This is a genomic window from Streptomyces sp. NPDC021012 (assembly GCF_044333355.1).
Classification (GTDB): domain Bacteria; phylum Actinomycetota; class Actinomycetes; order Streptomycetales; family Streptomycetaceae; genus Streptomyces.
This window is the reverse complement of the sequence record NZ_JBIRQU010000013.1, coordinates 113,494-170,100: the sequence shown is the minus strand read 5'-3', so window position 1 is coordinate 170,100 and position 56,607 is coordinate 113,494. Positions and strand designations below refer to the sequence as shown.

Sequence of the window (56,607 nt, the reverse complement as noted above, 5' to 3'; positions counted from 1 at the left end):
GCCTGCACGATCGGCCTGTCACACACTCACGGCGCACCTGAGCTCGCATAGAGAGCGGCCAATCCCCCGGCCAACTGCGTGCCAGCAGACTCACAACTCTACGAGGCGCCAAGTTCTCCTACGGTGTGCGACTCCCGCCCATCCGGGTGCCGTTGGCAGTACGTCCAGGGGGTGAGCGCCGAGGCCGAGATGGCCTCTCGGCCTGTGGAGTATCTCAGGTCGATCCGCGCGGCCTGGTCGAAGGTGAAGTCGACTTCTATAAGCCCCACGGCAGCAGCCACTGCCGCAGGCAGCTCGGACAGCAAGAGCGGTTGTGTTGGCACGCCGTATCGGCTGTAGCGATCGTCGTGCTCCTCGTCCCAGGTGAAGAGATACGGCGCCCGTGCCAGCTCGATGACGCAGTGCTGAGGACAGTCATATTCCACACACCCCGCATCGAACCACTCCGGGTGCCGCGTCTTGGCCCAGGCCGTCGCCTCATCCAGGACCTGCACATGGGCGTTTGCTGCCGAGGGCACCGGTCCGAATGCGGAGTAGAACAACCCGACTCGGTCGAACGGATCTACCGCCCACCAGTGGAACTGGAGTCCCCAACGAGGATGCGTCATGGGATAAGCATATTGAGGCGTCGTAGCCCCTTCTGTGCCCCGGGCCTGACCTACGGCGAAGCCTGGCGTTCATTCCGTTCAGATCCGGTCGTACCCAGTTGTCCAGCTGGGTACCGCAGGCCCCGAGTGAACAGATCTCGAACGACGACTGCCTGCCCGACTCCGATGCTGCTGTTTCTCGGTTCTGGCGCAGATCTTGGAGAGTGACCGCGGAGCATTACTGGAGCAGGATCATCTTGCGGAGAAGTTTGAATCCGGCTCGGCCGTAGAGCTGCCGCTTGATCTTCTTGATGCGGTTGACGGCCCCCTCGATGCTGCCCGAGCTCCAGTCGAGAGTGAGCCCGGCGGTTACGGCGTCGAGGTCCCGGAGCAGGTGGAGTGCGAAGCCGGTGAGGCCGGGTAGCCGGCTGGCGTCGACTGCGTCGATCCAGGCAGGGAGTGTGGCGCCGAGGCGGCCGGTGAGGATCTCGCCGAAGTCGCGGCCGTGTCCGGCGGCCGTGTCCAGTTCAGGGCAGCGGGCCAGGACCTCCTTCAGGCCGGCCCGGTCTTTCTCGACCAAGGTCGCGGGGTGGCGGGTGAGCCAGCCGGTCACCTGCCGCACCGTCGGCGGCCGGGGCGGCGCATCGGAAGGAGCTCCGCGCAAGGTGGCGATGTGGGAGCGGACCATGCCGTACGTGACCGGGGCATGCTCGGCGACCAGTTCGCCGTGCAGTCGGGTGAAGCTGGTGCATCCCTCGGCGAATCGCCGTTCCAGGTAGGGCTTGTAGGGGTCCAGCCTGCTGGGCCGGGGCAGGTTCTCGCGGATGGTGTCCTGCCAGCGTGCGGCGTTCGCGTATGGGAGCACGGCGTTGAGGCCCCAGCCCAGGTGCCGGGCGATCGCCCGGCGTGAATGGCCCTGGGCGAGCATCTCGTGGACCAGGGCGTGTGCCGCCTTCTTGCGCTCGGCCCGCCGACCGACGGGGTCCGAGTCGTCCGGCGGCCGACCGGGAGTTGGTCGGGTGCCCTGCAGCAGCATGCCGCTGGGCGTCGGGTTGCGCAGGCAGTCGCGGTGGGCGGCGACGCAGGTCTCCACGGCCCGGCCGAGGCCCTGCCACAGGTGAAAGCGGTCGGCGACCTGCAGAGCGTCGGGGGCACCGCGCCGGGCGCCGTCGGCGTAGGCGCCTGCCCGGTCCCGGCAGATGATCTCCACGCCGGGATGGCGGTCCAGCCAGGCGGCCAGCGGCCCGGCTTCACGCGTAGGGAGCACGTCGACCACGCGATGGTCTTCGACGCTGGTCAAGACGGTGGAGTAGGTCTGGCCGCGGCGGATCGCGAAGTCGTCCACGCCCAGCACCCGCGGAGTACTGAATCGCGGATCGGGCAGCGCCATGACCCTGCGCAACAAGGTCATCCGTCCCGCGCCGAAGCCCAGCTGGGCGGCCAGTCGGGCGCCGGCCCGCCCGGCCAGCGCGGGCCCCACTCGCCCCAGGGCGTGGTTGAGCCGCGTGGCGAACCGTGCGTACGGGGCGGCCAGCCGGGAGAACGGCTCGGCGAACGTGCGGCGCGGGCAGTCCGCCGACCCGCAGATGAAGCGCCGGACCGTCGGCCGGATCACAAAGCCCTGCTCAGCGAGCGGAAGGTCCTTCAGCCTGCGCTGGTAACGGTCGTGGATTCGATCCGAGAAGCGGCCGCAGTCCGGACACGCCGCCGCGGCCGCGCGGCCTCTCGCCGCCACCTCGACCGTGCCGAACGCGGCCGTAACCGCCTCGACATCCACATCGGCGATCTGCTCGAACACCAGCGAATCCCAGAACGGTGCGTCGGTTTGCATGGCCAGCACCATCACCGTCCACAGCCGACCAGAGGAGCGGACGGAATGCACCTGAGGGAGCGTCACTTCCGACTGCCAGACGCCAAAGCGTACGCCGTCTCGCACGAGCCAGTCCCTCGCAATCGAACATCGAGGTAACGCTCCGCGACGGCTCCCCAAGATCTGTGCCAGAACCTGAAACTCACCTACAAAGCCAGACAGCCGATACGCCACACGTGATCTGGCGACGCAGGCCGGCACTGAACCTCTTTCACTCTCCAGCAGAGGATGAAAGAGGTTCAGTGAGACCAGGCGCATCTCCCGGCCCAGGGTCCGAGCGCGGTCTCTCGTTCGTTCCTCCCCTGGATGTGAGGGTGTTACTTCCAGGGCTCCTCGTAACCGCCTCCGGTGTACCAGGCACTGTCGGCCAGGGCCCGGTACAGCGCGGCCTGCCAGGAGTTGCCTCCTTCGGAGGCCGCCCAGTCCTCGGCGCGCTCGCGAAGGTGCTCGGGGACTGCTGCGGCGGGCAGACGGGGCAGGCTACGGCTGAGGGTCCTCAGTTCGGGGCCGGCCTGAGGGTTGTAGAGGCGAGCAAGTTTGAGGGTCGTGAAGTGGTGGCGGACCCGGGCGGCGAGAACAGGAGGCATCTCGGGCGGCGGGACGGCTGCAAACACGACGGCGGGCCTGGGCGGGCCGGCAACACGGGCGACCAGCCATACGTGGTCGTGGACCTCGCTGTCGTAGTAGGGATGGAGGGTCTGCTTCTCGGCGCTGACAGGGGCTTCCTCGCCCTTGTAGTAGTTGCAGTCGCGGCAGGCCGGGACGAGGTTGGCGGGGGCGACCGCCAGCAGCGGGTAGTGAGTCTTGGGCAACTGGTGGTCGAGAGTGTCCGCGATGCCCTGGCCGCACAAGGCGCAGCGGTCGTCGGGGGCCTCCATGAGGAGCTGGTCATAGAAGTCCCGCCCTGCGCTCTTCTTGTGCACCATGCGGTTGCTGTAAGTGTTCTTGAGCTCCTTGTTGAGGCCGCCTTTCTTCTTGGGCTCCCCGTCGGGCTGGTCCTTGAGGTGCCCGAGGGTGTGCAGGGCCCGGGCGGTGGCGGCGGTGTCGTACTCTGCGGCGGCGGCGGCGACGGTGTCCTTGAGCGCCTGCAGTTTGGTGCGGACGGCCTTGGGCCTGGCCGAGGCTGTGCAGGTGTCGAAGACCGTGCGGGCGTCCAGGATGGGTTTGTCGATGGGGCGCATCAGCGGCCGTCCGCGAGGCTGGTGTCGTCGAAGTCGCGGGTGGCGATGAGGGAGCGGGCGATGATGCGTGCCTCACCGCCGAGTCTGCCCTGGAAGCGTTCGAGGATGTCCTCGTAGGAGAGTCCTTCGTCGACCAGGAGGCTCAGGTCGCGGTGGAAGCCGGTGTCGGTGACCTCGAGGCCGAAAACCTCGTGGGTGAGCACGCCGACGTTCTCGCCGAAGGTCTCGATGCTGGGCCGGTCGGCGGCGAGGTAGTTGCCGTAGCGGCGCAGCTTCCACACACAGTGTGCGGGGACCTCCTGCAGGACAACGGGGGAGTGGGTGGCGACGATCGCGAGGCCATTGCGGTCGGTGAGCAGGTCGGACAACACCCGTATGAACGCGGACAGCAGCGGAGGGTGAAGGTGGGTCTCGGGCTCATCGATCAGGACCAGCGTGCGCTCGCCGACGTGCTCGACCAGCCGGGTCATGGTCAGCAGGACGACCTTGTGGCCGGAGCTGAGGGAGGCGAACAGCTTACGGGCGGCAGCACGACGGCGGGCGGCACTGGTCATGGCGGTGAAGGAGGCCAGCCAGTCTTCCTCCAGAAGCCCGCTTCCGGAGTACGACAGGGTCGCGAGGGCGCGGGCCCAGCGTTCGGCTTGCTCGCCGGTGAGGCAGGCTTCGATGCTGTCGGCGAAGTCCCGCCTGAGCTGGAACGGCGACTTCATGCGGTGCGCCCGTGCGGTGGAGGGGACACGAAGGCCGACGTGGACGGTGCGGAAGGGATCACTGTCGGGGAGGTGGGGCAGGTCGTCGAAGGCGCTGAAGGAGACGCTGACGAGGTTGGCGAAGGAGCGCTTGCGGCCGCGGCCCTCCTCCAGGATCCGGCCCACCTCCGAAGGGCGGGCGTCAGGGTCAGCGACAGCGCGGGCGAGACGGTTGAGCAGAACGGACTTCCCGGCGCCGTTGCGGCCGGTCAGGACATGAATGTTGCTGGGCGGCAGCACGTCACGGGTGACAGTGAAGGACAGCAGCAGCTCGTCGCCGCCATCGAGGGCCGGGGTCTCGTAGGTGATGTCGAAGGAGGTCACCCGGGTGCCGCCGCGGGCGATGCGACGAAACTGCTCCTCGACCGTAGCCTGCCGCACGAACCGCCACAGCGCGGTGTGGGTGACGTCCTCGTCCTTCGCGAGCTCGAAGATTTCCTCGTCGAAGGCCATGTCCCTCAGGCCTGCCAGAACAGCGACGCGAGTCTCGTCACCGAGGCCGGCGAGACGTTCGTAGTAAGTGTCGTCCTGACCGACGGAGAAATACTCGCCGGGGATCCCGTCGAACTCATCCGGGGGCTGGACGACGGCCTCAGCGTTCTGGGAGATACCCAGGGCGCCGATCTTCACCGGGCCGATCTTGTGCCGGCCGCGTTCGTCGATGACCGTCAGATGGAACATCGTGCGCCACCCGAAGTCGTCCCAGGCATCCCGCACCAGCACGGCAAGGGGGCGGGGCTCGGTCGGTATACGGTCCTTGCGATCAAGCACGATGAACCGCACGGCGGCCCCCCTCGCTGTGTTCTCACCTGTCTCGCCTGCTGCAACCAGGCGCCGCGGATGATCCTACGGCGGGTGGCTACGGACGACTGCCGCGCACCGGCCCCGGCCATCGCTGCTGGTAGCCGGCTCCTGTTTCTTCAACCCGGTCGTCACAGACCACGAGGCAGAACGCCTGCGCATGGCCGGAGCACCTGTCCACCGAACCCCGGAAGGCACCTACCGGGCCAGCGCGGGCTGGCTTCTCGAACTGTGCGGGTACGCCCCGGGCCGAGAGATAACCCCCGGCGTCCGCTGCTCCAGCCGCCGCACACTCACCCTGACCGCAGGCCCCGGCGCGACCGCCAAGGAATTCCAGTACGCCCTGACCTCCATGGTGGCCAACGTCCGTGCACGCACGGGAGTCACCCTCACACCCGAACCCGTATGCCCCTAGCTTGCCGATCTACAGAAGCTTCAGAGCCAAGCTAGCTGCTGTCCTTTGCCGTCGGCCGGAACCTGGCCGGCCTGGACGCCCCCCGGTCACGCCTTGAGGAAGACGTCCTTGGTGATCGGGGCGAGGGACTTTCTCCTCCGTGGCCGGATCGTTCCACTGGGGTGGCCCATCCGCCGTTCATCTTCGCGCAGCCAGGAGCGCCCGCCGTGACCAATCCGTACGATCCTCCCTTGATGGCCTACCGCATGTGGTGAGGCAGGCAGGATCCGGCGACGAGGATGCTCGTCGCCGGTCGGGTGGCCCGTCAGGGGGCAGGGATCATTCGGCGGTTGCTTCCGTGAGGACGAGGTCGCGTCGGGCGTACCAGGCGAGGGAGTCGGCGATGCCCTGTTCGGCGGTCAGGGCCGGCTTCCAGCTGAGGAGTTCGCCTGCGAGGGTGATGTCGGGGTAGGAGCCGGCGTTGTCGCCGGGGCGGCGGCCGGCCGGTTCGGTGGGCAGCGGCTTGCCGGTGACGTTCTCGAACGCCTTGATCAGCTCGCGGATGGTGGTGCCGGTGCCCGAGCCGAGGTTGATGACGCGGTACGCGGTGCCGTCGGGGCTGTGGGAGGTGATTGTGTCGAAGCGGCGTACGGCGGCGACGTGGGCGTCCGCGAGGTCTTCGACGTGGACGTAGTCGCGGATGCCGGTACCGTCGCGGGTCTCCCAGTCCGTTCCAGTGATCGGGTACGGCTCGCCCGCGTGATACTTGTCGATCATGACGCCCAGGGCGTGCGTGGGCCGACGGACCTGGAGACCGCTGTGGCCCTTGCGGTCCGCACCGATCGGGTTGAAGTAGCGCAGGGAGACGGCCCGCAGCGGCGTCCCGGCGGTGATGTCCTCCAGGGCCTGCTCGAAGTGTGCCTTCGTCCGTGCGTACGGGCTCATCGGGGCGATCGGGGCCTGCTCGGTGATGCCCAGGCCCGGCGCGTAGATCGCGGCGGAGGAGGAGAACAGGAACCGCTCGCAGCCGTTGCGCAGCAGGTGCCCGATCAGCGCCAGGCCCGCCACGACGTTCTCGCTGTAGTAGTACAGCGGTTCGGCGACGGACTCGGGGACGACGATCTTCGCGGCGCAGCCGATGGTGGCAACGATGTCGGGGTGATCGGCGAAGATGCGGTCGATCAGGGCCCCGTCGTCGATCCTGCCGTGGTACCAGGTCCTGCCCTCGACGAACTCGCGCCGGCCGGTCGACAGATCGTCCAGGACCACGACCTCGATGCCTTCGTCCAGGCATCGCGACGCGATGGTCGAGCCGATGAAACCGGCGCCGCCGGCGATCAAGACCTTCATGGAAGTCTCCCGAGTTCGGCATGACCCCGGTACCGCCGTCCGGTGGCTCCGGGGGCTGTCAGGCGATCGAGCGTAGCAGCGGATTCAGATGGTTCGTCATGGTTCGCGAATCCGTCAGTTCGCCTGTGCAGATGGCCCGGTAGAGCCAGCGGACCATCGACGGACGGAACTGTCCCCTGGAGCCGTCGGGTCGGCGCGCAGCGAGTGCGCAGTCGCCTTGGGCCCGTTGATGTAGGCGAGTCCGACGGCCGCCACGCGGGGGAGTGTCTTCGAGGCTGCTCCCCGCCTTCGTGGCGCCCGGTGAGGCGGGTACGTACTTCGGTTCGCCCGGTGCGTTGACCGGTCTTTGTGGCAGTGTGTATCTGGCGGGGGTGTGACCGGCCTGGCCATGGCAGCCTTCCGGCTTGAGTCACAATCCCGTTCAACGGAACATGAGTTGACCGTGGTGGCGGTAAGGGGGATCGGGTGGCGGAGGATCCGAGGCAAGGGGGCGCTTCCGCACGGTGGCTGGGTGAGATCGCGGCTGTGGTCTCGGCGCTGGCAGCGGTTGTCGGTATCTTGCTCGGCGTCTTCGGAGTGCCGTCATTCCGCGATGCGCCGACCACGCGCCCGCGTATCGGCTCGGCTTCCCCGACCGCCACTGCTGCGGCTCCTTCGGCCCCGTCCCCCTTGCCCGGCCCTTCGCTCCCCGGCCTCCCGCAAGGGTGGCACCGGGTGAGAGACGCTGACCTCACGGTGGCGTTCGCCGTCCCAGACGGATGGATGAGAACCAAGGAGAACGCGATCCAGAGCATGTGGGCCTCGCGCGACGGCACGTACGAGATCGTGGTGAAGCGCGACACCTCGTACGGCCCGACTGCCCACGCCGCGGCCCAGGGCCAGCTTGCCTGGTACCGCAAGGAAGCCGAGTCCTCCATGGCCGACCTCCGCGCCACGAACCACACCACTCGCCAGGGCGGGAAGGATGCGGTCTGGCTGGAGCTCGACTACCACTGGCGAGGCCAGACCACCCCGCGCAAACGCGTTGAGGTCTTCGTTGCGGGCGACGCAGGCCGCGTCTACCAGCTCCTCGTCGACACGGCCGCGACCGGCAACCACCTCACCAGGCAACGCGAACTCTTCGATGCAGCCCGCGCGCAACTGGTGACGGACATCGGATAGCCGACATGCCGTCCGGTATGCGGCGAGACAGCGCGTGAGGTCGGCTGCCTGGCGCTCGGAGCATGATGCAGCCCGGGCGATCCGCCGGACACGGCGCAGCTCGCGTAATCGGAGAGGCCATTGAACGAAGTCGAAGAACTTCCCGGTGAACTCGCCGGTTCGCGCGGGATCGGCCTGTTCGAGGGGTGGGCACGTCAGCGACCTGGGCGAGGTGGCGGGCGTAGCAGTCGCAGCCTGTCTCGCCGTATGGTTGCGCCGTCACGACCAGCATGAGCCGGCGCCACGCTCATTGACGAGTTCCATGCCAAAGGAGTGGTCCTCCGCCCGGGTGGGGTGAAGCTGTCGGAGGTCCCGCACCGTGTCGGCGTGAGCGGCCGTAGGGTGCGCCACCGTAGGGCAAGGCCACCTTCCTGGAGGGCTGTCAGCGAGCTCCAACGGTTCCTGACCGCCATGAGTACGCGAACCGGGTCAGCACCCTCTCAAGCCACACCCTGGAACAAACCGTCCGGGTTTCAAGATCAACGATGGGCGGCTTCTGGGCTTGTCTCGGCGCGCAGGATCACCACCAAGGCCGGAAGCCCGTCATCTCCTTCCACGCTTGACGCTGCTGACCCAACGCCTCCCTGGCGCGCTGCAGCTCCTTGTCCTCGCGCTGGGCCTTCGTCAGGACCTGCTCGTCCTCGTGTATCTTCCGCAGTTCCTCGTCCGCGCTCGCGTGGATCTGCTCGATCTGCGCTTCACACTCCCCGATCCTCTCCTGCCGGCGGGCCAGGTCATCCTTTGCCGGCTCGAGCCGGTTGTGAATCCGTTCCGCGAAACGGTGCACCTCGCTCTCGTCGTACTGATCGTGCGGGAAATCCTCCGACGACCTGATGCCGTCACTGCCCTCCATCTCGATGTAGGCGTACTGCACTCCGGGGCGAAAGTGGATGTCCTTGATCCGGGCCAGCCGGAGGCTCTTGTCCACCTCGGTCGACGCTTCCTGTTCCTCGCGGGTGCCCTTCCTGGTGAGAAAGACGAGAGCGTGCTCGTGCAGTCGAAGCGGTCCCAGCCGACCGACGACCTCGCCGTTCTCTTCCCTTCGGAGGCGGCCGATCTCAGCACGCAGCTTGCTCACCTGCCTGTCGCGGGAGGCGGTGACCTCCTTCTTGCGAGTCCGAACGTCGCCAGTGTCCTTGTCGTGGCCTTCCCGGACGCGTTTCACGTCTTGCCGGGCAACCTCCAAGGCCTGTCTGTGCGGGGCGTACTCAGCCCCGAACGCATATTTGAAGTCGGTCGGCCGGCACGGATACAGGACGAGCCGGTACAGCATCCATCCGGCCCCCAGCACTACGACGGCCAGAAGACCGCCCACCAGATTGCTCAACCTCGCCTCTCTTTCTTCCCGTGAATGCCGAGCCACAGGCCATCAGCTCATGCCGATGGCCCGAGAACGGCCGCCGCGTGCTCCGGACGTACGGTCTGCCACACGGACCCCCGGGGTGCAGGACTGCGCCCCGCTCCTCTGCAACCTCCATGGCTGCACTCCGTCCGGCCTTCCGGGTTGCTATGTGCGCGGGGCCCATCACTCTTTCCGGGCGGCCAGTAGCCGGGCGCGGCTGTAGGCGACGGACACGTGTGTGGGCGCCGAGACGACGAGATCGAGCAGACCATCGGGCGCGTCAGCGCCGTCGGCGTCGGCGGCGGGGGAGGAGATGTTGTCCAAGAGGGTGTCGGGGAGGCGGGCCAGGGTCCACGGTGCCGACTGTCCGAGTACCGTCTCCAGTCGGGCCCAGGTTGTGTCGTACTGCTTGCCTGAGCCTTCGACGTCCAGGGCATAGAGCTCGGGGACATAAGGGTGCTTCACCTGGGTGCTGGTCTGCGCGACGACCACGCACGCGTACCGGTCCGGCAACTGCGGACCGTGAGCCTTCCGCAGACTCTTGAGAACCAGGGCCGGCGACGCGATGCCGTCGACCATCGAGTGCACCAGCGCCAGCCCGCCCCGGCCGGTGCTCCAGCGAAGGACCGCGTAGGGCCCGACGAACTCGGCCTGGTCGAACCCGGCCTCTCCCGCCGTCTGCTGAAGCCACTGCCCTGCGCTCTCGACGCTGCCGCTCGGCACACCACCGGTGGAGGACTCCATGCCGTCCCTTCGACGCGAGGACGGTCGGCGCGGCTCTGCCCGGCGCCGACCGCTGACCGGGGCTCATGCCCCCTCCCACCTTGTCCGCGCGGGGCCACAGATGCTGGCCAACCAGCGGAAAAAGTCACGTAGTTGGCGTGATTACGTCGTCCTTGGTGTAGAGGAGCCCAGAACCCTGCCCCTGCGACCGACGGGGCCTCCAGCGCGAGAGCTGCCCAGGCGGCGGCTCTGTGCGCTCTGGGAGAGTTGGGTCAATGAGCCGCTGCACGGCACCGGGGCTTGCCACGGTAACCGCTCACACTTCTCCCGGACCGCTCCGGCCGACGCCCGTTCGAAGCAGGGGCTGCCGGCTGCTGAATTTGATCGGGCGATGTCGGGTGATTACCTCACAGGTGGGGCACAGATCGGGTAGATCTGTGCAGGTGACTGACTCCAAGCCCTCCGAGGACGACGAGCCCACCTCCTTCGTCGAGAAGACGAAGAAGTGGTACGGGAAGCACAAGCCGAAGATCCGCGTCGCCCTCGGCGTCACTCTGGCCGTGGGTCTGACGGTGCTCACCCACCTCCACGAGAAGGCGGACGTCGAAAGGTACGACGCCGAGGACATCGGGGATTCTGGAGCGTTCTCCGATCGAGAAGCCACGGACGAGCTACGCCAGTCCTTCCTCGACCCTGACCGCGACCCGTTTCTCCGCAGGCTCCCCACCGGCCAGCGCGCCAGCGAGGAGGCCAACGCGAGATACAGGGAGCGGAGAGGCTGTGACCTCCCTCGCGGCTACACCTGCGTTCGCCCCTGGTCCTTTATGAGCCCGGACGACGAGGACGAGGAACCCGGCGAAGCTGCAGCCTGAACGTCTGGGCGAGGACCGCCGCGGCCTCTCGTTGCTGTGCAGTGTCAGTGCACGCAGCGCTTTACCGCTACCGCCGCCCGTCGACAAGGCCCCTGAAGCGACATCAGGCGAGGCGTCGTCGCAGCTCCGCCGTGATCCTTGCGGTCTCGGCCGGTGCAACATCGGCCACCCCGTGCTCCGCCATGAGCGCGTGGAACTGCTGCTGCTCGTAGGGAACCCCGGGTGGCAGGGCGGCAACATGCCAGTGCACGTGCGGATTGCCCTGCCGGGACCCCAGTGACAGCAGATACACCCGCTCCGGCGCCAGTACCTCTTCGACCGCGAGCGCCACACGGCGCACGGCCTGCATCATCCGCAGGTAACCGTCCTCGGAGAACCCGCTGACGACGTCCTCCACATGCGCCTTGGGCGCGACGAGAACTTTGCCCGGCAACGTGGGCCATCGATCCAGGAAGGCCACATGATCAGCGTCCTCGTAGACCAGCTCGTGTTCGTAGTCAGGCTCTCCGGCCAGGAACGCGCAGACAAAGCACGGCCCGCTACGCGCCCTGGCCTCGTACGCCTCCAGATCGAAAAGCTTGCGGTCTGCGGACGGCATGGCACCTACCCCTTCTGAGGGATCCTTCCCGCGGCTAACTCACGGGCCTCAAGACTGCTCCCCTGCAGTGGACACCGTGAACCCGGCCGCTGCCGGAAGGCGTGCCAAGAGCCCCTCGCGGTGGGGACTCCGGTGCGGTGCAGGTCGTTCACGAATCGACCACGAACAACCGAACACGTGGACTACGCTGCCCGCTCATGAACAAGACCAGCGCCTTATTGGGCGCTCTCAGCACGGCCCTCCTCCTGACTGCGGCCGTCCCCGCCTCCACGGCGGCATCGGCTAAAACACAGCCGGTGAAGGCCGTGTTCGGCGGGATCGTGGATAAAGACCACCCCGCCGTCCCGATCGGCTCCAAGCTCCCCCAGAGCTTCGCCCCGGCCCCCGCCACCGTGCTGCCGACGCTGACGAAGGCGGCGGAGGACGCCGCGAAGGTGATGCCCACCGAGAACGACCGGCAGCGCAGTCTGCTCGGCGGGCCGGTACCGCACTCCACCCCCTTCGTCACGGCCAACCGACCAGACCCCTTGTCCTGCATGATTCCGCCATGCCCCTCGCACAAGAGCCCTGGTACAGCACCACCCTGAACGTGTGGACCCTCACCGCCACGATCGTTGCCTCCATCACCCTGACGAAGACCGTGGCCGCTGCCTGGCGCGCTTCTTTCGGACGCCGGCACCACGTTATATCCCGGGTCCGCAAGGTCGCCCCGTGGGTCAGCCCCGACTACGTGGAGGAGCTCTTCGGCGAGCCGACATGGTTGTCGACCCTCACCATCCACCGGCACGAAGGCGAAACCCCGGCGCCTAAGGAGAACCTCGAGGCCAAACTGACCAAGCGCACGTGGAAGCTCGGGCGCTTCGCCTACCTCGTCACCTGGTCGACCGAGAAGGCCGTTGAGATCTACGGCATCATCACCACGAGCCGACGGTTCGGCCCGCGGCTGCTCGTGAACGGCACACGCATCAAGCTGGGAAGAACCCGGCTCTCCGCCCTCAAGAAGCCTCAGGACTTCAGGTCCTGGATCGGCGCTCGCCGCTTCACCTACATCGAGTCCCACTACGGCGGAAACCCCGGCGGCTACCGGACCTGGTACGTCGGCGTGAACGACATCGGCCACTTCCCCATGGCGCCCGTCGGCATGGACGAGACATCAGAGGCAGAGCGCGAGGCCTTCCGTTCGGTCGCCCGCATCAACACCGTCATCGTGAGCACAGCCCTCTACCGCGAAGTCAGCGACGCCACGATCTTCGGGAACTCCTTCGGACCCGACCAAGACCAGATCCGCCTCCTCGAACCCGAGATGCGCCTCGTCCACAGCTGGACAGACACCGCACGAATCCGCTGGAACGCCTTGCGCCGAAGCTGGAACTGGCACCACAAGCACGCGTACCGCCGCTATGGCAAGGCACTGGACCGCGCCCGGGGGAACACCGCGAAGTCGTAGCCGTACGCTGATCACAAGGCGCGGGGCCCGATACCGGAGGGGTGTGCTCCGTGAGCCTGTTCAGCGGCGTCAAGGACGTCCTCATCGACGCGTGGGGCTGGGCGAACTACAAGCCCATCTACAACGACAACCTCGGCATGCCCCATTGCCGAGCTTTCCCCGAGGCAGCCGCGTCCTGGGCTCCCGCCGGCGACGAACGCCAGCGCGCCGCGTGCAAGCTCCTCGCCGCCTACGTGAACAACCAGGCCGCCGAACTTGCCCAGCTGACCGATCCCACCGCGAAGAACCTGCGCGAGGACGGGGCCCGGCCATGTTCGTCGAGGCGATCCTCGCCAACGTCCTCGGCCGGGGGCCGATTCGGGGTTGCGGGCCTGTAGGTGGGCGGCGATCTGCATCGTTGCCGCACAGGATGCCGACCTGCTGCTGCACCTGACCGAGTGGCCCCGCTACCGGCGCATCGGCCCTGTGCGCCTCGCCTTCCGCGCCGCGGACCCGAAGGCGATCGACGCCTGCGGCGCCCTGACCGCCGACGACCGGCGCGGTGCCGGATGGGTCTACCTGGCCCTCGGCCGGTCCTGACGCCCTGAGGCCGACGCCCCGGCGGCGTCCCGGACAGACCCGGGCCGCCGTCTGCGCCGCTGCCCCGGCAGCCGCCGGGCGGGTTTGACCCCTTCCAGAAGCTTCCACAGCGGTCGGCCCTCGGCGGCCCACAGCTCCAGCCGGCCCCGATCGATCAGGTGGACGCCATACGTCTCGCTCCGCTCCACTGCCGGCAGGGTGAACCGGCCGTTGGTGATGATGATCGCGAACTGGGCCCCGTGGACCGTTTGCGCAGTGCCGGCGAGCCGCTGTAGGACCTCCACCCCGATGGCCTTGCCCTCCCAGCCATCCCGCTTGTGCTTGCACTGAACGACCCAGATCCGGCCGTCAGCATCAACACCACGTACGTCACAGACGTCATCGTGTGCTCCGCCGACCCGCTCGGCTTCGAACCCGTCTCGGCGCATCAGATCCCGCACCGCGAACTCGAAGTCGCGGTGGTGCAGAGCATCGATCTTCTCCAGCGACATCCGCACGCCCCGGGCCCGCCGCTCCTCCCACCGGCGGCGCTGCTCGCCGCCCAGACCCCAGACGGCCAGCAGCATGAACGCCACCTGCGGCACAACGGCATAGATCCCCCAGTGCTCGTTCAGCCAGGCTCCCAGCCAGATCCCGAACCCGACCACCGTCGCGCCTGCGGCCACCGCTGCGCCGATCAGCATGCCACCGCGCAGCCCCTCCGGCACGGCCCACCGCTCCGCCCCGGCCGACCTGCGGCCCGGGGCCTGGAGGTCCAGCCCGAGGTCTACGTCCGAACCTCCGTCCGGAACCGCGGACGGATGGGTTAAGCCGCCGCATCCCTCGCCGCCGCCGGGCCGCTGACCGCCATGCCCCTCAGCCTCAACCATCCGTGCCCCTCCATGAGTTGACGCAACACCGGCGGCCACTCCACCACAGGGCGCCGACATCCCGCGCCGCCATCTGCCCGGGGGAGCCGGTGGCAGTGTCACAGCTCCCAGCTACGCCCGGGACCCCAAGGCGGCGGAACGCTCAGGGCTCGGTACGACGCGGGGCGCCGCCACGCGAACGGAATGTGGCTCCTGCGTCTTCGAGCAGGCGATGTACACCGCCGTAGGAACGGCCTGTCTCCTCCGCCAGAGCCCGGATGCTCGCGCCGGAGTCGTACTTCTTCTTCAGGTCCTGGGCGAGCTTGTCGCGGTCCGGGCCGGGCGTGAGCCGACGGGCAGGCGGCGCCTTCTTGGGCATGAGCTGATTCCTCCCTGCAAGGGTGGGCGATGCCCTCATGATCGCGTGAGGGGGAGGCGTCGGCCACCGATTCGGCGAAGGCAACGGCATGGCCTGCGGAGGTGGCGGCGCGGAGCCTGCTTGCGCCACGATGCTCCGATGAACGAGGAACCGCTGGAGGAGTGGGCACGGCGGCGCGAGGAGCGCCGGGCCGCCTCGAAGGGCAGGCTACGGGCGGTGCCGCTCGCCGAGGGCCGGCATCGAGCGGCGCACGTCGAGCCGGACGCTCCCCGGGTTATTCAGGAGTGGGACGGCACCGAGTGGGAAACGATCGGCGTCGTCGAGAACCTGGACGCCGCGAAGGCCCTGCTGTATCCGCCGCAGCCGGCGAAGGACAAGCCGACCGAGTGGGATCGCCCCGTGTCCGGCCCGGGGAAGGGGCGGCACCGCCGTACGGCTCCGACGGAGGAAGGCCGCTGAGAGCCTGACCGTTGAGCCGGCGCCCGCAGCGGGCGGACAACGGTGCTGGCGCCACCGGCCAGCCGATGCAGCAAGTCCCGCCGGGAACGACGTCGCAGGGAGGGCCTGCACCGCTGACCTGCACGCCGCCGCCGTCGACGAGGCCCGCCTCCTGCTGGGGTCGACGCCCAGCAGGCCACCGTGAGGGCGATCGCCATGGGGGCCTGGGCACACCCCTGTACGTGAGCGACCGCCCCTACGCCGTACGCGATTGCTCTGCACTGCATGCGCATGACCTCGGGCACCGCCGCGCTTCCCGCCGGGAGCAAGCCGGTGCCCGTGCCTTGACCCCGAACTAACGTGCCCTGATCCAGCCACTGGGGAGCGCGGACGGTGTCGGTCCATCCCAGGCCCCTCGGACGGGACAGACCGGCCCGGTTCACGGGCCCGTCAGCGGCCGGCGAGGGCATCAGGCAGCATGAGCTGTCCGGCGGGCGAGAGCGGCGCACCGGCGACGTCGGTCGCGTCCCAGCCCCGGAACTTGTTCATCCCAGGGTTGCGGACGACGGTTTTGTAGGCGTCGGTTGCCACGGACGGGGACGAGCTGTAGGCCCAGAAGTGCCGGGCGTTCATCTCGTCGCTGTACGGGCTTTCCGCGCGCATCAGCACCCCGTACAGGACCTTCCCCTCCTCCTGCGGGTGCTCGAACGGCCCGGTGATGGCGGAGAAGACGGTCTCGCCGCGAAAGCCGACACACACGCTGCTCGCGGTGAGCGGCATGTCATTGTGGTTGAACGCCTCTTGGAGGATCTCTCGGTTCGAGTAGCACCCCTCGCACCCGCAGTTCCGTTCAACGCAGGGCCCGCAGCTGCCCCACATGCAAGGGCTGGTGCCATCACCGCACGGACAGTCCTCGGGATCGCAGCGGCAGACGATCTCGGAGAGGACGACCGTGGAGTCGTCCTCTCTGCCGTCGTCGAACATGAGGCACAACTCGGCGCTGAACTCCAGGGCCACGGGCTCGTTCATGGGGTCCTTCTCAGGGCGGGCCGGCTTCCGAGCGAGTGCCGACTGTACTGCCGGGCACGGTAGTACCCGCCGCAGGACATCGAACCGCCTTCGTCATGCTTTCGGCTGACGATCGCCCTCAGCGCACGCCCCTTCCTCATCAGCAGTGCTATCTGTCACGGTCCCGGATCACGGCCGGGTTGAGTAGGCCCCGAGCGCCCTCGTGCATCCGCCGTTACCGGGGGACGCTGCCCGCGCGGTGAGGGTGGGCGGTGAAGTGTGGCAGAGGTCAGGTGTTCAGCTGAGTCGGGTCCCCTTTTGCGGGTCCGAGGGTGAGGCGGGTGAAGTACTCAGTCCGGATGATCTGTGTGCGGTCGGCTTCGGGGAGGCGGGCGAGGACACCGGGCAGGGGCCGTTCGCGAGCAACCTCGCCGCGGTGCGCGAGGATCGCCCTCCACTTCACATCGGCCCACGGGGTGACGTCGACGCTGGTGGTCACATACGAGTCCGGCACCGCGAGTACCTTCTTTCCCACACCTTCCAGCAGCGGGCGGAGCAGGCCGACGCCGGACTCGGGATGCGTGGCGGCGTACAGCGCGGCCGGCTGCCAGGGCGGGCCCGCTTCGGGATGCAGGTGGGCGAGGCCGGCGGCTTCGGCGGCGAGCAGTGTGATCTGGTGGGTGCGTACGTGGTCGGGGTGCCCGGGCAACTGGCCAACGGCGTCGTGGGTGACGACGATGTCGGGGCGGAAGGCCCGGATGTGGGCAACGAGGCGGCCGATGGCCTCATCGAGGGGCGCGTCGACGAGCCGGGGCTGGCCCGGCGCGGCCTCGGGGTTGCGGGCGTCACCGTAGCCGAGCAGGCGCGGGGGGCCGGCGCCCAGGACGGCGAGGGCGTCGGCGAGTTCGGGCGCTCGGCGGCTGTCTGGGGCCCAGGTGGCGGTGACGACCGCTGTGCGGGCACCGGCGGCGTGGTGCTGCGCGAGCACACCGCCGGCCAGCAGGCTCTCATCGTCGGGGTGCGCGAACACCCCCAGCAGGGACGGGTGGTTCATGGCGAAGAGGTCTCCTCGAGGCGGTGGATGAAAGGGAGGTCAGATGATCGGCGGTCGCCCGGCCGCGGTGAGCCGGTAGACGGTGCGCCAGCTCATCGGGCGCCGTGGCTGCGTGTGCCGCGTCGTCCAGCCTTCGCGCGTACCGCGCAGCGTCTCGCCCAGCCCGCCGCCGCGCACGGCCCGGACCAGGGTGATCGCCGTCCACACGCTCAGGTAGAGGGGAAGGAGCGGGGTGGGGAGGTTGCGGTGAGCGATCCAGATGCGGTTGCGGGCGGCGAGCCGGTGATACAGCGCGTGGCGGGCCGGTGTGGTGAGCGGGTGGTGCATACGGATCGCCGCCGCGTACCAGCCGCTCCAGCCCGCCTCGTACAGCCGCCAGGCCAAGTCGAACCCCTCGTGGTACAGGAAGAGCCGACCTTCCCACCCTCCTACCGCTTCGAAGGCGTCGCGCCGAATCAGGACGACGCCCTCGGCCATCGAGGTGACCCTCCCGGGCCGTCCCGGGTTCGAGGCGTGCAGCCGGGGGACCCAGCGGCGTGGTGTGGTCGCATCGTCCGGGCCGGTCAGCCGGGGCTGGACCCAGGCGGCTTCGGGATGCTGCTCGGCCTCGGCGATCAGCCGGGCGAGGACATCGGGACGAGGAAAGGTCGCGTCGTTGTCGAGGAAGAACAGCCAGTCGGCCGGATTCTCCGCTTTACGGAGTGCGTCGGCGCCGGCGTTGCGACCGCCGGGGATACCGAGGTTCTTGGGCAGGCATACGGTGAGTGCACTGGGCGGCACGATTTCGGGGCGGCAGCCGTTGCCGACCACCACCACCCGGACCTCGACACCGCTCTGCGCCAGGAGCGTCGCCTGCGCGGCGGCCTCTGCCTCCGGCCGGTCATTCATGGACAGCACGACTACGTCTACGCGTGGGTGAAGCACGGGCTCCTCCAGGCCGTCGAGGGCCGTGTTGCGGTCAGGGTGTGGGGTGTAGGTTCCGTGATCCCGTGAGCACTCGCGCGCTCCTGACCTGTGGCGTCCGCGGTGGTGAGCACTGTCGACGGTGCAGTCCGTCGTCGGATCATGAGCGATTTGGCTTGGCGAGCGCGGACTTCGCGTGCAAGCACGGCGAAGAAGCCGCAGGTCACGAGACCCATTGCTCACCAAACCGCGGAATTGCTCGGACGGTGCTCATGATCGCTCGGAATTGCTCACGGAATCGCGGACCCTACATGGGACAGGGGTTCCGGTGAGGTGTCCGGCCCAGCGAGCGACGAGCGGGGCGAGGTGGGGGTGGACGCCCCGGGAACAGGCCTGGAGGAGCTGACCAAGGGCGACGAGTTCACCGGCCCGGCCGGCGGAGGTGTCCAGGACGTGTGCGAACTCGTGTCGCACGCGCGCGGCGACCGCCGGTACCGTCAGCGAGTAGGCGCGCAGCAGGCCCGGATCGTAGCTGACGGGAAGGCGGCCCCAGTTCTCCCAGTCGAGCAGGACCAGGGGTGCGCGGGTGAGGTTCGCCCAGTGCAGGTCGGCGTGCCCGGTCGTCGTCTCACGGATCCGGACGGGGTCGATGCCGAGGAAGCGGCGGAAGTTTCGGTCGACCCAGTTCTGCCGTACTGATTCCCGGTCGGTGGGCACCGTCGCGAGCACGCCGAGCGCGGACCTCAGCTCCGTCCACCACGAGTCGGGCAGCGCGGTGTCCTGGTCGAGAGCGGGAGTGCCGTGGGTGACCGGCGGGACGGGCACGTACTCGGTGAGCTCGGCCCGGTAGGCGACGTCCCCGGAGGTCCAGTCGAGGACGCCGCGAAGCCGCGGCCGCGGTACCGACCGGGGCACGTGCGTGTCCGCGGTCGCCGTCCCTTCCCACAGCCGTCCGCCCGCCTTGTCCACCGCTGCGGACACAACGCGCAGCCAGCAGTCCCCGGCCCGGCGCCCCAGGGTGCGCCCCTGCCACCCCCACACCTCGGGACCCGACGCGGGCACCTGGAACTGCTGGGCGGCGGCCGCGTGCGCGTGCCGCATCCGTTCTCGCTCATCACGCTCTTCCGGAGCGACGAACACCGCCTCGCCTACCGCGCGTTCCACCGTCACACCCCCTCCGTCACGACGTCGGCCCCGAGGTGCTCAACAGGCCGGGGCGGCGGCACGTCACGCCCCGGCCACCGGAACACCAGGCGGCAGAGATCTTTGTTCAGGACGTCGCCGGCGGGCAGCGCATGGTCGGGTGTGTCGGCTGGGTGGACCGTCAGGACGAGATCGACGTGCTGGTCGTTGTCGTCTGCGCGGATGTGACGGTCCCAGGCCAAGACCGTGGCCGCCAGCCGCTCGGCGAGCGCGGGGCCCTGCTCACCGAAGGCGTGGACGATCCATTCCCACTCCTTGTCCTGCGGGCTGTTGCCGTCCTTGGTCTGGACGTGGATTAGGTAGGCGAGCGAGGCGTCGCCGACGATCGCGGGGGCGTCGTGGTCCTTCGCGATGCCGGTTACACCCTCGCCTGGTTCCTGGTGGGCGGCCAGGCGGCAGAAGCCGGACAGGGTGGTGGCCGCGTACAGCTGCAGGGAACCGAAGTAGGAGTTGGCCGCCCCCATCGTCACGCCGGTGGCTACCTCGTGCTGTGGCCCGCGCAGCGCCTCCTCCAAGCCCGTCGTATCGGCGGCGGTGCCGTGCTCGAAGCGGAGCGTCAGCCCGCCGTCGAGGAGGGAGAGGACGGGGATGGTGCGGGCCTGTTGGCCTTGGTCGCGGACGAAGCCGCAGTACGTGAAGTGGCGGGCGTGCAGCACCTGACCGTGGCGTTCGAAGGTGACCGCTCGGGTGTAGCCGCCCATCTCCAGCGGCAGGACCAGGCGGCCGCCTTCGGCCAGCTGCTCTCGCCAAGCCGGGGCGATGTCCCAGCAGTTGTAGGTGATCATGCCGGCGTCGAAGCCGCCGCGCGGCACGAGGTGAGCGGGGGCGCCGAGGGCGGCGTCTGCTTCGACGGCGGTGACGCGTCCGCTGCCGGCCTCCGTGAGGAACTGGCGGGTGCGGCGCACGACCCACGGGTCGATGTCGACGGTGACTACGCGTCCGCCGGGTCCGGCGACGTGGGCGATCAGCTCGGCGTTGTAGCCACCGGAGCCCGCCTCGAACACGACCGCGCCTGGCTCCAGGCCCAGGTGCTCGATCATGTCGGCCTGGAGCCAGGCCGCGGACACCGAGCTGATCGCTGTTCCGGCCTCGTCGCGTCGGGTGACGACGGCCCGGTCGCCGCCGTTGTACGCGGCCAGGAGGTTCGCCTCCGGGGCGAAGCGGTGCCGGGGCACGGCCCGCAGCGCCTCCTGGACCCGCTCCGAGGGGGCCCAGCCGCCGTCGATGACCATCTGGGTCATCGCGGCGCGCAGCCTGGCGGCCTCGGCCGGTTCTCCCGGCACGGGCGGCTGGTCGGCGGCGATGGGGTAGGAGGTCGCCGACGGCAGGTCGGGGAGGATGCCGGGCCACACGGCGTCGAGCGCGAGAGCGGCTGGGGTGAATACGTCCCCGACGCAGGCGAGGGCGTGGAGGTCGAAGAACTCCCATCGGTCGAACTTGTCCGGCTCGGCGTTGGCCAGAGTGCCCGTCCAGGCGGTGACGCGGACGACGGCCGTGAGCCGTGGGATGCCGTGGCTGTCGTCCGCCAGCATCGTCACCACATGCGCGTTTGCCGGGTCGGCGACCAGGCCCGTCTCCTCGGCGAGTTCTCGGACTGCCGCTTTGGCGAAGTCCTCCGCACCGCTCGTCTTGCCGCCGGGGAGTTCGAGCATGCCGTGTCGGGAGCGGCCGAGTAGGACCCGCCCGGCGTCGTCGGTGACAACGGCGAGGGCGCCGGTCAGCGCGTGGCCGGTGGTCGGCCGCTTCTCCACGGCCCGGGTGTCGGCGTGGCAGGGGCCGCGCAGGACCAGGACGGCCAGGCCGTCCGCGTCCAGCCGCTCCACCGTCTCCCATCCAGCGACGAGCACGGCGATTTCGTCCTCGTCCAGCGCGATGCCGCGCCGCTCCTCGGGCGTGTTCTCCACCACTGGCGTGATCACGACGAGAGCGCCGCCGTCCCGCAGCCGCTCACCTAGCCCGTGAACGACGCGTCCGCGGTCCTGCACGAACGCGTACATCAGGCGGAGCGTGATCAGGTCGTACTTTTCGTCGTGCAGCGGGGCGGGGTCGTCGTGCTCGATGTCCAGGTGCAGCCAGCGCACGCCCTCGACGTCACCATGCTCCTCCCGGGCCCGGGCCAGGGCGCTGTCGGTGAAGTCTGCGGCGTCCACGGTGTAGCCGAGCGAGGCGAGGTAGACGGCCAGCTCTCCGGTGCCGCAGCCCACGTCGAGCGCCCGGCCGCCGCCGTCTGGGAGGGGGGCGTGTTCGGCGAGGAGTTCCCGCTCGCGCTCACCGAGCTGCCGGAACCCCTTTCCGTCGCTGTAGTGCTGCTCCCACTGATCGCGGGCGGTGTACGTCAACGTGCTACTCCTCGTGCGTAGGCGTGATGGAACTCAGGGGCGTTGGGCGGCGCGGAGCTGGGCCAGCGTGCGCAGGCCGCGCTCCACGAGCCCGGGGTCATCGTGGGCGGTTCCGTAGGAAATGCGGAGACGGAATCCAGGACTGATAGGACCGTGAACTGGGCCTCACCCTCCGGGGTGAAGGAGCGGCCGTAGCCATCCGCTACGGCGGCCAGGAGGTCGGGGCGGCCGTGGCAGGCATCGGACAGCCGCACGAAGTCCCTGATGGCTGGGCCTTCCCCCGACCGCTCGAAATCGATCACGTACAGTGAATCGGCGGCGTCGTCCCAGCGCAGATTGCGCTGGAAGTCGCCATGTGTGGGGACCGCCTTCAAGGCGGGCAGGCCGGCGGCCTTCTCGGCAGTGGCGCGGATGAAGTTCCTTGTCTCCGGCCGCGAGGTGGGGTCGGGCGCCGTCCAGGTGCCGCTCCAGCTTCCATAGGGGCAGGGTGCCGACGGCCGGGTGCGGTGGGGCGCTGGTATGGATGGCGGCTGCGAGCTGCCCGATGCGGTGGAAGAGGCGCTGCTGCTGCCCGGGCGGGTGGACGGCGCCGTGCAGAGACCGGCTTCCGACCGCGGTGAGGACTACCGCCCGCAACCGCGCATCGGCTGCCACCAGCCTGGGCGCGGCCGCGCCCAGGCTGGTGGCAGCCGTACACAAGCCGTCACTTCGCGCTGGTGGAAGCGGTAAATCGTTCTGGTGGATCTTGACGTACCAGGTGCCGCCCTCGGCGGCGCGTACCCGCCATACGCGGCTTTCCTCGCGCGCCCAGGAGACGTCCTTCCAGGTGGTGATCCGACCCACCGCCTGCTCGGCGAAGGAACGCGCCCCCTCCGGGACGTCTTCTCGGCTGCCGGGGCGGGCACCAGGACCGTCCGGTCAATGTCCGGGTCGTAGGCGATCGGGTCGCCGGGCTCCTGGAAGTGCACGGCCATCCGTGCGCCGGCCCGGTAGGCGTCCAGCCCGGCCCGGCAGTAGGCGACCATCGGTTCCGGCAGGTTGTCGAACGGGAACCACCCCATGGCGTCGCAGACCCGATGCTTCATGACCTCCGGGATGCCCTGCCAGCGCTTCACCTCGAAAAACATCCCCAGGCGGGCGCCGCCGACGGGGGAGCGGTGGTGCACGGTGACGGCCGCGCGGACGTCGACCGGGTCGACGACGATGCCGCTCTCTTCCCGGGTCTCGCGCACCAGGGCCGTGACCACATCTTCCCACGGGCCGTCCAGATGCCCGCTGACCAGATGCCAGCATCCTGCCGCGTACATCTCGCCGGCCCGCCGCGACAGCAGCACTTCGGGCCCGGTCGCACCGTCGCGAACGGCAATCAGGTCGACGTCGAGCGGCTCGGTGTACCGCTGGTCGTCCGTCACGCGGCACCGCCGGAGCGGCGGGCGAGCAGCACCGTGAACACCGTGTCCTCCTCCAGGACCCCGCCTTGCGCATGAGCCTTCAGCAGATCGAGGGCCTCGGCCTCGAACTCGTGGTGCTGGCCGGCGAAGAGGGCCGGGCGGGCGAAGCTGGTGGTGCGCAGGTAGCCGACGACGTCCTCGGGGGACCAGGAGCGGGTGATGGGGAAGCGGCGCTCGATCACGTCGCTGAACGCCGAGTCGACGAGGTCGTCCTTGTAGGAACGGTCCGGGCCGGTATACGTGCCGCGGGTGCCCGCACGCCGGTCGTCTCCGAGGTAGGTCTGGATCAGCCCTCGAAGGGCAGCGGTCCATTCCGATTCGTGGGTCCAGAGGCTGCCGTCTCCCATGATCGCCACGACGGCGTGCGGTGCGGCCACCCGATCGCACATGTCCAGGACCTCGGGGCGGGACATCCAGTGGAAGGACCGGCAACTGGTGATCAAGGTGGGCTCCCGGCCGGGCGCGGTGGGGGCGAAGGTGTGGGCTTCGCCGGTGAAGGCGCCCACCGTGCAGGCTCCGCGGACCGGTTCGAGTGTGGCGCGGGCTGTCTCCAGCATCGAGGCGTTCACGTCGACCAGGTCGATGTGCACCATGCGGTGCAGGACGGGCAGCAGCGCGCGGGGCACCTGGCCAGTGCCAGTACCCAGATCGAGCAGGACGGGGGCGGGTGTGCCGTGCTGGGTGGCGGCCAGGAGGTGGACCGCGGCGTCCGGAAGGCCGGGACGGTAGCGGGCGTAGTCGGCGGCCTCGGGCCCGAACAGGGCCTCGTCCGAGACCGCCGCGGAGGCCGTCTGGTGGGGGCGGGTCATCGTGAATCTCCAGGAGTACGGGGGAGCTGCCAGGTCAGGGTGCCGTTCGGGCTGGTGGCCCGCTGGACGCCGTCGGGGCCGAGGTGGAGCCGGTAGGCGGCCGGCTCACCGGCCGCCCGCCAGCGGGCGGCGGCGTTCTGGATCTCCGCCCAGATGTCCCGGGGCCCGTCGCCCGTCACGTCCCACCGGCCGGTCCCGGCCTCTTTCACGCGCAGCCACGACCTGCACTCGGGCGCGCCGATCGTCAGGTCCTCGGCCCCGAAGTCGCGCACCAGGCCCGGGTAGAGGTGGTCCAGGGCCAGCCACATGCCGCGCGCCGTGTCCTCCGGCGGCGCGAGCCGGCTGCGCCGCGTCCGCCCGTCGGCCGTGGTGATCGCCTTCCGGAAGGAAGCCGACAGGAACAGCCGGTCGAAGCCAAGCCCGGCACCGGCGCGGTGCCCGAACTCGACCGCGCGCAACTCCGCCTCCACCATGCCGTCCGGTCGTTTGTCGATCACGGCCAGGCCGGGCCACGACGGCGACGACGTCCCCAGCGTCATCAGTGCCCGCCCGGCGCCAGCTGCTCCACCAGAGCCTCCGGAACGCGGGGGACGGCGAAGGAGACGAAGATCCGGTCGTACGGGCCCGCGTCGGGCCGGCCCGTGGTGCCGTCGCCGGTCGCCACGGCCGGCCGGTAGCCGAGGGCGGCCAGCCGCTCGCCGGCGGCGGCGGTGACGTACGGGTCGATGTCGAGAGTGACGACACCGGCGTCTCCGCACACGAAGCACGCCACCGCCGCGGTCACCCCGGCGCCGGTCCCGATGTCCAGTACGCGCTGCCCGGGCCGCAGGTCCAAGAGCTGGAGCAGGTCCGCGGTCATGCCCAGCGTGCTCGACATCGCGGTCATCGCGCCCCCGCGACGCGCTCCGGCATCACGGCCGAGGATCGGCTCGCCCTCGTGCTGGATCGCGATGCTCTCCCCGCTGTGCAGCCGTTCCAGCAGCTCCTCCCGGTCGGCCGGGCGGGACCAGTCCAGCAGATCCCAGCGCGGCGGGGTCTCGTCCGGGGCGCTACGACGCACGTATGCCTGGGGCATCAAGACCTGGCGCGGAAGCGCGAGCAGGGCCTCGCGGACCGGCCCCGGCTTCACCTCCCCACTCGTCTCCAGCCGGGCGACCATCGCCGCTCGGGCTGCCGCGGCCCCGTTTTCACCGAGGGCGAGCTGAGGTGTACCCAAGGCGTTCACCAGCCCATGTGCGAGTAGGCGCGGCTGGCGGCGATGTCGGCGATGGCTGTCCGCGTGTAGGGGACGAGCCGGTCCGGAAGCTCGTCCTGCGGCCACCACCGCCAGATCAGGCACTTGTCGCGCGAGCGGACCTCGGGGGTGCCCTCCCACTGGCGAGCCCGGAAAAGGAGCTGCGTCAGGGGCAGGCTGCCCGGGGCGTTGAAGCCGTCGATGCTGGTCGCGGCCTCCACGGCGTAGGGCTTCAGATCCTCGAGACGGAGACCGGGCACCTCCTCGGACAGCTCCCGCAGCAGGGTGCCCTCAAGGCTCCGGTCGTCGTGCGTGCGGCCGCCGCCGAGAAGGGCGAACGCCCCCGACTGCCAGATGACACCGGGCTTGTGGTCGCGCAGATGAAGCAGGTACAAACCCTGCCCGTCCAGCTGCGCCTGAAGGAGTTTCGCGCGCAGCGTCGGCGAGGTGGCCTCCGGCTGCGGGAGCCACTGGACGCCGGAGACCTCCTCGTCCTGCAGCATGATCGCCAGCGGTTCCTTGCCGGCGAGGTAGAAGACGTAGCGGAAGTCGTAGTGGCGGTGGTCCGGTTCATCCTTGGCCGGGTCGGCGCCGATGTCGTGGACGCCCCAGTCCGGAGAGCCGAGCAGCTGCGGGGCCAGGCACAGGGCGCCCGGCGCGATCCCGGCCTCCTCAGACACCTCGCGCAGTGCCGCGGCGAGCAGCGTACGGTCCCCGGGCTGGACGTGGCCGCCCGGGGTCGGCAGGAGGCCGCCGCTGACCCGGTGCCGGATGTGCAGGACCCGGCCCTGGCGGTCGATCACGACGGCGCCGCACGTGATGTGCCCGGGCAGCGTCGTCCGGGCGGTCACGTCGACGGGCCGGTCCAGGGCAGCGAGGAGCCCAGCCAGGGCGTCACGCTCGCCGGGACGCCGGCCGAGATACGCCTCGACGGTCCTGCGGATCACGATGGAGCTGGAGCTGGGTGACATGGGCGTCGTCTCGCCTTCGACGTAGTGAGGGGGCGGCGCTAGGGGACGGTGCTATGGAGCATGCGTGTGGGAGCCGCGCTGGTGGATCAGCCCGCCGTCTCGTGGCCGGACGGCTGGGCGCCGCGGGGGCCGGGAACGGCCTCGGGTGAGGGTGCGATCCCGTACTGGGCGGCTTGGGCGGTGAACATGCCCTGGTAGAGGCCGTCCTTGCGGGACATCAGGTCCTCGTGGGTGCCGTCCTCGACGACACACCCCTGATCGAGGACGTAGATGTGGTCGGCGTGCATGGTCGCGGCGAGCCGGTGGGTGACGAGCACGACCGCGTGTCCCTCCTCGGCCAGGGACCACAGCCCCTCGAACGCGGCGATTTCCGCATGGGGGTCCAGGGCGCTGGTCGGCTCGTCGACCAGCAGGAACGGCGCCTGCCGATACCTTGTTCAAGCGGACCCCAGTTTCTGCCACTGGCCGCCCGAGAGCTGGACCCCGCGCTCGTAGCCCTTGAAGACGATCGAGTCCCAGCCGTGCGGCAGGCCCTCGACCAGTTCGAGCACGCCCGCCTCGTCGGCGGCCGTGCGGACGCGGGCCATGTCCCGGGGACGGTCGCCGGCACCGATGGCCACGTTCGCGGCCGCCGTCATCTCCCAGCGCGGGAAGTCCTGTGACAACAAACCGACTTCAGCGAAGATCTGGGCGCGGGCCGCCTTCCGCAGCTCGACCCGCTCGCCTGACTCGCCCACCCACCACACGTCCCCCTCGGCGGGGAGCAGCAGTCCGGCCAGCACTTTCGTGAGGGTGGTCTTCCCCGAGCCGTTCGCACCCACCAGGGCCGTCACCCTCCCTCGCGGGACGCGCACGCTCACGTTCTTCAGGGAGGGGCCGTCGGCGCCCGGGTAGGTGAACGAGACCGCCTCCGTCCTCACCTCCCGCACCGGTGCGGGCAGCGGCGTACCGGTGAGCGGGATCGCGTTCTCGCCCGCCACCTTGATGGCGTCCTCGGTGTCGGTGAGGAACAGCAGCTCCTCGTACAGCCGGTTGACCTGCTGCACCAGCGACGTCAGGCGTGCCGTCGACGTACGGATGGCGATCACCGCGGTGCCGCCGACGGCGAGCGGCAGACCTCCGGTCGACAGCAGCCACCGCAGCACGCCGTAGCAGGCCAGCGACGCCACACCGGCGAACCCGCCCGCGACCAGGTCCGTCGACGCCTGCGCCCGGGCCAGGCGCCGCTGCTCCGCCTCCGTCTGCCGCGACATCTCCTCGTAGCTGGACAGCAGTTTGGTGCCGGCGGCGTGCACGCGGAGCTCACCGGCGGCGTGCGGGCGGGTCAGGTAGGCCAGCAGGGAGGCGATCGCCCTGCGGTGGTCGACCCAGTTCATCCGGGACAGGTAGTCACGGCGCGCGGAGCGGACCGCGCCCCACCCCTTGGGCAGGGCGATCGCCAGCAGCATCGGCAACAGCGTCCAGTGCAGCGCCGCGAGCACGACCGCGGCCGCCGCCATGCCGATCACCACATTGCCCACCCCGACCGACAGCCTCAGCATGCTGCGGGCCGAATCCGTGCCGAACCGCCCCGCCTCCAAGACCCGCTGAACCTCCGGCCGCTCGGTCGCCGCCACCTCCACACCGGTCACGGCCGTGTAGTACCGCGCGGACACCGCCCGCTCCACCTGCGGCTCCAGCCGCCCCGACATCGCCGTCGACCACGCCGACAGCACGGCACCGGCCACCGCCGCGACCGCCAGCACCACCAAGGACGGCAGCGCGTCCCGGAGCTTGTCCACGGTCGGACCGTCGGCGAGCAACCGCGCAAGAACGCCGTTGACCGCCACCAGCCCCCACCCGGCCGTCACTCCCTGCCCGAGCTCGGCCGCGACGACCCCCATCAGCGCGCGCCGGTCCGCCTTCCACCCGGTGCGCAGCACCATGCCCACCATGTGCGGCAGCGCGGCCGCCATCCGCCCGAACTTCAGCTGGGTCAGAGGGCCTTCATGTCGGACGTAGGACTGGTCGTAGCGCAGCCGGCCCCCGTACAGCTCCCGCTCGGCGTCCGAGACGTTGTCCGTGGCTCCGGCCTTCGAGCCGTCCGCGGCCTTGTCGCCCTCTGGTTCGACCAGCGTCATCGTGTCCCCCCCTCGTGGACGTGGTGGTTACGTCGCCGTGCTCAACGACGGCGCGCGATTTCGAGCACCTGTTCCTTTCGGACGCGTTGCGCGCCCTGTGATTCAGCGGGTTTCCGAAGGTGTGCGGTGCACCGACCCTTGCCGCGCAAGAGCACCCGGTCGGGAACGGATTGGCCGAATCGCCGATGGTGGTGCCTTGCGGCTGATGGCGTACTACGGCTGGAACGGGATGAGCTGCCGAAGCCGAGTGACGGTGAGGGCTGGGTCGGTGGCGTGGATGGTGGCCATGCCGAGCTTCCGTGCTGGCACGAGATTGTCTGGGTTGTCGTCCACGAAGATGCATGCCGATCCCGGAAGTCCCAGCAGCTCCAGAGTCAGTTCGTAGATCTCCGGGTCCGGCTTGCGCATCCGGTGTTGCTCGGAGAAGACCACGACGTCGTGAGTGGCCTCCAGGTTCCACGCCGCGTAGGGGTTGTGCGGGGTCATACCCATGGAGTTGGACAAGATCGCGGTGCGGACTCCCGCAGCGCGGATCTGCGCGGCCGCGGTGACCACGGCCTGCTCCGGGCGCAGGGTCGCCAGGGCACGGCCCATGAGGTTGGTGCCGTCGATATCGAGGAGGGCGGCGATTCCGGTGTTCCACTCCTCTTGAGAGATGTCGCCGCGTTCGAGCCGCGCGTAGAGCTGGCGGCCGACGGGGTCGACGGCAACGGCCTGGCGGTAGGCGTCGTCCGGCAGCCCGATCTCGCGGGCGAAGCAGAGGGCCGTGTCGTCCATCGGCGTGGTGAGCACACCGCCGAAGTCGAAGATCACGGCAGCGTACGGGTCTCCGGGGACGGGGGACTGCGGGCTGACAGCGGAGGGGTGGGTCACGACGTACTCCTGTTATCGGTCGGCGGGTCATGCCGGGACTCCTTCGAGAGCAGGGGAGGGCCAGGGCTGCGGGCGGGCCGTGGTGACCCAGGAGGTGATGAGGTCGGCGGCCGCCTGAGGGTCGGGCTGGGCGGCGCGGTCCAGGAGACGTACACGGGGGTCGCCGGCGGCCAGGTGTGTGAAGAGGCGGGCGCAGCGTTCATGGACGGCGCGCTCGGCGGCGCTGATGGGGCGGCCGTCGCGCTGCTCGGCGCGGCCGAGGGCCGCGCCGACGTGGTCGGTGAGCAGGATCGTGACGTCGGGGGCCGGCCGCCACGCGGTCGCTTCGCGCATCAGGGCCCGGGCCTGCTCGAGGGCCGCGGTGTCGTCGCGGGGGTGGAGGGCGGCGGCCTGGTAGACGGCCACGGAGTGCAGGCTGCGTCCTTCGAGGACGGTACGGCCGGTGTGCAGCGGAGTCCGGATGGTCTCCCAGGTGTGCAGCTGGACGGCCAGGAGCAGCAGCGTTTCGCTGGCCGGGAAGCCGCCGCGAAGGAACCGGTCTCCATCGGCGGCCGCGGCGAGCGCGGAGATGATGCGGCTGCCGAGGTCGGCGCGCGTGCGACGGGAGGAGAACTCCTCGACCAGCAGCGGCGCATCGAGACGAGGTGCGACCAGGCCGGTGAGGTGGCTCTTGCCGGTGCCACTGATGCCCTCGAACGACACCAGCACACCCCGGCGATCCGGGTCCTTGCCGCCCGCGGGTTGGGGATCCACGACGGTGGTCTCCTTTCGGTCAGAACAGGGAGTCCTGCTGGGGGGCGGCGGCGCGGGCGTCGTCGCGCACGGCCTTCGGCTCGATACCGGCCACGCGGAGCAGATCGGTGAGCGTGGACCAGCGGCCGACCCCGCGCCCCGTCGGTGACCATCCGCGCGAAGACGCCGCAGGTGGCCAGCACGTCAGGCATGGCGCGGTGCCGTCCGGCGGGCAGCGGCATGCCGAGGTGGCTGAGCACATCGTCGAGCCGGTGGCGGGACAGGTCCGGGTAGACGGCGCGGGCCAGCCGCACGGTGTCGAGCATCGGCAGGCGGGCCAGCGCGGGGCAGGACGGCTCCTGGTCGTAGATCAGCCCGGCCTCGTAGGGCGCGTTGTGCGCGAAGAGAACGTACGGCGGGTGGGCGAGCAGCGCCTCCAGCGCGGCCAGGATCACAGCCGCGCCGTCGGCCTGCTGGATCATGGCGGCGGTGATGCCGGTCTGCCCGGTGTCGAAGGACGTGAAAGGCACGCCGTCCGGCGGCCGGATGAACCGCTCGAAGCGCCCGTCCTCCTGCCAGGAGCCGTCCGCGGTCAGCTTCCCCGCGACGGCGGCGATCTCGATCGGCTCGGGCCGGCGCCCGGCCGGGTTGAGCGTCTCGAAGTCGATGCCCACGAACGTCGCCGCGAGCAGAGCGGGATCGGTCAACGCCACTGGCATGCCTCCTCGGTGATGATCCGCGCCATCTCGTCCAGGCGCGCCTCGGTGTCTCCTTCGTGGACAACGACGGCCAGCGCCGTATCGAGGTCGGCTCGCGCGGCCGGGCACGCAGTCAGGCCCAGGCTCTGCAGGGACGGCAGCCGGTCGGCGGTCGTCAGACCGTAGGTGCCGACGGAGTTGGCCACGCCCTGCTCCGCGAGGCGGGCGCAGAACTCCCGAGGCCGCTCCAGCTCCACGCGCAGCAGCGGCGCGTAGCCGTTCCAGTCGAGCCGTGCGTCCGGCGGGATCGGGGTGAGGCCGGGAACGTGGGCGACGGCGTCGAGGAGGTGCCGGGTCTGCCGGCGGCGCAGGGCGAGGAGCTCGTCGAACCGGGCGAGGTTGCCGCGGGCGATGATCGCGACCGGCTCGGGCATCCGGTAGTTGTGCCCGAGTCGGCTGCCGGCCGGCTGGCCGGGGGCGGGCAGGAACCCGTGGGTGGCGAAGCTGCGGGCCCGGGCGGCGAACCCGGCGTCGTCCGTGAGGATGTAGCCGCCCTCACCCGACCACAGCAGCTTGCCGTCTTTCGTGGAGAAGCAGCCGGCGTCCCCGAAGGTCCCCGCCCACCGGCCGTCGTACCGGGTGCCCTCGGCCTGGCAGGCGTCCTCGATCAGCCGCAGTCCCCGGTCGGCGCAGTAGGCGGTCAGCCGCGCCAGGTCGGCGCACCGGCCGGCCAGGTGCACGGGCAGGACGGCCTTCGTCCGCGGGTTCGTCTTGCCGGCGAGGTCGTCGAAGTCCAGCTCGCCAGCTGCGGAGTCCACCAGGACCGGCACGGCGCCGGTGAGCCGGATCGCGACCAGGGTCATCACCACGCACGCGCCCGGCACCAGGACCTCGTCGCCGGCCCCAATGCCGTAGGCGGCCAGGGCGGTGTGCAGTGCCGCGGTGCCGCTGGAGAGGGCGACGGCGTGCGCGGTGCCGAAGCGGTCCGCGAGCTCGGCCTCGAAGGCACGCGCGTGCTCGTCGCCGACGGGGGCGGGGCTACGGTCCAGGAGCTCGGCCATGCGGCCCAGGGCAGTGGCGCGCATCGTCGTCGCGGACTGTGTGGTGTGGTTCATGCTGAGCTCCGGGCGGTCGTGGTGAGGATGCGGTCGAAGCCCATGAGCGGCCACATGTTGACGCACTCGTAGGAGGCCAGCGGGCAGTCACTCGCGCAACCGGTCGGGGCCGGGAACAGGTCGGCGGCGCTGTGCCCGCGGATGGTGCGGTGGGCCGAAACCGGGGTGGCGTCGATCCGCAGGGAGGAGACGCAGTCCCAGATCGCGCCGTCGGGCTGGATGAAGTGCAGCGTGCGCCCGCCGAAGCAGCCCGCCACGCTGGACGTCGTCCGGGGGACACCAGCGATGACCTGACCGGGGTAGGAGCCTTCCGGCAGCGTCAGGGACAGGTCCGCGGCGTACAGCTCGGCGAAGGCGTCGGTGAGCGCGCCGGTGTCGTCGGGGCGCAGCGACAGTTGCTCGTGATGGGGGTGGTCGTCAGGCAGCACGATGGGCTGCGGCACGTAGTAGTCGGCGCCGAGCTCCGCGGCGAAGCGGCCCATCGCGGGCACCTGTTCGATGTTTCGGCGGGTGATCACGGTGTAGAGACCGACCCGGGGACCGTCCTCGTTGCGGGCGGCGATGAGGGCGCGGATGCCGTCGACGACGTCCTGCCAGCCGTGTTTGCCCTTCGGGTCGGGCCGCATCCAGTCGTTGAACTCGGCTTCGGTGGAGTCCAGGGAGACTGAGAACGCGTCGATGCCGAGGTCGAGGAGGGACTGCAGGAACACCGGGCGGTTCAGGGGGATGCCGTTGGTGCAGACGATGACCTCGATCCCCGCGTCCTTGATGATCTTCAGGGTGTCGAGGATGCCGGGCCAGTTCAGCGGGGGCCTTGACCCCTGATGTTGGACACACGAGACACTGGATCCTGAGGATCTGAGAACGGACATCTCGTGGTCATGAAGAACTACCCGCCGCAGTTCAAGGCGGACGCGGTCGCGCTGTACGAGTCGCGGCCCGAGGCGACGATCAGGTCGGTCGCCGCCGATCTGGGGATCAACCCGGAGACGTTGCGGAACTGGGTCCGGGCGGCCGGCGCGAGCCGCCCCCGGGGCCGCCGGGCGGAGGCGCCGACCGAGCCGCCCACGCCGCTGGAGGCCGAGAACGCCGCTCTGCGCGAGAAGGTCCGCGATCTGGAGGAGGAACGCGAGATCCTGCGGAAGGCGGCGAAGTATTTCGCCGGGGAGACGCGCTGGTGAACCGCTTCCAGTTCGTCGCCGACCACCAGCGCCGCCACGGCGTGAAGCGGCTCTGCGTCATCCTCGGCATCGCCCGCTCGAGCTACTACTACTGGCGCCGGACAGCCACGGACCGGGGCGCCCGGCAGGCGGCCGACGTCCACCCGGCCGCCCGGATACGGGCGGTGCACCTCGATTCGGACGGCACTTACGGAGCCCCGAGGATCACCGCCGAGCTCCGGAAAACCAGCGGTGAGGCGGTCAACCACAAGCGCGTCGCCAGGCTCATGCGGGCGTCCGGGATCGAAGGGGTCCGGTTGCGCCACCGGCACCGCACCACCGTCTCCGACCCTGCAGCCGCCAAGGCGCCGGACCTGATCGGCCGCGACTTCACCGCAGGCGAGCCGAACACGAAGTACGTCGGCGACATCACCTACCTGCCCATCGACGGCGGGAAGTTCTGCTACCTGGCGACCGTCATCGACCTCGCATCGCGCCGTCTGGCCGGATGGGCGATCGCCGACACATGCGCGCGGACCTGGTGACCGACGCCCTGGCCGCGGCGATCCGCACCCGCGGCAGCCTCGCCGGATCGATCATGCACACCGACCACGGAGCCCAGTACACGAGCAGGTCCTTCGCCGAAGCCTGCAGGTCAGCAGGGGTTCGGCGGAGCATGAGCGCGGTCGGGTCCAGCGCGGACAACGCACTCGCCGAGTCCTTCAACGCGACCTTCAAACGCGAGACCCTGCAAGGACGGAAGAGCTGGCCAACCGAGCGCGAGGCCCGACTAGACGCCTTCAGATGGCTCCACCGCTACAACACCCGCCGCCGACACTCCCGCCTCGGACAACGATCACCGATCGCCTTCGAGAACGCCCTCCAACTCACACCAACTACGCTGGCACAAACCGCATAACCCGTGTCCAAGATTCGGGGTCAAGGCCCCTAGTCTTCTGAGTCAGGAATTCTGTTCAGATGTATGGGCTTGCCCTGTGGCACGTACTGGGCGGCTGAAGGCCGAGTTGATCCTGTCCGGTGAGGAACGGGCCGCGCTCGAGGGATGGGTGCGGCGTCGTTCCACGCCGCAGGCGTGGGCTCTGAGGTGCCGGATCATCCTGGCCTGCGCGGAGGGCGCCTCCAACAAGGACGTCGCGGCCCGGCTCGGCTCGACGCCGCATGCGGTGGGCCGCTGGCGGTCGAGGTTCGTCGAGCACCGGATCGCCGGCCTGGGCGACATGCCCCGGCCGGGCGGCCCTCGGTCGGTGACCGACGAGCAGGTGGCCGCGCTGGTCACCAGGACCCTGCAGTCCACCCCGAAGAACGCGACCCACTGGTCGACGCGGTCGATGGCGAAGGAACTGGGTCTGTCGCAGTCGACCGTGTCGCGGGTCTGGCGGGCTTTCGGTCTGCAGCCGCACCGCTCGGAGGCGTTCAAGCTGTCGACGGATCCGTACTTCGTCGACAAGGTCCACGACGTCGTCGGCCTCTACCTGGACCCGCCCGAGCGGAGGAATTGTCAATATGTGTGGATGACGGCTCGACGTGGCAGTCAGTCCGCGCTGAGACTGCCGGGCTTCTCCCCGCGGTAGGGGATCCATCGGTATCCAGGCTGGAAGATGACGTAGTCGTCACCGAGGCCGAGCTCGGCGTGCAGCTGCTCGGAGAGAACCAGACCGTGAATACTGCCGTCGCTGAGCTCATCCGGAGTCCAGTCGGACTTGAGATCGCCAGGGTCCAGGAAGCTTTCCGGGTCCCACCCAACCTTGGCGGCAATGTAGCCGTCGAACTTTGCGAGCAGCGCGTAGAGCTGGTGCCCCAGCTCTGTCAACTCGGCGGTGGTGAGCCGGATTCTAGGCAGGCTGCCGTCGGCGACGACGCCGAAACCGACTGCCACGGGCAGGATCGTGAGCTCGATGCAGGACTCGTCCGTGCGCAGGATTGGCCGGTGGAGTGGGATGCGGTGAGTACCCGCTCGTAGCACAAATGGTCTGGGGTCGGTCAGGGCAGCGGCCTGCGCCGCTTCGACGTTGTCGCCGAAGTTCACCACGAGCTCGAAGTAGATCGCCACCGTTGGTTTTCCTCCCGATCCCCGCCCGCGGCCTGTGCCGCGGATCCGCTCCCAGTGTCAGGCGACCTGCGACTCGGCCCGCTCGACGAGGACACCATTTTCGAACTTGGCGCCCGCGCGGACCAGAGGCACCAGGTGGGCGCCGGTGATCGCGCGCCATCGGGCCTGGGCGGACTCGACCAGCTTGAACACCATGGCGAGCGCCGCGGCCGGGCTGCCGGCCCCGCGGGTGACCTTGGTCCGCAGCTTGACGGTCGAGAATGTCGACTCGATGGGGTTCGTGGTCCGCAGGTGAATCCAGTGCTCGGCCGGAAAGTCGTAGAACGCCAGCAGTTCCTCGGCGTCGTCGGTGATCTTCGCGACGGCCTTGGGCCACTTCGCGCCGTAGCTGCGGGAGAACGCCTCGATCGCCTTCTCGGCGTGGGCGCGGTCCTCGGCGTTGTAGATCTCCTGCATCGCCCTGGTCGCGCTCGGCTGGGCCGACTTCGGCAGGGCATTGGTGATGTTCCGGGATTTGTGGACCCAGCAGCGCTGGTGCCGGGCGGCGGGGAACACCTCGGCCAGTGCGTTCCACAGGCCCATCGCTCCGTCGCCGATGACGAGCTCGGGGTCGCGCATGCCGCGCCGGCGGCAGCCGCGTAGCAGGTCGGCCCACGACTCGGTGGACTCCCGTAGTCCCTCGGCGAGCGCAATCAGTTCCTTCGTGCCGTCGAGACGGACGCCGAGCAGGACCAGGACGCACGAGTGCGCCTGGCCGAGCCGGACCTTCGGGTGGACGCCGTCGGCCCACACGTAGACGAAGTCTCGGTCGGAAAGGTCCCGGTCCTGGAAGGCGGCGTGGTCGTCGCTCCACTGCTTTGTCAGCCGGGTCACGGTCGCCGGCGATAGCCCGGCCGTGCCGCCGAGGAACTGCTCCAGTGCGGGCACGAAGTCCCCCGAGGACAGGCCGTGCAGATAGAGCAGCGGCAGCACCTCCGAGATCTTCGGGGACTTGCGACACCACGGGGCCAGGATCTTGGAGGAGAAACGCCTGCGTTCGCCGGTGGCCTCGTCGATGCGGCGGTCGTTCACGCGCGGAGCCTTGACCTCGACGGGCCCGGCCGCGGTGACCACGGTCCGGGGCCGGTGATGGCCGTTGCGGACGACCAGGCGCCGGCCGTCCTGGTCGGTCTCAGCCGCCAACTCGGCTATGTACTGGTTGACTTCCGCTTCCAGTGCGGCAGCAAGCATCCTTCGGGCGCCCTCGCGGACGATCTCGTCGATCAGGGATCCGGACTGGGTGGAACCGTCGTCGGTGACTACGCTGAGCACGGGCGTACCTTCCCGACCCGCGCTGCAACGCGGGCCTACTCGGGCATCTTCAAGGGATCATTCGGGAAGGTACGCCCTTGGCGTCCGGCCCGGGGCCGATCCACAGGTCTTGAGCATTGCTCGCCCGAGCGGGCCCTGGTCTTCTGCGTGGACGAGAAGTCGCAGATCCAGGCCCTGGACCGCTCTCAGCCGGTGCTGCCGATGATGCCCGGAGTGCCGCAACGCGTCACGCACGACTACGTCCGGGCCGGCACCACCACCCTGTTCGCCACCCTGGAGGTCGCCACCGGCAAGGTGATCGGTTCCCTGCACCGGCGCCACCGGGCCGAGGAGTTCAAGAATTTCCTCATCAAGCTCGACCGGGAAGTGCCAGCCGGTCTCGCCGTCCACCTGGTGCTGGACAATTACGCCACTCACAAGACCCCGGCCATCAAGACCTGGCTGCTGGCCCACCCGCGGTTCCACCTGCACTTCACGCCGACCGGGTCGTCCTGGCTCAACCTGGTGGAGCGGTGGTTCGCCGAGCTGACGAACAAGCAGATACGGCGAGGCGTCCACAAGACCGTCCAGGCCCTGGAGCAGGACATCCGGACCTGGATCGCCACCTGGAACACGGACCCCAGGCCCTACGTCTGGACCAAGACCGCGGACGAGATCCTCGAACGCCTCGCCTCATATCTGAACAGAATTCCTGACTCAGAAGACTAGGCCCACGGGCGGAAGGGGCGGGGAGCCGCGGCTCCCCACCCCTTCGCCTGCCTCGCCCGTCAGCCGCCGATCTCCGCCGGCTTGACCGTCACCCACTTCCGGTCCGCGTCGACGGTCTCGCCCGCCGCCTTCTGCTCGGCGGACCGCTTCTCCTTCTCAGCCTCCAGCCGGTCGGTGTACGCCTGCTTGCGGTTGACCCACAGGCGGGCGCCGCCCGCTTTGGCGTCGGAGTAGAAGAGCATCCACCAGTCGCTGGGGGAGTCGCCGGCGACGAGGACCGGCCGTTCGTACTCCGCGATGTAGTCGTGGATGCCGGCGAGCTTTCCGACGTACCAGGTTCCCGGGGTCCACAGATAGGGCGTGACGACCTGCCGCCGGTAGCGCTCGGTGCCGTACTCCGCGCCGAACGTGCCCTGCTCGATCTGCTTGCGCGCGGTGGTGAGGCGGCCGGTCTCGGGGTCCTTGAGCAGCGTCGTGACGCCGATGACGTTTTCCGGCGGGACGCCGAGACCGTACTTCGGGTCCGACACGACCATGCGCACGAGTTCCTCGTGGGCGGCGGTCATCACGTAGACGCGGATGCCGTGTTCCTGAAGGCCGCGGATCAGCTCGCGCTGACCCGCGTAGACGTGCGGCGGGTTCACGGTGCTGTGCACCGTCCTGCCGGCGTCGTCGTAGCTGACCGGGATCGGCTTGCCGTAGGCGTACAGCTCGTCGACGTACCGCTTCAGCTCGCCGAGCGTCAGGCCCGAGAACACCTGGGCGATCCACGGGTAGCAGACCTTGTCGTCGATCTCGCAGAGCCGGTTGTAGTAGCCGTAGAGGCTCTCGCCCGCCCGGAACGGTACGAGGCGCAGCGAGGGGTCGACGGTGTCCGGCGTGAGCACGCCCTTCATTTCGAGGAAGGGCAGCAGCGACTCCTCGAGGTCGTACCGCCAGATGGTGTTGTCGGCGTCGAAGACGGCGTAGCGGCCCTGGCCTTCGAACCTGTCGATGAGCTTTTCGAGCCGGTCGCCCTGGGCCCGGGGCCAGTCGGCCAGTTCGACGGTGGGCCGGCCGGAGGTGTCGGACGCCGCCGTGACGGGTGGGACCGCGGTGGTGCGGGCGGCCGTGGCCGTGGCGCCGGTGAGAACCACCGACAGGACGGCCGCGGTCACGGCGAGAAGGGGACGAGCAGGTACGCGCATGCGGCATCGGCTCCGGAAGTCGGGGGGAGGTGAGTTGCGCGATACGCAACGCAGTGCACTGTTTGATCCCCAGAGTGAAGTGGTGGCGGGCCTGTCGCGTCAAGGCTCGCGACCGCCTTCTTCGCCTGCCCGCCGCCGCGTTCGACTCCTTGACAAGGTATGGGGCCACCTCCAGACTGAGTTGCGTAAAACGCAATCCGTTTCGCTATACGCTACGCACGCGACCGAGGTGTCATGATGATTCCCGTGTGCCGACTCGCGGATCTGCCGCGCGGCGAGGCCTATCGGCTCGATGTCGAGCCGCCTGTCGCGGTGTTCCACACCGAGGATGGCGAGGTCCTCGCCATCGACGACACCTGTACCCACCAGGACGCCTCGCTCGCGGACGGCTGGCTGGAAGGGTGCGAGGTCGAATGTCCGCTGCATGCCTCCAAGTTCGACCTGCGGACCGGGGCGGTCGACGCTCCGCCGGCCAAACTGCCCGTCCGGACCCATCAGGTGGTCGTCGACGACGGCATGATCTACGTGCGGCCCTCCGAGGCCGCGCCCCATCTGCCCCCCTGTGTCGCGGCCCGGCTCGGCGCCGGAGGCCCGGCGTGAGGACCGTGGCCGTCGTGGGCGCCTCCCTGGCCGGACTGTCGGCCGCGCGAGCGCTGCGGAAGCAGGGCTACGACGGGCGGCTGGTCCTCATCGGGGACGAACCGCACCGCCCGTACGACCGGCCGCCGTTGTCGAAGGAGTTCCTCGCCGGCCGCATCGGCGAGGCCGACCTCGCCCTTGAGGCGGACGGAGAGGATCTCGGCGCCGAGTGGCTGCTGGGCGTCCGGGCCGCCGGGCTCGACCGCGCCGACCGGTCGGTGCGGCTCGCGGACGGCCGTACCGTGCGGGCCGACGGCATCGTCATCGCCACCGGAGCGGCGGCGCTCACCCTGCCCGGGAGCGAGGGCCTCGCCGGGGTCCACACCCTGCGCACCCTGGACGACGCCCGTGCCCTGCGGGACGAACTGGCCCGCGGCGGACGGCTGGTGGTGATCGGCGGCGGCTTCATCGGCGCCGAGGTCGCTTCCACCGCGTACGCCCTCGGCCTCGACGTCACCGTGATCGAGGCGGCCCCCACCCCGCTGGCCGGTCCGCTCGGCGAGACCATGGGCGGCGTCGTCTCCGCGCTGCACGCCGACCACGGCGTACGGCTGCTGTGCGGCGTGGGCGTCAAGGGGCTGAGCGGGGAGCGCCGGGTGGACGCCGTCCTGCTGGAGGACGGCCGCAGCGTGCCCGCGGACACCGTCGTCGTCGGCGTGGGCGCCCGCCCCTGCGTCGAATGGCTGGAAGGTTCCGGCGTCGCGCTCGACAACGGCGTGACGTGCGGCGCCGACGGCCGCACCAGCCTGGCCGGGGTGGTCGCCGTCGGCGACTGCGCCAACTGGTACGACCCGCACACCGGAAGCCACCGCAGGGTCGAGCACTGGACCGGCGCGCTGGAACGGCCCGCCGCCGCCGTGGCCGCGCTGCTCGCGCACGGCGCGACGGAGCCGGGCGTGCCCCGGCCGCCGTACTTCTGGTCCGACCAGTACGGCGTGAAGATCCAGTTCGTCGGCCACGCCGCCGGGGCCGACAGCGTCACGGTCGAGGAAGGCGCCACCGACGAGCGCAGCTTCCTCGCCGTCTACCGGCGGGCCGGCACGCCGGTCGCCGTCCTCGGGATGAACCAGCCGCGGCTGTTCACCCGCTGGCGCAAGCAGTTCACCGCGTGAACGACCCCTCCACGACGTATCCAGAGGAGTGCACCGTGACATCGACCGGTCTGCCGGACAGTCTGATCGCCACCCTCCCCGGCTCCTCCTACACGGATCCGGCGATCTTCGCCCAGGAGCAGGAGCGCATATTCGAGACCATGTGGTTCTGCGTCGCGCGCGCCTCGGAACTGGCGAAGCCCGGCGCCTTCCGCACCGTCGACGTGGGCCGCGAGAGCATCCTCGTCACCCGCGCGAGGGACAACTCCATCCGCGCCTACTTCAATGTGTGCCGGCATCGCGGAGCCAAGCTCTGCACCGAGGAGACCGGCGAGGTCAAGCGCGCCTTCCAATGCCCGTACCACGCCTGGACGTACGACCTGAACGGCAAGCTCGTCGCCGCGCCCAACCTCACCAAGATGCCCGACGTCGGCCGCACCGAGTACGGCCTGGTGGGCGTGGCCGTCCGTGAATGGCTCGGATACGTCTGGGTCTGCCTGGCGGAGAACCCGCCCTCCTTCGAGGAGGACGTCATCGGCGCGGCCGTCACCCGTCTCGGCGACGTGGAGTCGATCGAGCGCTACGGCGTCGAGAACCTCTCGGTCGGCAGGCGGATCGTCTACGACGTCAAGGCCAACTGGAAGCTCATCGTCGAGAACTTCATGGAGTGCTACCACTGCGCCACCATCCATCCCGAACTCACCGAGGTGCTGCCCGAGTTCGCGGACGGCTACGCGGCCCAGTACTACGTCGGCCACGGCGCCGCGTTCGGCGAGGAGATCCGGGGCTTCACCGTCGACGGCTCGGAGGGCCTCGACCGCATCCCCGGGGTGACGGAGGAGCAGGACCGCCGCTACTACGCGATCACCGTCAAGCCGCAGGTCTTCATCAATCTCATCCCCGACCACGTCATCTTCCACCGGATGTACCCGGTGGCCGCCGACCGCACGATCGTCGAGTGCGACTGGCTCTATCTCCCGCACGTCGTCGAGAGCGGCAAGGACGTCAGCCGCTCCGTGGAACTCTTCGACCGGGTCAACCGCCAGGACTTCGACGCATGCGAGCGCACGCAGCCCGGCATGAGCTCCCGCATGTACGCCAAGGGCGGCGTGCTGGTGCCCAGCGAGCACCATATCGGGGCCTTCCACGACTGGGTGAACGAGCGCCTGGGCAACCCCCAGGGGTGACTCAGCCCATGTAACCCATCCGGTGGCTGATCTCCTCCGCACCCTTGAGCAGCACCGGGGAGAGCTCGTGCAGGCGCTCCTCGGTGAAGCGGTACGAGGGCCCGGAGGCGCTGAGCGCGGCGATGACCGTGCCGTCCCGGCCGCGGATCGGGGCTGCCATCGCATGCAGACCGATCTCCAGCTCCTCCAGGGTCCACGCGTAGCCGCGCTCGCGGGCCTCGGCGAGGTTCTTCTCCAGCTTCGTCCTCGAAGTGAGGGTGTGCGGAGTGGACTTCTTCAGGCCCGCCTCGGCCAGCAGCGCGGCGCGCTCCTCGGCGGGCAGGTGGGCCAGCAGGATCTTGCCGCTGGAGGTGGCATGCAACGGGGTCAGCTGGCCGACCCAGTTGTGCGCGGTGACGGCCCCGGGGCCGCGTACCTGGCAGAGGTTGATCGCATAGTGCTCCTGCATGACGGCGATGTTGACCGTCTCGCCGATCTCCTCGGCGAGGCGCTCGCAGACCGGTCGGCCCTGCTGGGTGATGTCGATGCGGCCGGTGACCGCACCGGCCAGGCGGACGATCCCGAAGCCGAGCCGGTACTTGCCCCGATCGCCCGCCTGCTCCACCAGGCCGCGCGCCTCCAGGGCGCCGAGCAGGCGGAACGCGGTGGACTTGTGGACGTCGATCTCGGCGGCCACCTCGCTGACGCCCGCCTCGCCGCGCTGGGCCAGGATCTCGAGGACGCTGATGGCGCGGTCGACCGACTGCACTCCACCGGCCGGCGAGTTCGACGCTTCGCTGTCTTGGCTGTGGTTGCTCATGGCGAAACTATACGCGCGGTAAACAACGTCCTCGCAAGCCTCGAAGCCCGAATTAAAACCCCGCAAGTTGCGTTGTTCGCAACCTGGTGCGCATTGCGATACCTGATTAACATGCCCCGCATATCTACGGCGCGAGCGAGACGAGGCACTATGGCTCCCCTGCAATACGACTTCGTCATTGTCGGCGGCGGATCGGCCGGCAGCGCACTGGCGAACAGGCTCTCCGCGGACCCGGCGAACCGGGTGCTGGTACTGGAGGCCGGCCGCTCCGACTACCCGTGGGACGTCTTCATCCACATGCCCGCGGCGCTGACCTACCCGATCGGCAGCCGCTTCTACGACTGGAAGTACGAGTCCGAGCCCGAGCCCCACATGGGCGGCCGGCGCATCTACCACGCGCGCGGCAAGGTGCTCGGCGGCTCCAGCAGCATCAACGGCATGATCTTCCAGCGCGGCAACCCCATGGACTACGAGCGCTGGGCCGCCGACCCCGGCATGGAGACCTGGGACTACGCCCACTGCCTGCCGTACTTCCGACGGATGGAGAACTGCCTCGCCGCCGACCCGGACGACGAGTTCCGCGGTCACGACGGCCCCCTCGTCCTCGAACGCGGCCCCGCGACCAACCCGCTCTTCGACGCCTTCTTCAAGGCCACCCAGGAGGCGGGCTACGCCCCCACCGACGACGTCAACGGGTACCGGCAGGAAGGCTTCGCCAAGTTCGACCGCAACGTCCACCGCGGCCGCCGCCTGTCGGCCTCCAAGGCGTACCTCAAGCCGGTCATGAAGCGGCCCAACCTCACCGTCAGGACCCGCTCGCTCGTGACCCGCGTGCTCTTCGAGGGCAAGAAGGCCGTCGGCGTCGAGTACCAGCGCGGCAAGGGCGCCCTCCAGCGGGTCCGCGCCAAGGAGGTCATCCTGTGCGGCGGCGCGATCAACTCCCCGCAGCTGCTGCAGCTCTCCGGCGTCGGCAACGCTCAGGAGCTGAGCGCCCTCGGCATCGACGTCGTACACGATCTGCCGGGCGTCGGCGAGAACATGCAGGACCACCTGGAGGTCTACGTCCAGTACGCCTGCAAGCAGCCGGTCTCCATGCAGCCGTACATGGCGAAATGGCGGGCCCCCTTCATCGGCCTGCAGTGGCTGTTCCGCAAGGGCCCGGCCGCCACCAACCACTTCGAGGGCGGCGGCTTCGCCCGCAGCAACGAGGACGTGGACTACCCCAACCTGATGTTCCACTTCCTGCCGGTCGCGGTCCGCTACGACGGCTCCTCGCCGGCCGGCGGCCACGGCTACCAGGTGCACGTGGGACCCATGTACTCCGACGCCATCGGCTCGGTGAAGATCAAGAGCAGGGACCCGCGCGAGCACCCGGCGCTGCGCTTCAACTACCTCTCCACCGAGCAGGACCGCCGGGAGTGGGTCGAGGCCATCCGCGTCTCCCGCAGGATCCTCGGCCAGCCCGCGATGTCCCCGTACAACGACGGGGAGATCTCGCCCGGCCCGGAGGTCGAGACGGACGAGGAGATCCTCGCCTGGGTCGCCAAGGAGGGCGAGACCGCCCTGCACCCGTCCTGCACCTGCAAGATGGGCACCGACGAGATGTCCGTCGTCGACCCCACCAGCATGCGCGTGCACGGCCTGGAAGGCATCCGCGTGGTCGACGCGTCGGTGATGCCGTACGTCACCAACGGCAACATCTACGCACCGGTGATGATGATCGCCGAGAAGGCCGCCGACCTGATCCTCGGCAAGGAGCCGCAGGCGCCGTCGAAGGCCGCGTACTACCGCCTCCGTGACGCCCGGAAGCAGGTCGGGTAGACCTTGGCCACCGCCGGACTGAGGGCGCTCCTCGACAGCGTCCGCTACGAGGTGCTGCCCGCGAAGGCGACCGAGGACAAGGTCCTCGCCCATGTGCCGCGCGACGTCGTCGTCACCGTGACGGCGTCGCCGGTCAAGGGCCTGGAACCGACCCTCGACCTCGCCGGGCGGCTCGCGGCGAACGGCTACCGCGTCGTCCCGCACGTGCCCGCGCGGCTGCTGCGGGACGAGGCGCACCTGAAGGACGTCGTCGACCGGCTGCGCGGGGCGGGCGTGGACGACGTCTTCGTCCCCGCGGGCGACGCCGATCCGCCCGCCGGGACCTACGACGGGGCGCTGCCGGTTCTGCGCGGGCTGAGCGAGCTGGGCCGGCCCTTCGCCCGCGTCGGCGTCACCGGTTATCCCGAGAGCCATCCGCTCATCCACGACGACGTCACCATCCAGGCCATGTGGGACAAGCGCGAGCACGCCACGTACATCGTGAGCAACCTCTGCTTCGACCCGCGGGTGCTGGGGGAGTGGATCGCCCGGATACGGCGCCGGGAGGTCACCCTGCCCGTCCACTTGGGCGTCGCGGGGCCCGTGCAGCGGGCGAAGCTGCTGACGATGGCGACGAAGATCGGCGTGGGCGAGTCGACGCGCTTCCTGACCCGGCACGCCTCGTGGTTCCTGCGGTTCGCGACACCCGGCGGCTACTCGCCCGACAGACTGCTGGCGCGCGGCGGGAAGGCGCTCACCGCGCCGTCGGCGGGGGTGGCCGGGCTGCACCTGTTCACGTTCAACCAGATCGCGGAGACGGAACGGTGGCGCCGTGCCGTGATCGACCGGCTCGGAAGCTGAACACGGGCGTCGTACGGCGTGAGGGGGCGGGGCTGGAAGACCAGCCCCGCCCCCTCGTGCCGTACCGCTCAGCGGAAGACCACCGTGCGGTTGTCGTACACCATGACGCGGCTCTCGCTGTGCCACTTCACCGCGTGCGCGAGGACCTGTGCCTCCACGTCCCGTCCGACCGTGACCAGGTCCCCGGGGTCGAGCGAGTGGTCCACCCTGACCACGTCCTGCTCGATGATCTGTCCCTCGTCCAGGTCCGGTGTCACGTAGTGCGCCGTCGCGCCGACGAGCTTCACGCCGCGGGCGTAGGCCTGCTCGTACGGGCGCGCGCCCTTGAAACTGGGCAGGAAGGAGTGGTGGATGTTGATGGCGCGGCCTTCGAGCCGCTTGCACAGGTCGTCGGAGAGGATCTGCATGTAGCGGGCCAGCACGACCAGGTCGATGTCCAGCTCGCCTACCAGCTCCATCAGGCGTGCCTCGGCCTCGGCCTTGGTGTCCTTGGTGACCGGGATGTGGTGGAAGGGGATGCCGTAGGTCTCCGCCAGTCCCTCGAAGTCCCGGTGGTTGGAGACGATCGCGGGGATCTCGATGTTGAGGGCACCGGTGCGCCGGCGAAAGAGCAGATCGTTGAGGCAGTGGCCGAACCTGGACACCATGATGAGCGTCCGGGTCGGGGTCGACGCCTCGCTCAGGGTCCAGTCGATGCGGTAGGCCTCGGCGACGGGACCGAATCGGTAACGCAGGTTTTTCGCATTCGTGTCCGGGTCGGAGACGTCGAAGTGGACCCTCATGAAGAAACGGCCCTGGAGTCGATCGTCGAACTGCTGGCTTTCCACGATGTTTCCCGAGTTCCTGACGAGGAAGCCGCTCACCGCGTGGACCAGTCCGGCGCTGTCGGGACACGAGAGGGTGAGGACGTATTCACGCCCGGGCTGCGGTCGAGGGTACTTGGGGGACACAGCGACCTCCATTGGTGCGTCATGCACAACATGGTGAGCGATGCGCAACATGGTCGGCTCGACTCCCCTTGCGGTCAAGGGTGGTTGCGCAAGTACCGGCCCGGCGAAATCGTCATGCGCCGACCTCTTGACGCAGGTCTGCAGGTTCGCCAAGGTGTTCCACCACAAGCAATTGAATGCATGATGCGCAACGCATTTCGGCTGAAGGGCTTGGCGCGTGGCAGATCTGTATGTGGGTGGGGAATGGCGGGACCCGGTGGCCGGTGGGTGCCGGGAGATCCGCTGTCCCGCTGACGGCTCGCTCACCGCGACCGTCTCGGAAGGGACGCGCCCCGACACCGAGGCGGCGATCGCCGCGGCCCGCCGGGCCTTCGACGAGGGCCCCTGGCCGCGCACCTCCGAGCGGGAGCGCGGCGCACTGCTGCTGCGCACCGCCGACCTCATCGAGCGCGACGCCAAGGAGTTCGCCCGCGCCGAGTCGCTGGACACCGGCAAGCGGCTGGTGGAGAGCGAGTACGACATCGCTGACGTCGTCTCCTGCTTCCGCTACTACGGCGGGATCGGCGGCATCGACGCCGGGCGTGTGATCGACACCGGCCGCGACGACGCCATGAGTCGCGTCGTCTACGAGCCGATCGGCGTGTGCGGGCTGATCACCCCCTGGAACTACCCGCTGCTTCAGGCGAGCTGGAAGGTCGCCCCGGCGCTCCTCGCCGGCAACACGATCGTCCTCAAGCCCAGTGAACTCACCCCCTCCACCTCGATCCTGCTGATGAAGGCGCTGGAGGAGGCCGGGCTCCCGGCCGGCGCCGCCAACCTCGTCCTGGGTGCCGGCCCCGAGGCGGGCGCCCCGCTCTCCGAGGACCCCGCCGTCGACATGGTCTCCTTCACGGGCGGCCTGGAGACCGGCAAGCGGATCATGGCCGCCGCCGCGGCGACCGTGAAGAAGGTGGCGCTGGAGCTCGGCGGCAAGAACCCCAACGTGGTCTTCGCCGACGCCGACTTCGAGACGGCCGTGGACTTCGCTCTCACGGCCGTCTTCCTGCATTCCGGGCAGGTCTGCTCGGCCGGCGCCCGGCTGATCGTCGAGGACTCGCTGCACGACCGGTTCGTCGACGAGGTCGTCCGCCGCGCCCGGCGGATCCGCCTCGGCGGGCCCTTCGACCCCGAGGCCGAGACCGGAGCGCTGATCTCCGCGCGGCACCGGGAGAAGGTCGAGGCGTACGTCGCGGCAGGCCTCGCCGAGGGCGCCGTACTGCGCTGCGGCGGTGAACGGCCCGGCGATCCGGCCCTCGGAGGAGGCTTCTACTACCCGCCGACCGTCCTCGACGAGTGCCGGCAGGACATGCGCGTCGTGCACGAGGAGTCCTTCGGACCCGTGCTCACCGTCGAGCGCTTCACCGACGAGGACGACGCCGTACGCATCGCCAACGACACCGAGTACGGACTCGCCGGAGCCGTGTGGACGCAGGACGCAGGCAAGGCCCAGCGGGTCGCCCGGCGGCTGCGCCACGGCACGGTGTGGATCAACGACTACCACCCCTACGTGCCGCAAGCGGAATGGGGTGGCTTCGGGCACTCGGGCGTGGGCCGGGAGCTGGGACCGACCGGCCTGAACGAGTACCGAGAGCCCAAACACGTCTGGCAGAACATCCAACCCCGGCCGCAACACTGGTTCCGCGGCTGAATGCCGAAGAGAGGTCGACCATGACCCCAACGCAGACCGAGGTGTCGCAGCGGCACGGCGCGCACCAGGATTCGTACGGCACTCCGGTCATATCCGTGCGCCGGCTGTGGAAGGTGTTCGGGCCGAAGGCCGACCAGGTACCGGACTCCGAGGAGCTGCGCGGCCTCACCCGCCGCGAGCTCATGGACCGCACCGGGTGCACCGCCGCCGTCCGCGACGTCGACTTCGACGTCCGCAAGGGCGAGGTGTTCGTCGTCATGGGCCTGTCCGGCTCGGGCAAGTCCACGCTGGTGCGATGTCTGACCCGACTGATCGAACCCACCGCCGGTGAGCTCGTCTTCGAGGGCGAGGACATCCGCGAGGCGGACGGCAGGCGCCTGCGCGATCTGCGGCGCCGCAAGTTCTCCATGGTCTTCCAGCACTTCGGGCTGCTGCCCCACCGCCGGGTGGTGGACAACGTGGCCTTCGGTCTGGAGATCCGCGGCATGAGCAGGGCCGAGCGCACCGCGCGGGCCCTGGAGGTCGTCGAACTGGTCGGTCTCGCAGGTTACGAGAACTCCTACCCCGACCAGCTCTCGGGCGGCATGCAGCAGCGCGTCGGCCTCGCCCGGGCGCTGGCCGGCGACCCCGACGTGCTCTTCTTCGACGAGCCCTTCTCGGCACTCGACCCGCTGATCCGCCGCGACATGCAGAACGAGGTCATCCGGCTGCACCGCGAGGTCGGCAAGACGATGGTCTTCATCACCCACGACCTCTCCGAGGCGCTCAAGCTGGGCGACCGCATCCTGATCATGCGCGACGGCAGGACGGTCCAGTGCGGCACCGGCGACGAGCTGGTGGGCGCCCCGGCCGACGACTACGTCCGCGAGTTCGTCAAGGACGTGCCGCGCGGCGACGTGCTCACCCTGCGGTGGATCATGCGCCCGGTGGGGCCCCATGACGCCCTGGACGGTCCCGAACTGGGCCCGGACGTCGTGGTGAAGGAGGCCACCCGGGCGGTACTGGCGGCCGACAGGCCGGTCAAGGTCGTGGAGGACGGCAAGCTGCTCGGCATCGTCGGCGACGAGGAGATCCTCGCGGTGGTCGCCGGGCGGGAAGGCGGCGCGTGATGGCCGTCGCCCTGGAGAAGTCCGCCCCCCTGGCCGGCGGGCGCAGGGTCGGCCGGCGGGCGCTGGTGGCCGCGATCCTGGCCGCCTGGCTGCTGCTCTTCGTGGTCCTCCGCGGAAAGCAGACCCTGACCCTGGCGGCGGCGGACCTCACCGACCTGCACCGGTGGTTCAACGACGTCAACGACTCGATCGGCGCGGACCGCAACTCCAACCCGCTCTTCCTCTACTTCTTCAACGAGATCCGCCTGGTCATCGACAACCTGGTGACCTTCGTCCAGCACCTGATCTCACAGCCCCCCGCCGGCCGCCCCGTCCCGCAGATCGGATGGCTCGGCGTCGTCGGCATCGCGGGCTACGTCTCCTGGGCCGTGGGCAACTGGCGGGTCGCCCTCCTGGCCGTGGCGGGCTTCACCTTCCTGGGGCTGCAAGGGCTGTGGCAGGAGAGCATGGACACTCTGTCGCTCACCCTCTCCGCGGTCTTCGTGGCGCTGCTGTTCGCGATCCCGCTGGGCGTGGGGGCGGGGCTGTCCGACCGGTTCAACCGGATCGTGACGCCCTTCCTGGACTTCATGCAGACGATGCCGACCTTCGTCTACCTGGCCCCGCTGACCCTGTTCTTCCTCATCGGCGGGGCCTCCGCCACGATCGCCACCGTGATCTACGCGGCACCGCCCGCGATCCGCATCACCGCGCATGCCATCCGCTCCGTCCCCGAGACCACCGTCGAGGCCGCCGCATCGCTGGGCGCGACACGAGGCCAGACCCTGCTGAAGGTCCTGCTGCCCATGTCCAAGCGGACCGTGGTGATGGGCGTCAACCAGTCGATCATGGCTGCCCTGGCCATGGTGACCATCGCCGCGCTGATCGACGCGCCCGGCCTCGGCAAGACCGTCATCCAGGCCCTCCAGTCGCTCGACGTGGGAACGGCCTTCAACGCGGGACTCGCCATCGTCGTCATGGCGATCGTCCTCGACCGGGTCACCACGGCGGCCGGCGCCCGCGAGGAGGCGGCCCGGCGTTCGAAGAACCGCCTCCTCGCGTGGCGCAGGCCGCTGCTCGGCGCGGGAGCGGCGGCCACCGCGGTCCTCGTTTACCTGTCGCACACCTATGTATGGGCGGCGGATTTCCCCGGCGACGGCGGTATCGGCGGTTCCGTCGCGCGCGCGGCGGACACCGTGACGACCTGGGTGCAGGACAACCTCTCGGGCCTCACCAACGCCTTCCGCGACGGCATCACCAGCGGCCTGCTCAATCCGCTCCAGACGCTGCTCACCGACTCCCCGTGGTGGCTCGTCGGCGCGGTGCTGATCGCACTCGGCGCCGTGCTCGGCGGTTGGCGGGCCGGGGTCACCACGGCCGTGTGCGTGGGTCTGCTGGTCGGCACCGGCCTGTGGTCGGACGCCATGACGACGCTGGCGTCGACCCTCGTGGCGACGGTGCTGGTCATGCTGCTCGGCATCGTCCTCGGGGTGTGGATGGGGCGCAGCATGCTCGTGGACCGGCTGCTGCGGCCCTCCCTGGACGCGGCGCAGGTCATGCCGCCGTTCGTCTACCTCGTGCCGTTCCTGGCGCTGTTCGGCGCGACCCGCTTCACGGCCATCGTCGCCGCGGTCGTCTACGCGGTGCCGGTCGCCATCAAGATCATCGCGGACGGGGTGCGGGCCGTGCCCGGGACCACCGTCGAGGCGGCCGTGTCCGCCGGGTGCAACACCTGGCAGATCATCACCAAGGTCCAACTGCCGATGTCACGCGGCGCCCTGACGCTCGCCACCAACCAGGGCCTGATCTACGTGCTGTCGATGGTCGTCGTGGGCGGCCTGGTGGGGGCGGGCGCCCTCGGCTACGACGTCGTGGCCGGATTCTCGCAGGGCCAGCTGTACGGGAAGGGGCTCGCGGCGGGACTCGCCATCGTCCTTCTCGGAGTCATGTTCGACCGGATCACCCAGGCGGCGGCGCGACGCGCGAGTGCGTAAGGAGCACCAGCATGGCAGCACAGGTACGACAGTGGGGAATCGGCACGGCCGGCGCGGCCGTCGTGACCGTCCTCGGGCTGACCCTCACCGCCTGCGGCGGTGCGAAGGTCGGCGCCGACTCCGCGGGTTCGGGCAGCCCGGGCAAGTGCGGCACCTTCAACCTCGCGGTCAACCCGTGGGTGGGCTACGAGGCGGACGCGGCGGTCGTCGCGTACGTCGCGCAGAAGGACCTCGGTTGCACGGTCAAGAAGAAGGACCTGAAGGAGGAGATCGCCTGGCAGGGCTTCGGGACGGGCGAGGTCGACACCGTCCTGGAGAACTGGGGCCACGACGATCTGAAGAAGAAGTACATCACCCAGCAGAAGACCGCCGTGAGCGCCGGCTCGACCGGCAACAAGGGCATCATCGGCTGGTACGTGCCGCCGTGGCTGGCCAAGGCGCACCCGGACATCACCGACTGGAAGAACCTGAACAAGTACGCGTCCGAGTTCAGGACCTCCGAGTCGGGCGGCAAGGGCCAGCTCCTTGACGGCGACCCCTCGTACGTCACCAACGACGCGGCGCTGGTGACGAACCTGAAACTGGACTTCAAGGTGGTGTACGCGGGCAGCGAGACCGCGCTCATCCAGTCCTTCCGGAAGGCCGAGAAGAACAGGGAATGGGTGATCGGCTACTTCTACGAGCCGCAGTGGTTCCTGTCCGAGGTGCCGTTGGTCAAGGTGAACCTGCCCGCGTACACGACGGGCTGTGACGCCGACGCGGCGAAGATCGCCTGCGACTACCCCGTGTACGACCTCGACAAGGTCGTCAGCGCGAAGTTCGCGAAGTCCGGCAGCCCGGCCTACCGCCTGGTGAAGAACTTCACGTGGACGAACGACGACCAGAACACCGTGGCCAAGTACATCGCGGTGGACAAGATGTCGCCCGAGGCGGCGGCGAAGAAGTGGGTGGAGGCCAACCGCGACAAGGTCGACGCCTGGCTCAAGTAGCCCACGTCGAGAAGACGTTCCGAGATGCCCGGCGGGCGGTGCGCACCTGTGTGCGCCGCCCTCCGGGCATTGCCGCGTTCCGGGCTGTTCGCCGGCGTCGCCGACCCCTTGACACCCCTCTCCGCGAGCGGCACATTGAGTTGCGCAACCTGAACCATGTTGCGCAGCAAGCAACTTGACTGGTTTTGAATCAGGAGGTGCGGCGATGGCGGGACCCCGAGTGGTGATCATCGGAGCGGGTGTCGTGGGAGCGGCGCTCGCGGACGAGATCTCCGCGCGCGGCTGGACCGAAGTGACCGTGGTCGACCAGGGTCCGCTCCCCGCGACCGGGGGCTCCACGTCACACGCCCCCGGCCTGGTCTTCCAGACGAACTCCTCCAAGACCATGACCGAGCTGGCCCGCTACACCGTCGAGAAGTTCTGCTCCCTCGACGTCGACGGCAAGCCCTGCTTCCTGCAGGTCGGCGGCCTCGAAGTGGCGACCACCCCCGAACGCCTCGCGGAACTGCACCGCCGCCACGGCTGGATCACCGCCTGGGGCATCGAGGCCCGCATGCTGAGCGCCGACGAGTGCGTCGAGCGGCATCCGCTGGTGAACCGGGACAGGGTCCTCGGCGGACTCCTGATCCCGACGGACGGGATCGCCAAGGCCGTCCTCGCCGTCGAGGCGCAGATCCGCCGGGCCACCGAACGCGGCGTCACCTTCCTGGCCCGCCACGAAGTCCTCGACATCCGGCAGAGCGAGGGCCGGGTGACCGGTGTCCTCACCGACCAGGGCGAGATCGCCGCCGACATCGTGGTGTGCTGCGCCGGCATCTGGGGCCCGAAGATCGCCCGCATGGTCGGCATGAACCTCCCGCTGACCCCGCTCGCCCACCAGCTCGCCTGGACCGGACCGGTCCCGGCGCTCGCCGGCCAGACGGAGGAGGCGGTACGACCGATCCTGCGCCACCAGGACGCCGACCTCTACTACCGCGACCGCTTCGACGGCATCGGCATCGGCTCCTACGGCCACCGCCCGATGCCCGTCTCGGCCGACGACATCCTCTCCGTCGACGAGGCCGCCACCATGCCCTCGGTCCTCGATTTCACCGAGGAGGACTTCGAGGACGCCTGGACCGAGACCCGGTCGCTGCTCCCCGCGACGGCGGAGGCCAAGGTCGAGGAGGGCATCAACGGCCTGTTCTCCTTCACCACCGACAACTTCCCGCTCCTCGGCGAGTCCCAGGACGTCAAGGGCTTCTGGGTGGCGGAGGCGGTGTGGGTCACCCACTCCGCGGGCGTGGGCCGCGCCATGGCCGAATGGCTCGTCGACGGCCACTGCTCGTCCTTCGACCTGCACGAGTGCGACGTCAACCGCTTCGAGCCGCACCAGCTGTCCCCGGAGTACGTCCTGGCCCGCGACTGCCGGAACTTCGTCGAGGTCTACGACATCATCCACCCCCTCCAGCCGTCGGGGGACCCGCGCCCGATCCGCACGAGCCCCTTCCACACCCGCCAGCAGGAGCACGGCGCGTTCTTCCTGGAGGCGAGCGGCTGGGAACGCCCCCAGTGGTACGAGGCCAACGCGGGGCTGGTCGAAGGCCGCAACATCCCCACCCCGAACGACTGGGCCGCGCGGTTCTGGTCGCCCATCGTCGGCGCCGAGGCACAGGCCACCCGCGAGACCGTCGCGATGTACGACATGACGGCCCTCAAGCGACTCGAGGTCACCGGCCCGGGTGCCGCGGACTTCCTGGAGGGACTGACCACCGGCAAGGTCGCCAAGTCGGTCGGCTCGGTGACGTACACCCTGCTCCTGGACCACGACGGCGGCATCCGCAGCGACGTCACCGTCGCCCGGCTGGCCCGCGACCTCTTCCAGGTCGGCGCCAACGGCAACCTGGACCTCGACTGGCTCACCCGCCACCTTCCCGCCGACGGCACGGTCCAGGTCCGCGACATCACCGCCGGCACCTGCTGCGTCGGCCTGTGGGGCCCCCTGGCCCGCAAGGTCCTGCAGCCGCTGACGGACGAGGACTTCTCGGGCGACGGCCTGAAGTACTTCCGCGCCAAGCGCGCCTACATCGGCTCGGTGCCCGTCACCGCGATGCGACTGTCGTACGTCGGCGAGCTCGGCTGGGAGCTCTACACCACCGCCGACCAGGGCCTGAAGCTGTGGGACACCCTGTGGCGGGCGGCCCAGCCGCTCGGCGGCGTCATCGCCGGCCGCGGCGCCTTCAACAGCCTCCGCCTGGAGAAGGGCTACCGCTCCTTCGGCACCGACATGACCTACGAGCACGACCCCTACGAGGCCGGCGTCGGCTTCGCCGTCAAGCACGACAAGGGCGACTTCATCGGCAAGGCGGCCCTGGAGCGCCGCAGGGAAGACGTACGGCGCAAGCTGACCTGCCTCACCATCGACGACCCGCGGTCGGTCGTCCTGGGCAAGGAACCGGTCTACGACGGCGACCGCGCGGTCGGCTACGTCACCAGCGCCGCCTACGGCCACACGATCGGCAAGGGCATCGCCTACGCCTGGCTCCCCACGGAACTCACCACCCCCGGCACCACCCTGCACATCGGCTACTTCGACCGGCGCGTCGAGGCGGTCGTCGCCGAGGAGCCGCTGTTCGACCCGACCATGTCCCGCCTCCGTGGCTGACGGAGGCGTGGGACCCATGACGAGGGCCATGCTGCTCGCCAACGTCGTCGAGGCCGCCGAGAGGAACGCGAACACCGTATGAACGTGCTGAACACCTCCCTGGCCGAGCTGGACCCCGAGGTCCACGAGGCCCTCCGCGCAGAGCTGCACCGCCAGCAGTCCACCCTCGAGATGATCGCCTCCGAGAACTTCGCGCCGTCCGCCGTGATGGAGGCCCAGGGATCGGTCGCGACCAACAAGTACGCCGAGGGCTACCCCGGCCGCCGCTACTACGGCGGCTGCGAACACGTGGACGTCACCGAGCGCCTGGCCATCGAGCGCGTCAAGTCCCTCTTCGGGGCCCGCTTCGCCAACGTCCAGCCGCACTCGGGCGCACAGGCGAACACCGCCGTCTTCTTCGCCCTCCTCCAGCCCGGCGACACCGTCCTCGGCCTCGACCTCGCGCACGGCGGCCACCTCACCCACGGCATGCGCGTCAACTACAGCGGCAGGATGCTCGATGTCGTGCCGTACCACGTCTCCGAGACCGACCACCTCGTCGACATGGAGGAGGTCGAGCGGCTCGCCAAGGAACACCGGCCCAAGATGATCATCGCGGGCTGGTCGGCGTACCCCAGGAAGCTGGACTTCGCGGCCTTCCGGCGGATCGCCGACGAGGTCGGCGCCCTCCTCATGGTCGACATGGCGCACTTCGCGGGCCTGGTCGCCGCCGGACTGCACCCCAGCCCCGTCCCGCACGCGCACGTGGTCACCACCACGACGCACAAGACGCTCGGCGGTCCCCGCGGCGGAGTCATCCTCACCGACGACGCCGACCTCGCCAAGAAGATCAACTCGGCGGTGTTCCCCGGCATGCAGGGCGGCCCGCTGGAACACGTCATCGCCGCGAAGGCGGTCTCCTTCAAGGTGGCGGCGTCGCCCGGGTTCGCCGAACGCCAGGCCCGTACGCTGGCCGGTGCCCGCCTCCTCGCCGAGCGCCTCACCCGGCCCGACGCGGCCGCGGCCGGAGTGAAGGTCCTGACGGGCGGCACGGACGTCCACCTCGTCCTCGTCGACCTGCGGGACTCCGAACTCGACGGAAAGCGGGCCGAGGACCTGCTGCACGCGATCGGCATCACCGTCAACCGCAACGCCGTCCCCTTCGACCCGCGCCCGCCCATGGTCACCTCCGGCCTGCGCATCGGAACGCCGGCCCTGGCCACCCGGGGCTTCACGGAGGAGGACTTCGCCGAAGTCGCCGACGTGATCGCACTGGCCCTCCAACCCGAACCGGACACGGCCGCCCTGCGCGCCCGCACCGAGACGCTCGCGGCCAAGTACCCGCTCTACCCGCACCTTTCGGAAGACGGAGACGCCCGATGAGCCCCAGCACCCCAGGCGCCGACCTCCCCGACCACCCCGACTGGCTCTGGCGCGATCCCGAGCCCAAGCGCTCGTACGACGTGGTGATCGTGGGCGGCGGCGGACACGGCCTGGCCACCGCCCACTACCTGGCGAAGAACCACGGCATCACCGACGTCGCGGTCCTGGAGAAGGGCTGGCTGGGCGGCGGCAACATGGCCCGCAACACCACGATCATCCGCTCCAACTACCTGTGGGACGAGAGCGCCGGCATCTACGAGCACGCGCTCAAACTGTGGGAAGGCCTCGAGGAGGAGCTGGACTACCCGATCCTCTTCTCCCAGCGCGGCGTGCTGAACCTCGCCCACAGCCTGCAGGACGTCCGCGACAGCGTGCGCCGGGTGGAGGCGAACCGGCTCAACGGCGTGGACGCCGAGTGGCTGGACGCGGAGCAGGTCAAGGAAGTCTGCCCGATCGTCAACACCTCCCCGGACGTGCGCTACCCGGTCCTCGGCGGCACCTACCAGCCGCGCGCCGGCATCGCCAAGCACGACTACGTGGCCTGGGGCCTCGCCCGCTCCGCGGACGCCGCCGGCATCGACATCATCCAGAACTGCGAGGTCACCGGCCTGGACGTGGTCGGCGGCCGGGTGGTCGGCGTCCAGACCACGCGCGGTCCCATCGGCGCGGGCAAGGTGGCCCTGTGCTCCGCCGGCCACACCTCGGTCCTCGCCGCCATGGCCGGCATCGAACTCCCGCTCCAGAGCCATCCGTTGCAGGCACTGGTCTCCGAACTCCTGGAGCCGGTCCACCCCACGGTGGTCATGTCCAACGCCGTCCACGTGTACGTGAGCCAGGCGCACAAGGGCGAGCTGGTGATGGGCGCCGGCATCGACGCGTACAACTCCTACACCCAGCGCGGCGCCTTCCACATCATCGAAGAGCAGATGTCCGCCGCCCTGGAACTCTTCCCGGTCTTCGCCCGCGCCCACGTGCTGCGCACCTGGGGCGGCATCGTCGACGTCAGCCCCGACGCCTCGCCGATCGTCGGCCTCAGCCCGGTCGACAACCTCTATCTCAACTGCGGGTGGGGCACGGGCGGTTTCAAAGCCACCCCGGGCGTCGGCTGGGTCTACGCCCACACCATCGCCCACGACGCCCCCCACCCCCTGAACGCCCCCTTCTCGCTCGACCGTTTCACCACCGGCGCGCTCGTCGACGAGCACGGCGCG

The 56,607-nt window shown here is 69.7% G+C and carries 51 protein-coding genes and 5 pseudogenes (1 of these 56 only partly in view); 23 read left to right on the top strand and 33 right to left on the bottom strand.

Going from position 1 to position 56,607, the window contains the following annotated elements; all coding sequences use genetic code 11:
• Positions 1–98: 98 nt before the first annotated feature.
• The 4 genes from ACH4TP_RS33025 to ACH4TP_RS33010 form a co-directional block, all read right to left on the bottom strand.
• Positions 99–608, bottom strand: coding sequence for a hypothetical protein (locus ACH4TP_RS33025; RefSeq protein ID WP_398440021.1), 510 nt, complete (start codon positions 606–608; stop codon positions 99–101).
• Positions 609–825: 217 nt separating this feature from the next.
• Entirely contained in the window at positions 826–2,523 is a 1,698-nt protein-coding gene (locus ACH4TP_RS33020) for an ISL3 family transposase (RefSeq protein WP_398440020.1), read from the bottom strand.
• Positions 2,524–2,774: 251 nt separating this feature from the next.
• Positions 2,775–3,638 carry a hypothetical protein gene (locus tag ACH4TP_RS33015; protein WP_398440019.1) on the bottom strand — a complete coding sequence of 288 codons (864 nt, stop codon included), beginning with the start codon at positions 3,636–3,638 and terminating at the stop codon, positions 2,775–2,777.
• Positions 3,638–5,170, bottom strand: a complete 1,533-nt coding sequence (locus tag ACH4TP_RS33010; RefSeq protein ID WP_398440018.1) for an AAA family ATPase — start codon at positions 5,168–5,170, stop codon at positions 3,638–3,640. The genes ACH4TP_RS33015 and ACH4TP_RS33010 overlap by 1 nt, the downstream gene beginning before the upstream one ends.
• A 112-nt stretch (positions 5,171–5,282) precedes the next feature.
• On the opposite strand from ACH4TP_RS33010, the gene ACH4TP_RS33005 reads away from it, so the two are divergent.
• Positions 5,283–5,603: a hypothetical protein gene (locus ACH4TP_RS33005; protein ID WP_398440030.1), complete on the top strand. Its 321-nt coding sequence runs from the start codon at positions 5,283–5,285 to the stop codon at positions 5,601–5,603.
• A gap of 318 nt (positions 5,604–5,921) precedes the next feature.
• On the opposite strand, the gene galE is transcribed toward ACH4TP_RS33005, so the two are convergent.
• The gene (gene galE / locus ACH4TP_RS33000) at positions 5,922–6,932 is read right to left on the bottom strand and encodes a UDP-glucose 4-epimerase GalE (protein WP_398440017.1); all 1,011 of its coding nucleotides are present in this window, start codon (positions 6,930–6,932) and stop codon (positions 5,922–5,924) included.
• A 762-nt stretch (positions 6,933–7,694) separates the two neighbouring features.
• Here galE and ACH4TP_RS32995 point away from each other — a divergent pair.
• Positions 7,695–8,093: a hypothetical protein gene (locus ACH4TP_RS32995; RefSeq protein ID WP_398440016.1), complete on the top strand. Its 399-nt coding sequence runs from the start codon at positions 7,695–7,697 to the stop codon at positions 8,091–8,093.
• A gap of 559 nt (positions 8,094–8,652) precedes the next feature.
• Here ACH4TP_RS32995 and ACH4TP_RS32990 read toward each other — a convergent pair.
• Together ACH4TP_RS32990 and ACH4TP_RS32985 are read right to left on the bottom strand one after the other, a co-directional pair.
• Positions 8,653–9,459: a hypothetical protein gene (locus tag ACH4TP_RS32990; RefSeq protein ID WP_398440015.1), complete on the bottom strand. Its 807-nt coding sequence runs from the start codon at positions 9,457–9,459 to the stop codon at positions 8,653–8,655.
• Positions 9,460–9,657: 198 nt separating this feature from the next.
• Positions 9,658–10,218, bottom strand: a complete 561-nt coding sequence (locus ACH4TP_RS32985; RefSeq protein ID WP_398440014.1) for a hypothetical protein — start codon at positions 10,216–10,218, stop codon at positions 9,658–9,660.
• A gap of 422 nt (positions 10,219–10,640) precedes the next feature.
• Here ACH4TP_RS32985 and ACH4TP_RS32980 point away from each other — a divergent pair, with 422 nt between their 5' ends.
• The gene (locus ACH4TP_RS32980; protein ID WP_398440013.1) at positions 10,641–11,069 is read left to right on the top strand and encodes a hypothetical protein; all 429 of its coding nucleotides are present in this window, start codon (positions 10,641–10,643) and stop codon (positions 11,067–11,069) included.
• Between the two features lie 103 nt (positions 11,070–11,172).
• Here the strand turns inward: ACH4TP_RS32980 and ACH4TP_RS32975 are convergent, their stop codons facing one another.
• Entirely contained in the window at positions 11,173–11,667 is a 495-nt protein-coding gene (locus ACH4TP_RS32975; protein ID WP_398440012.1) for an HIT family protein, read from the bottom strand.
• Between the two features lie 197 nt (positions 11,668–11,864).
• On the opposite strand from ACH4TP_RS32975, the gene ACH4TP_RS32970 reads away from it, so the two are divergent.
• The 4 genes from ACH4TP_RS32970 to ACH4TP_RS32955 are packed head-to-tail and all read left to right on the top strand — an operon-like array spanning position 11,865 to position 13,693.
• Positions 11,865–12,254: a hypothetical protein gene (locus tag ACH4TP_RS32970; protein ID WP_398440011.1), complete on the top strand. Its 390-nt coding sequence runs from the start codon at positions 11,865–11,867 to the stop codon at positions 12,252–12,254.
• Positions 12,215–13,114, top strand: coding sequence for an ETEC_3214 domain-containing protein (locus tag ACH4TP_RS32965; protein ID WP_398440010.1), 900 nt, complete (start codon positions 12,215–12,217; stop codon positions 13,112–13,114). Before ACH4TP_RS32970 ends, ACH4TP_RS32965 begins: the two co-directional genes overlap by 40 nt.
• Positions 13,115–13,164: 50 nt before the next feature.
• The gene (locus tag ACH4TP_RS32960; RefSeq protein ID WP_398440009.1) at positions 13,165–13,491 is read left to right on the top strand and encodes a hypothetical protein; all 327 of its coding nucleotides are present in this window, start codon (positions 13,165–13,167) and stop codon (positions 13,489–13,491) included.
• A complete protein-coding gene (locus ACH4TP_RS32955) occupies positions 13,478–13,693 on the top strand; it encodes a hypothetical protein (RefSeq protein WP_398440008.1) in 216 nt (71 codons plus the stop codon). The genes ACH4TP_RS32960 and ACH4TP_RS32955 overlap by 14 nt, the downstream gene beginning before the upstream one ends.
• On the opposite strand, the gene ACH4TP_RS32950 is transcribed toward ACH4TP_RS32955, so the two are convergent.
• Together ACH4TP_RS32950 and ACH4TP_RS32945 are read right to left on the bottom strand one after the other, a co-directional pair.
• Complete coding sequence (locus tag ACH4TP_RS32950; protein ID WP_398440007.1) at positions 13,669–14,400, bottom strand: restriction endonuclease; 732 nt, start codon at positions 14,398–14,400, stop codon at positions 13,669–13,671. The two genes, ACH4TP_RS32955 and ACH4TP_RS32950, sit on opposite strands and share 25 nt — an antisense overlap.
• Before the next feature lie 304 nt (positions 14,401–14,704).
• A complete protein-coding gene (locus ACH4TP_RS32945) occupies positions 14,705–14,920 on the bottom strand; it encodes a helix-turn-helix domain-containing protein (protein ID WP_398440006.1) in 216 nt (71 codons plus the stop codon).
• Between the two features lie 138 nt (positions 14,921–15,058).
• Here ACH4TP_RS32945 and ACH4TP_RS32940 point away from each other — a divergent pair, with 138 nt between their 5' ends.
• The gene (locus ACH4TP_RS32940) at positions 15,059–15,379 is read left to right on the top strand and encodes a DUF6087 family protein (RefSeq protein WP_398440005.1); all 321 of its coding nucleotides are present in this window, start codon (positions 15,059–15,061) and stop codon (positions 15,377–15,379) included.
• A 429-nt stretch (positions 15,380–15,808) separates the two neighbouring features.
• On the opposite strand, the gene ACH4TP_RS32935 is transcribed toward ACH4TP_RS32940, so the two are convergent.
• The 18 genes and pseudogenes from ACH4TP_RS32935 to ACH4TP_RS32850 form a co-directional block, all read right to left on the bottom strand.
• On the bottom strand, positions 15,809–16,387 hold the full coding sequence (locus ACH4TP_RS32935) for a hypothetical protein (RefSeq protein ID WP_398440004.1): 579 nt from the start codon (positions 16,385–16,387) through the stop codon (positions 15,809–15,811).
• 268 nt (positions 16,388–16,655) lie between these two features.
• Positions 16,656–17,420: a PIG-L deacetylase family protein gene (locus ACH4TP_RS32930; RefSeq protein WP_398440003.1), complete on the bottom strand. Its 765-nt coding sequence runs from the start codon at positions 17,418–17,420 to the stop codon at positions 16,656–16,658.
• 39 nt (positions 17,421–17,459) lie between these two features.
• A complete protein-coding gene (locus ACH4TP_RS32925; protein WP_398440002.1) occupies positions 17,460–18,308 on the bottom strand; it encodes a glycosyltransferase family 2 protein in 849 nt (282 codons plus the stop codon).
• A gap of 285 nt (positions 18,309–18,593) precedes the next feature.
• Positions 18,594–19,424 carry a hypothetical protein gene (locus tag ACH4TP_RS32920; protein ID WP_398440001.1) on the bottom strand — a complete coding sequence of 277 codons (831 nt, stop codon included), beginning with the start codon at positions 19,422–19,424 and terminating at the stop codon, positions 18,594–18,596.
• 65 nt (positions 19,425–19,489) lie between these two features.
• The gene (gene fxlM / locus ACH4TP_RS32915; protein ID WP_398440000.1) at positions 19,490–21,865 is read right to left on the bottom strand and encodes a methyltransferase, FxLD system; all 2,376 of its coding nucleotides are present in this window, start codon (positions 21,863–21,865) and stop codon (positions 19,490–19,492) included.
• Positions 21,862–22,386, bottom strand: coding sequence for a phosphotransferase (locus tag ACH4TP_RS32910; protein ID WP_398440029.1), 525 nt, complete (start codon positions 22,384–22,386; stop codon positions 21,862–21,864). Before ACH4TP_RS32910 ends, fxlM begins: the two co-directional genes overlap by 4 nt.
• 102 nt (positions 22,387–22,488) lie before the next feature.
• Positions 22,489–23,277: an NUDIX domain-containing protein gene (locus ACH4TP_RS32905; RefSeq protein WP_398439999.1), complete on the bottom strand. Its 789-nt coding sequence runs from the start codon at positions 23,275–23,277 to the stop codon at positions 22,489–22,491.
• Positions 23,274–24,125 (bottom strand): class I SAM-dependent methyltransferase, encoded by an 852-nt coding sequence (locus ACH4TP_RS32900; protein WP_398439998.1) that lies wholly within the window; start codon positions 24,123–24,125, stop codon positions 23,274–23,276. The genes ACH4TP_RS32905 and ACH4TP_RS32900 overlap by 4 nt, the downstream gene beginning before the upstream one ends.
• A complete protein-coding gene (locus ACH4TP_RS32895) occupies positions 24,122–24,664 on the bottom strand; it encodes a hypothetical protein (RefSeq protein WP_398439997.1) in 543 nt (180 codons plus the stop codon). Before ACH4TP_RS32895 ends, ACH4TP_RS32900 begins: the two co-directional genes overlap by 4 nt.
• Positions 24,664–25,341 carry a methyltransferase domain-containing protein gene (locus ACH4TP_RS32890; protein ID WP_398439996.1) on the bottom strand — a complete coding sequence of 226 codons (678 nt, stop codon included), beginning with the start codon at positions 25,339–25,341 and terminating at the stop codon, positions 24,664–24,666. The genes ACH4TP_RS32895 and ACH4TP_RS32890 overlap by 1 nt, the downstream gene beginning before the upstream one ends.
• Before the next feature lie 5 nt (positions 25,342–25,346).
• Positions 25,347–26,330 carry an NUDIX hydrolase gene (locus ACH4TP_RS32885; protein WP_398439995.1) on the bottom strand — a complete coding sequence of 328 codons (984 nt, stop codon included), beginning with the start codon at positions 26,328–26,330 and terminating at the stop codon, positions 25,347–25,349.
• A gap of 86 nt (positions 26,331–26,416) precedes the next feature.
• The gene (locus ACH4TP_RS32880; RefSeq protein ID WP_398439994.1) at positions 26,417–26,647 is read right to left on the bottom strand and encodes a hypothetical protein; all 231 of its coding nucleotides are present in this window, start codon (positions 26,645–26,647) and stop codon (positions 26,417–26,419) included.
• Between the two features lie 120 nt (positions 26,648–26,767).
• Positions 26,768–28,450: an ATP-binding cassette domain-containing protein gene (locus ACH4TP_RS32875; protein WP_398439993.1), complete on the bottom strand. Its 1,683-nt coding sequence runs from the start codon at positions 28,448–28,450 to the stop codon at positions 26,768–26,770.
• A 213-nt stretch (positions 28,451–28,663) separates the two neighbouring features.
• The gene (locus ACH4TP_RS32870; RefSeq protein ID WP_398439992.1) at positions 28,664–29,263 is read right to left on the bottom strand and encodes an HAD family hydrolase; all 600 of its coding nucleotides are present in this window, start codon (positions 29,261–29,263) and stop codon (positions 28,664–28,666) included.
• Between the two features lie 87 nt (positions 29,264–29,350).
• The gene (locus ACH4TP_RS32865) at positions 29,351–30,076 is read right to left on the bottom strand and encodes a thymidylate kinase (RefSeq protein WP_398439991.1); all 726 of its coding nucleotides are present in this window, start codon (positions 30,074–30,076) and stop codon (positions 29,351–29,353) included.
• A 218-nt stretch (positions 30,077–30,294) separates the two neighbouring features.
• Positions 30,295–30,774 (bottom strand): annotated as a pseudogene (locus ACH4TP_RS32860) (PolC-type DNA polymerase III); the annotation flags it as partial.
• A complete protein-coding gene (locus ACH4TP_RS32855) occupies positions 30,759–31,868 on the bottom strand; it encodes a DegT/DnrJ/EryC1/StrS family aminotransferase (RefSeq protein ID WP_398439990.1) in 1,110 nt (369 codons plus the stop codon). The gene ACH4TP_RS32855 and the pseudogene ACH4TP_RS32860, both read right to left, overlap by 16 nt.
• Positions 31,865–32,740, bottom strand: coding sequence for a radical SAM protein (locus tag ACH4TP_RS32850; protein ID WP_398439989.1), 876 nt, complete (start codon positions 32,738–32,740; stop codon positions 31,865–31,867). Before ACH4TP_RS32850 ends, ACH4TP_RS32855 begins: the two co-directional genes overlap by 4 nt.
• 3 nt (positions 32,741–32,743) lie before the next feature.
• Between ACH4TP_RS32850 and ACH4TP_RS32845 the strand changes: the two are divergent.
• Positions 32,744–33,947: pseudogene (locus ACH4TP_RS32845) on the top strand (IS3 family transposase).
• A gap of 76 nt (positions 33,948–34,023) precedes the next feature.
• Positions 34,024–34,586, top strand: a pseudogene (locus ACH4TP_RS32840) (IS630 family transposase); the annotation flags it as partial.
• Here the strand turns inward: ACH4TP_RS32840 and ACH4TP_RS32835 are convergent.
• Positions 34,581–35,099: a hypothetical protein gene (locus ACH4TP_RS32835; RefSeq protein ID WP_398440032.1), complete on the bottom strand. Its 519-nt coding sequence runs from the start codon at positions 35,097–35,099 to the stop codon at positions 34,581–34,583. The pseudogene ACH4TP_RS32840 and the gene ACH4TP_RS32835 sit on opposite strands and share 6 nt — an antisense overlap.
• Positions 35,072–36,410, bottom strand: a pseudogene (locus ACH4TP_RS32830) (IS256 family transposase). Before ACH4TP_RS32830 ends, ACH4TP_RS32835 begins: the two are co-directional and overlap by 28 nt.
• Positions 36,411–36,515: 105 nt before the next feature.
• Between ACH4TP_RS32830 and ACH4TP_RS32825 the strand changes: the two are divergent.
• Positions 36,516–37,118, top strand: a pseudogene (locus ACH4TP_RS32825) (IS630 family transposase); the annotation flags it as partial.
• A gap of 59 nt (positions 37,119–37,177) precedes the next feature.
• On the opposite strand, the gene ACH4TP_RS32820 reads toward ACH4TP_RS32825, so the two are convergent.
• Entirely contained in the window at positions 37,178–38,275 is a 1,098-nt protein-coding gene (locus tag ACH4TP_RS32820) for a haloacid dehalogenase-like hydrolase (RefSeq protein WP_398439988.1), read from the bottom strand.
• 264 nt (positions 38,276–38,539) lie between these two features.
• On the opposite strand from ACH4TP_RS32820, the gene ACH4TP_RS32815 reads away from it, so the two are divergent.
• The 3 genes from ACH4TP_RS32815 to ACH4TP_RS32805 are packed head-to-tail and all read left to right on the top strand — an operon-like array spanning position 38,540 to position 41,222.
• Positions 38,540–38,905: a bifunctional 3-phenylpropionate/cinnamic acid dioxygenase ferredoxin subunit gene (locus ACH4TP_RS32815; RefSeq protein ID WP_398182895.1), complete on the top strand. Its 366-nt coding sequence runs from the start codon at positions 38,540–38,542 to the stop codon at positions 38,903–38,905.
• Positions 38,902–40,056: an NAD(P)/FAD-dependent oxidoreductase gene (locus ACH4TP_RS32810; RefSeq protein ID WP_398439987.1), complete on the top strand. Its 1,155-nt coding sequence runs from the start codon at positions 38,902–38,904 to the stop codon at positions 40,054–40,056. Before ACH4TP_RS32815 ends, ACH4TP_RS32810 begins: the two co-directional genes overlap by 4 nt.
• Positions 40,057–40,091: 35 nt before the next feature.
• A complete protein-coding gene (locus ACH4TP_RS32805; protein ID WP_389233542.1) occupies positions 40,092–41,222 on the top strand; it encodes an aromatic ring-hydroxylating dioxygenase subunit alpha in 1,131 nt (376 codons plus the stop codon).
• A 1-nt stretch (position 41,223) separates the two neighbouring features.
• On the opposite strand, the gene ACH4TP_RS32800 is transcribed toward ACH4TP_RS32805, so the two are convergent.
• A complete protein-coding gene (locus tag ACH4TP_RS32800; RefSeq protein ID WP_052499527.1) occupies positions 41,224–42,021 on the bottom strand; it encodes an IclR family transcriptional regulator in 798 nt (265 codons plus the stop codon).
• Between the two features lie 150 nt (positions 42,022–42,171).
• Here ACH4TP_RS32800 and betA point away from each other — a divergent pair, with 150 nt between their 5' ends.
• A complete protein-coding gene (gene betA, locus ACH4TP_RS32795; protein ID WP_398439986.1) occupies positions 42,172–43,842 on the top strand; it encodes a choline dehydrogenase in 1,671 nt (556 codons plus the stop codon).
• Between the two features lie 3 nt (positions 43,843–43,845).
• Positions 43,846–44,682, top strand: a complete 837-nt coding sequence (locus tag ACH4TP_RS32790; RefSeq protein ID WP_398439985.1) for a 5,10-methylenetetrahydrofolate reductase — start codon at positions 43,846–43,848, stop codon at positions 44,680–44,682.
• Between the two features lie 68 nt (positions 44,683–44,750).
• Here ACH4TP_RS32790 and purU read toward each other — a convergent pair whose 3' ends face one another.
• Positions 44,751–45,644: a formyltetrahydrofolate deformylase gene (purU, locus tag ACH4TP_RS32785; RefSeq protein WP_398439984.1), complete on the bottom strand. Its 894-nt coding sequence runs from the start codon at positions 45,642–45,644 to the stop codon at positions 44,751–44,753.
• Positions 45,645–45,849: 205 nt separating this feature from the next.
• Between purU and ACH4TP_RS32780 the strand changes: the two genes are divergently transcribed.
• The 7 genes from ACH4TP_RS32780 to ACH4TP_RS32750 all read left to right on the top strand — a co-directional run.
• A complete protein-coding gene (locus ACH4TP_RS32780) occupies positions 45,850–47,319 on the top strand; it encodes an aldehyde dehydrogenase family protein (protein WP_398182883.1) in 1,470 nt (489 codons plus the stop codon).
• 20 nt (positions 47,320–47,339) lie between these two features.
• Positions 47,340–48,428, top strand: coding sequence for a glycine betaine/L-proline ABC transporter ATP-binding protein (locus ACH4TP_RS32775; protein ID WP_398182880.1), 1,089 nt, complete (start codon positions 47,340–47,342; stop codon positions 48,426–48,428).
• Entirely contained in the window at positions 48,428–50,401 is a 1,974-nt protein-coding gene (locus ACH4TP_RS32770; protein ID WP_398439983.1) for an ABC transporter permease, read from the top strand. The genes ACH4TP_RS32775 and ACH4TP_RS32770 overlap by 1 nt, the downstream gene beginning before the upstream one ends.
• Positions 50,402–50,412: 11 nt before the next feature.
• Positions 50,413–51,390 (top strand): ABC transporter substrate-binding protein, encoded by a 978-nt coding sequence (locus ACH4TP_RS32765; RefSeq protein ID WP_398439982.1) that lies wholly within the window; start codon positions 50,413–50,415, stop codon positions 51,388–51,390.
• A 205-nt stretch (positions 51,391–51,595) separates the two neighbouring features.
• Positions 51,596–54,034 (top strand): FAD-dependent oxidoreductase, encoded by a 2,439-nt coding sequence (locus ACH4TP_RS32760; RefSeq protein ID WP_398439981.1) that lies wholly within the window; start codon positions 51,596–51,598, stop codon positions 54,032–54,034.
• A 78-nt stretch (positions 54,035–54,112) separates the two neighbouring features.
• Positions 54,113–55,396: a serine hydroxymethyltransferase gene (gene glyA, locus ACH4TP_RS32755; protein ID WP_398439979.1), complete on the top strand. Its 1,284-nt coding sequence runs from the start codon at positions 54,113–54,115 to the stop codon at positions 55,394–55,396.
• Positions 55,393–56,607, top strand: the 5' portion of a protein-coding gene (locus tag ACH4TP_RS32750) for a sarcosine oxidase subunit beta family protein (protein ID WP_389233511.1). The gene runs 18 nt beyond the window's last position; only the first 1,215 of its 1,233 coding nucleotides appear in the window; its start codon is at positions 55,393–55,395; its stop codon lies beyond the right edge, outside the window. The genes glyA and ACH4TP_RS32750 overlap by 4 nt, the downstream gene beginning before the upstream one ends.

Excerpts from the sequence above, each read along its gene's own strand:
- ACH4TP_RS32885 (WP_398439995.1), bottom strand. The coding sequence starts at position 26,330 with ATGTCACCCAGCTCCAGCTCCATCGTGATCCGCAGGACCGTCGAGGCG.
- ACH4TP_RS32770 (WP_398439983.1), top strand. The coding sequence starts at position 48,428 with ATGGCCGTCGCCCTGGAGAAGTCCGCCCCCCTGGCCGGCGGGCGCAGG.
- ACH4TP_RS32930 (WP_398440003.1), bottom strand. The coding sequence starts at position 17,420 with ATGAACCACCCGTCCCTGCTGGGGGTGTTCGCGCACCCCGACGATGAG.
- glyA (WP_398439979.1), top strand. The coding sequence starts at position 54,113 with ATGAACGTGCTGAACACCTCCCTGGCCGAGCTGGACCCCGAGGTCCAC.
- ACH4TP_RS32945 (WP_398440006.1), bottom strand. The coding sequence starts at position 14,920 with ATGCCCAAGAAGGCGCCGCCTGCCCGTCGGCTCACGCCCGGCCCGGAC.
- ACH4TP_RS32875 (WP_398439993.1), bottom strand. The coding sequence starts at position 28,450 with ATGACGCTGGTCGAACCAGAGGGCGACAAGGCCGCGGACGGCTCGAAG.
- ACH4TP_RS32925 (WP_398440002.1), bottom strand. The coding sequence starts at position 18,308 with ATGAATGACCGGCCGGAGGCAGAGGCCGCCGCGCAGGCGACGCTCCTG.
- ACH4TP_RS32855 (WP_398439990.1), bottom strand. The coding sequence starts at position 31,868 with ATGAACCACACCACACAGTCCGCGACGACGATGCGCGCCACTGCCCTG.
- purU (WP_398439984.1), bottom strand. The coding sequence starts at position 45,644 with ATGGAGGTCGCTGTGTCCCCCAAGTACCCTCGACCGCAGCCCGGGCGT.
- galE (WP_398440017.1), bottom strand. The coding sequence starts at position 6,932 with ATGAAGGTCTTGATCGCCGGCGGCGCCGGTTTCATCGGCTCGACCATC.
- ACH4TP_RS33025 (WP_398440021.1), bottom strand. The coding sequence starts at position 608 with ATGACGCATCCTCGTTGGGGACTCCAGTTCCACTGGTGGGCGGTAGAT.
- ACH4TP_RS32815 (WP_398182895.1), top strand. The coding sequence starts at position 38,540 with ATGATGATTCCCGTGTGCCGACTCGCGGATCTGCCGCGCGGCGAGGCC.
- ACH4TP_RS33015 (WP_398440019.1), bottom strand. The coding sequence starts at position 3,638 with ATGCGCCCCATCGACAAACCCATCCTGGACGCCCGCACGGTCTTCGAC.
- ACH4TP_RS32935 (WP_398440004.1), bottom strand. The coding sequence starts at position 16,387 with ATGAACGAGCCCGTGGCCCTGGAGTTCAGCGCCGAGTTGTGCCTCATG.
- betA (WP_398439986.1), top strand. The coding sequence starts at position 42,172 with ATGGCTCCCCTGCAATACGACTTCGTCATTGTCGGCGGCGGATCGGCC.
- ACH4TP_RS32970 (WP_398440011.1), top strand. The coding sequence starts at position 11,865 with ATGAACAAGACCAGCGCCTTATTGGGCGCTCTCAGCACGGCCCTCCTC.
- ACH4TP_RS32965 (WP_398440010.1), top strand. The coding sequence starts at position 12,215 with ATGCCCCTCGCACAAGAGCCCTGGTACAGCACCACCCTGAACGTGTGG.
- ACH4TP_RS32920 (WP_398440001.1), bottom strand. The coding sequence starts at position 19,424 with ATGCGGCACGCGCACGCGGCCGCCGCCCAGCAGTTCCAGGTGCCCGCG.
- ACH4TP_RS32765 (WP_398439982.1), top strand. The coding sequence starts at position 50,413 with ATGGCAGCACAGGTACGACAGTGGGGAATCGGCACGGCCGGCGCGGCC.
- ACH4TP_RS32995 (WP_398440016.1), top strand. The coding sequence starts at position 7,695 with ATGAGAACCAAGGAGAACGCGATCCAGAGCATGTGGGCCTCGCGCGAC.
- ACH4TP_RS32975 (WP_398440012.1), bottom strand. The coding sequence starts at position 11,667 with ATGCCGTCCGCAGACCGCAAGCTTTTCGATCTGGAGGCGTACGAGGCC.
- ACH4TP_RS32775 (WP_398182880.1), top strand. The coding sequence starts at position 47,340 with ATGACCCCAACGCAGACCGAGGTGTCGCAGCGGCACGGCGCGCACCAG.
- ACH4TP_RS32895 (WP_398439997.1), bottom strand. The coding sequence starts at position 24,664 with ATGACGCTGGGGACGTCGTCGCCGTCGTGGCCCGGCCTGGCCGTGATC.
- ACH4TP_RS32800 (WP_052499527.1), bottom strand. The coding sequence starts at position 42,021 with ATGAGCAACCACAGCCAAGACAGCGAAGCGTCGAACTCGCCGGCCGGT.
- ACH4TP_RS32850 (WP_398439989.1), bottom strand. The coding sequence starts at position 32,740 with ATGTCCGTTCTCAGATCCTCAGGATCCAGTGTCTCGTGTGTCCAACAT.
- ACH4TP_RS32985 (WP_398440014.1), bottom strand. The coding sequence starts at position 10,218 with ATGGAGTCCTCCACCGGTGGTGTGCCGAGCGGCAGCGTCGAGAGCGCA.
- ACH4TP_RS32760 (WP_398439981.1), top strand. The coding sequence starts at position 51,596 with ATGGCGGGACCCCGAGTGGTGATCATCGGAGCGGGTGTCGTGGGAGCG.
- ACH4TP_RS32940 (WP_398440005.1), top strand. The coding sequence starts at position 15,059 with ATGAACGAGGAACCGCTGGAGGAGTGGGCACGGCGGCGCGAGGAGCGC.
- ACH4TP_RS32900 (WP_398439998.1), bottom strand. The coding sequence starts at position 24,125 with ATGACCCGCCCCCACCAGACGGCCTCCGCGGCGGTCTCGGACGAGGCC.